This window comes from Arthrobacter sp. TJ-263, assembly GCF_058269155.1.
Map to the genome: position 1 here is coordinate 1 of NZ_JBZCNE010000002.1, position 55,829 is coordinate 55,829.

At 71.1% G+C, this 55,829-nt stretch carries 54 protein-coding genes (1 of these 54 running past the window's edge); 10 read left to right on the plus strand and 44 right to left on the minus strand.

Features of this window, described 5'->3' with window-relative positions:
- Nucleotides 1-444: 444 nt before the first annotated feature.
- The 4 genes from tyrS to AC4D2F_RS10640 are packed head-to-tail and all read right to left on the minus strand — an operon-like array spanning nucleotide 445 to nucleotide 5,303.
- Nucleotides 445-1,767 carry a tyrosine--tRNA ligase gene (gene tyrS, locus AC4D2F_RS10625; RefSeq protein ID WP_490910560.1) on the minus strand — a complete coding sequence of 441 codons (1,323 nt, stop codon included), beginning with the start codon at nucleotides 1,765-1,767 and terminating at the stop codon, nucleotides 445-447.
- A 12-nt stretch (nucleotides 1,768-1,779) separates the two neighbouring features.
- Entirely contained in the window at nucleotides 1,780-4,032 is a 2,253-nt protein-coding gene (locus AC4D2F_RS10630; RefSeq protein ID WP_490910561.1) for a HelD family protein, read from the minus strand.
- Nucleotides 4,033-4,083: 51 nt separating this feature from the next.
- Entirely contained in the window at nucleotides 4,084-4,611 is a 528-nt protein-coding gene (locus AC4D2F_RS10635; RefSeq protein ID WP_490911087.1) for an adenine phosphoribosyltransferase, read from the minus strand.
- 50 nt (nucleotides 4,612-4,661) lie between these two features.
- Nucleotides 4,662-5,303 carry a DNA-3-methyladenine glycosylase gene (locus tag AC4D2F_RS10640; RefSeq protein ID WP_490911088.1) on the minus strand — a complete coding sequence of 214 codons (642 nt, stop codon included), beginning with the start codon at nucleotides 5,301-5,303 and terminating at the stop codon, nucleotides 4,662-4,664.
- Nucleotides 5,304-5,398: 95 nt separating this feature from the next.
- On the opposite strand from AC4D2F_RS10640, the gene AC4D2F_RS10645 reads away from it, so the two are divergent.
- A complete protein-coding gene (locus tag AC4D2F_RS10645; protein ID WP_490910562.1) occupies nucleotides 5,399-6,934 on the plus strand; it encodes a DNA-3-methyladenine glycosylase 2 family protein in 1,536 nt (511 codons plus the stop codon).
- A 49-nt stretch (nucleotides 6,935-6,983) separates the two neighbouring features.
- Entirely contained in the window at nucleotides 6,984-7,529 is a 546-nt protein-coding gene (locus AC4D2F_RS10650; RefSeq protein ID WP_490910563.1) for a methylated-DNA--[protein]-cysteine S-methyltransferase, read from the plus strand.
- A gap of 13 nt (nucleotides 7,530-7,542) precedes the next feature.
- Here AC4D2F_RS10650 and AC4D2F_RS10655 read toward each other — a convergent pair whose 3' ends face one another.
- Both AC4D2F_RS10655 and AC4D2F_RS10660 read right to left on the minus strand, forming a co-directional pair.
- On the minus strand, nucleotides 7,543-9,441 hold the full coding sequence (locus tag AC4D2F_RS10655; RefSeq protein ID WP_490910564.1) for an ABC transporter ATP-binding protein: 1,899 nt from the start codon (nucleotides 9,439-9,441) through the stop codon (nucleotides 7,543-7,545).
- A gap of 89 nt (nucleotides 9,442-9,530) precedes the next feature.
- Nucleotides 9,531-10,577, minus strand: coding sequence for an FAD-dependent monooxygenase (locus AC4D2F_RS10660; RefSeq protein WP_490910565.1), 1,047 nt, complete (start codon nucleotides 10,575-10,577; stop codon nucleotides 9,531-9,533).
- Between the two features lie 53 nt (nucleotides 10,578-10,630).
- Between AC4D2F_RS10660 and AC4D2F_RS10665 the strand changes: the two genes are divergently transcribed.
- Nucleotides 10,631-11,179, plus strand: coding sequence for a TetR/AcrR family transcriptional regulator (locus tag AC4D2F_RS10665; protein ID WP_490910566.1), 549 nt, complete (start codon nucleotides 10,631-10,633; stop codon nucleotides 11,177-11,179).
- A gap of 81 nt (nucleotides 11,180-11,260) precedes the next feature.
- Here the strand turns inward: AC4D2F_RS10665 and AC4D2F_RS10670 are convergent, their stop codons facing one another.
- The 12 genes from AC4D2F_RS10670 to AC4D2F_RS10725 form a co-directional block, all read right to left on the minus strand.
- A complete protein-coding gene (locus AC4D2F_RS10670; RefSeq protein ID WP_490910567.1) occupies nucleotides 11,261-11,743 on the minus strand; it encodes a nuclear transport factor 2 family protein in 483 nt (160 codons plus the stop codon).
- 204 nt (nucleotides 11,744-11,947) lie between these two features.
- A complete protein-coding gene (locus AC4D2F_RS10675; protein WP_490910568.1) occupies nucleotides 11,948-12,625 on the minus strand; it encodes an NADPH-dependent F420 reductase in 678 nt (225 codons plus the stop codon).
- A 237-nt stretch (nucleotides 12,626-12,862) separates the two neighbouring features.
- Nucleotides 12,863-14,329 carry an argininosuccinate lyase gene (gene argH / locus AC4D2F_RS10680; RefSeq protein ID WP_490910569.1) on the minus strand — a complete coding sequence of 489 codons (1,467 nt, stop codon included), beginning with the start codon at nucleotides 14,327-14,329 and terminating at the stop codon, nucleotides 12,863-12,865.
- A 74-nt stretch (nucleotides 14,330-14,403) separates the two neighbouring features.
- Nucleotides 14,404-15,606, minus strand: a complete 1,203-nt coding sequence (locus AC4D2F_RS10685) for an argininosuccinate synthase (protein WP_490910570.1) — start codon at nucleotides 15,604-15,606, stop codon at nucleotides 14,404-14,406.
- Between the two features lie 99 nt (nucleotides 15,607-15,705).
- A complete protein-coding gene (locus tag AC4D2F_RS10690) occupies nucleotides 15,706-16,245 on the minus strand; it encodes an arginine repressor (RefSeq protein WP_104168946.1) in 540 nt (179 codons plus the stop codon).
- The gene (argF, locus tag AC4D2F_RS10695; RefSeq protein ID WP_490910571.1) at nucleotides 16,242-17,210 is read right to left on the minus strand and encodes an ornithine carbamoyltransferase; all 969 of its coding nucleotides are present in this window, start codon (nucleotides 17,208-17,210) and stop codon (nucleotides 16,242-16,244) included. Before argF ends, AC4D2F_RS10690 begins: the two co-directional genes overlap by 4 nt.
- Nucleotides 17,207-18,490, minus strand: a complete 1,284-nt coding sequence (locus AC4D2F_RS10700; protein WP_490910572.1) for an acetylornithine transaminase — start codon at nucleotides 18,488-18,490, stop codon at nucleotides 17,207-17,209. Before AC4D2F_RS10700 ends, argF begins: the two co-directional genes overlap by 4 nt.
- Nucleotides 18,487-19,476, minus strand: coding sequence for an acetylglutamate kinase (argB, locus tag AC4D2F_RS10705; protein ID WP_490910573.1), 990 nt, complete (start codon nucleotides 19,474-19,476; stop codon nucleotides 18,487-18,489). The genes AC4D2F_RS10700 and argB overlap by 4 nt, the downstream gene beginning before the upstream one ends.
- Before the next feature lie 11 nt (nucleotides 19,477-19,487).
- The gene (gene argJ, locus AC4D2F_RS10710) at nucleotides 19,488-20,657 is read right to left on the minus strand and encodes a bifunctional glutamate N-acetyltransferase/amino-acid acetyltransferase ArgJ (protein ID WP_490910574.1); all 1,170 of its coding nucleotides are present in this window, start codon (nucleotides 20,655-20,657) and stop codon (nucleotides 19,488-19,490) included.
- Nucleotides 20,654-21,685 carry an N-acetyl-gamma-glutamyl-phosphate reductase gene (argC, locus tag AC4D2F_RS10715; protein ID WP_490910575.1) on the minus strand — a complete coding sequence of 344 codons (1,032 nt, stop codon included), beginning with the start codon at nucleotides 21,683-21,685 and terminating at the stop codon, nucleotides 20,654-20,656. Before argC ends, argJ begins: the two co-directional genes overlap by 4 nt.
- Nucleotides 21,686-21,705: 20 nt before the next feature.
- Nucleotides 21,706-21,963 carry a hypothetical protein gene (locus tag AC4D2F_RS10720; RefSeq protein ID WP_490910576.1) on the minus strand — a complete coding sequence of 86 codons (258 nt, stop codon included), beginning with the start codon at nucleotides 21,961-21,963 and terminating at the stop codon, nucleotides 21,706-21,708.
- A gap of 27 nt (nucleotides 21,964-21,990) precedes the next feature.
- Nucleotides 21,991-22,401 (minus strand): VOC family protein, encoded by a 411-nt coding sequence (locus AC4D2F_RS10725; RefSeq protein ID WP_490910577.1) that lies wholly within the window; start codon nucleotides 22,399-22,401, stop codon nucleotides 21,991-21,993.
- Nucleotides 22,402-22,485: 84 nt separating this feature from the next.
- Here AC4D2F_RS10725 and AC4D2F_RS10730 point away from each other — a divergent pair, with 84 nt between their 5' ends.
- A complete protein-coding gene (locus AC4D2F_RS10730; protein ID WP_490910578.1) occupies nucleotides 22,486-23,451 on the plus strand; it encodes a quinone oxidoreductase family protein in 966 nt (321 codons plus the stop codon).
- Between the two features lie 113 nt (nucleotides 23,452-23,564).
- On the opposite strand, the gene AC4D2F_RS10735 is transcribed toward AC4D2F_RS10730, so the two are convergent.
- The 3 genes from AC4D2F_RS10735 to pheS all read right to left on the minus strand — a co-directional run bounded on the left by AC4D2F_RS10735 (nucleotide 23,565) and on the right by pheS (nucleotide 29,118).
- On the minus strand, nucleotides 23,565-25,181 hold the full coding sequence (locus AC4D2F_RS10735; protein WP_490910579.1) for an HNH endonuclease: 1,617 nt from the start codon (nucleotides 25,179-25,181) through the stop codon (nucleotides 23,565-23,567).
- A 310-nt stretch (nucleotides 25,182-25,491) separates the two neighbouring features.
- Nucleotides 25,492-28,035: a phenylalanine--tRNA ligase subunit beta gene (gene pheT / locus AC4D2F_RS10740; protein WP_490910580.1), complete on the minus strand. Its 2,544-nt coding sequence runs from the start codon at nucleotides 28,033-28,035 to the stop codon at nucleotides 25,492-25,494.
- Nucleotides 28,036-29,118 (minus strand): phenylalanine--tRNA ligase subunit alpha, encoded by a 1,083-nt coding sequence (pheS, locus tag AC4D2F_RS10745; RefSeq protein WP_104168957.1) that lies wholly within the window; start codon nucleotides 29,116-29,118, stop codon nucleotides 28,036-28,038.
- Between the two features lie 186 nt (nucleotides 29,119-29,304).
- Between pheS and AC4D2F_RS10750 the strand changes: the two genes are divergently transcribed.
- A complete protein-coding gene (locus AC4D2F_RS10750) occupies nucleotides 29,305-29,775 on the plus strand; it encodes a hypothetical protein (protein WP_490910581.1) in 471 nt (156 codons plus the stop codon).
- 6 nt (nucleotides 29,776-29,781) lie between these two features.
- Here the strand turns inward: AC4D2F_RS10750 and pcp are convergent, their stop codons facing one another.
- The gene (gene pcp, locus AC4D2F_RS10755; RefSeq protein ID WP_490910582.1) at nucleotides 29,782-30,420 is read right to left on the minus strand and encodes a pyroglutamyl-peptidase I; all 639 of its coding nucleotides are present in this window, start codon (nucleotides 30,418-30,420) and stop codon (nucleotides 29,782-29,784) included.
- Nucleotides 30,421-30,487: 67 nt separating this feature from the next.
- On the opposite strand from pcp, the gene AC4D2F_RS10760 reads away from it, so the two are divergent.
- On the plus strand, nucleotides 30,488-31,546 hold the full coding sequence (locus tag AC4D2F_RS10760; RefSeq protein ID WP_490910583.1) for an Rv2578c family radical SAM protein: 1,059 nt from the start codon (nucleotides 30,488-30,490) through the stop codon (nucleotides 31,544-31,546).
- 52 nt (nucleotides 31,547-31,598) lie between these two features.
- On the opposite strand, the gene AC4D2F_RS10765 is transcribed toward AC4D2F_RS10760, so the two are convergent.
- The gene (locus tag AC4D2F_RS10765; RefSeq protein WP_490910584.1) at nucleotides 31,599-32,054 is read right to left on the minus strand and encodes an NUDIX domain-containing protein; all 456 of its coding nucleotides are present in this window, start codon (nucleotides 32,052-32,054) and stop codon (nucleotides 31,599-31,601) included.
- A gap of 276 nt (nucleotides 32,055-32,330) precedes the next feature.
- Here AC4D2F_RS10765 and AC4D2F_RS10770 point away from each other — a divergent pair, with 276 nt between their 5' ends.
- Nucleotides 32,331-33,605: an MFS transporter gene (locus tag AC4D2F_RS10770; protein ID WP_490910585.1), complete on the plus strand. Its 1,275-nt coding sequence runs from the start codon at nucleotides 32,331-32,333 to the stop codon at nucleotides 33,603-33,605.
- Here AC4D2F_RS10770 and AC4D2F_RS10775 read toward each other — a convergent pair.
- The 4 genes from AC4D2F_RS10775 to infC form a co-directional block, all read right to left on the minus strand.
- Nucleotides 33,579-34,538: a TrmH family RNA methyltransferase gene (locus AC4D2F_RS10775; protein ID WP_490910586.1), complete on the minus strand. Its 960-nt coding sequence runs from the start codon at nucleotides 34,536-34,538 to the stop codon at nucleotides 33,579-33,581. The genes AC4D2F_RS10770 and AC4D2F_RS10775 overlap by 27 nt on opposite strands.
- Before the next feature lie 45 nt (nucleotides 34,539-34,583).
- Nucleotides 34,584-34,973 (minus strand): 50S ribosomal protein L20, encoded by a 390-nt coding sequence (rplT, locus tag AC4D2F_RS10780; protein ID WP_104168963.1) that lies wholly within the window; start codon nucleotides 34,971-34,973, stop codon nucleotides 34,584-34,586.
- 96 nt (nucleotides 34,974-35,069) lie between these two features.
- A complete protein-coding gene (gene rpmI / locus AC4D2F_RS10785) occupies nucleotides 35,070-35,264 on the minus strand; it encodes a 50S ribosomal protein L35 (protein ID WP_104168964.1) in 195 nt (64 codons plus the stop codon).
- A gap of 106 nt (nucleotides 35,265-35,370) precedes the next feature.
- Nucleotides 35,371-36,459 carry a translation initiation factor IF-3 gene (infC, locus tag AC4D2F_RS10790; protein WP_490910587.1) on the minus strand — a complete coding sequence of 363 codons (1,089 nt, stop codon included), beginning with the start codon at nucleotides 36,457-36,459 and terminating at the stop codon, nucleotides 35,371-35,373.
- A 334-nt stretch (nucleotides 36,460-36,793) separates the two neighbouring features.
- Here infC and AC4D2F_RS10795 point away from each other — a divergent pair, with 334 nt between their 5' ends.
- On the plus strand, nucleotides 36,794-37,246 hold the full coding sequence (locus tag AC4D2F_RS10795; protein ID WP_219815771.1) for a DUF1844 domain-containing protein: 453 nt from the start codon (nucleotides 36,794-36,796) through the stop codon (nucleotides 37,244-37,246).
- Nucleotides 37,247-37,346: 100 nt separating this feature from the next.
- Here AC4D2F_RS10795 and AC4D2F_RS10800 read toward each other — a convergent pair whose 3' ends face one another.
- From AC4D2F_RS10800 to AC4D2F_RS10840, 9 genes are all read right to left on the minus strand, one after another.
- Nucleotides 37,347-38,648 (minus strand): MFS transporter, encoded by a 1,302-nt coding sequence (locus AC4D2F_RS10800; RefSeq protein WP_490910588.1) that lies wholly within the window; start codon nucleotides 38,646-38,648, stop codon nucleotides 37,347-37,349.
- A 26-nt stretch (nucleotides 38,649-38,674) separates the two neighbouring features.
- A complete protein-coding gene (locus AC4D2F_RS10805; protein ID WP_490910589.1) occupies nucleotides 38,675-39,529 on the minus strand; it encodes an SseB family protein in 855 nt (284 codons plus the stop codon).
- Nucleotides 39,526-40,284, minus strand: a complete 759-nt coding sequence (gene priA / locus AC4D2F_RS10810; RefSeq protein WP_104168968.1) for a bifunctional 1-(5-phosphoribosyl)-5-((5-phosphoribosylamino)methylideneamino)imidazole-4-carboxamide isomerase/phosphoribosylanthranilate isomerase PriA — start codon at nucleotides 40,282-40,284, stop codon at nucleotides 39,526-39,528. Before priA ends, AC4D2F_RS10805 begins: the two co-directional genes overlap by 4 nt.
- Before the next feature lie 105 nt (nucleotides 40,285-40,389).
- Nucleotides 40,390-40,548 (minus strand): hypothetical protein, encoded by a 159-nt coding sequence (locus tag AC4D2F_RS10815; protein WP_167398985.1) that lies wholly within the window; start codon nucleotides 40,546-40,548, stop codon nucleotides 40,390-40,392.
- 15 nt (nucleotides 40,549-40,563) lie between these two features.
- Entirely contained in the window at nucleotides 40,564-41,202 is a 639-nt protein-coding gene (gene hisH / locus AC4D2F_RS10820) for an imidazole glycerol phosphate synthase subunit HisH (protein WP_104168969.1), read from the minus strand.
- A complete protein-coding gene (hisB, locus tag AC4D2F_RS10825) occupies nucleotides 41,199-41,816 on the minus strand; it encodes an imidazoleglycerol-phosphate dehydratase HisB (RefSeq protein WP_490910590.1) in 618 nt (205 codons plus the stop codon). The genes hisH and hisB overlap by 4 nt, the downstream gene beginning before the upstream one ends.
- Nucleotides 41,817-41,934: 118 nt before the next feature.
- Nucleotides 41,935-42,624 (minus strand): DUF2461 family protein, encoded by a 690-nt coding sequence (locus AC4D2F_RS10830; RefSeq protein WP_490910591.1) that lies wholly within the window; start codon nucleotides 42,622-42,624, stop codon nucleotides 41,935-41,937.
- 86 nt (nucleotides 42,625-42,710) lie between these two features.
- Nucleotides 42,711-43,805 (minus strand): histidinol-phosphate transaminase, encoded by a 1,095-nt coding sequence (locus tag AC4D2F_RS10835; RefSeq protein WP_104168972.1) that lies wholly within the window; start codon nucleotides 43,803-43,805, stop codon nucleotides 42,711-42,713.
- An 84-nt stretch (nucleotides 43,806-43,889) separates the two neighbouring features.
- The gene (locus AC4D2F_RS10840; protein WP_490910592.1) at nucleotides 43,890-44,360 is read right to left on the minus strand and encodes a LysM peptidoglycan-binding domain-containing protein; all 471 of its coding nucleotides are present in this window, start codon (nucleotides 44,358-44,360) and stop codon (nucleotides 43,890-43,892) included.
- A gap of 380 nt (nucleotides 44,361-44,740) precedes the next feature.
- Between AC4D2F_RS10840 and lexA the strand changes: the two genes are divergently transcribed.
- Complete coding sequence (gene lexA, locus AC4D2F_RS10845; RefSeq protein WP_490911089.1) at nucleotides 44,741-45,457, plus strand: transcriptional repressor LexA; 717 nt, start codon at nucleotides 44,741-44,743, stop codon at nucleotides 45,455-45,457.
- A 67-nt stretch (nucleotides 45,458-45,524) separates the two neighbouring features.
- Here the strand turns inward: lexA and AC4D2F_RS10850 are convergent, their stop codons facing one another.
- Both AC4D2F_RS10850 and hflX read right to left on the minus strand, forming a co-directional pair.
- Nucleotides 45,525-47,594 carry an ATP-dependent DNA helicase gene (locus AC4D2F_RS10850; protein WP_490910593.1) on the minus strand — a complete coding sequence of 690 codons (2,070 nt, stop codon included), beginning with the start codon at nucleotides 47,592-47,594 and terminating at the stop codon, nucleotides 45,525-45,527.
- Nucleotides 47,587-49,167, minus strand: a complete 1,581-nt coding sequence (hflX, locus tag AC4D2F_RS10855) for a GTPase HflX (RefSeq protein ID WP_104168974.1) — start codon at nucleotides 49,165-49,167, stop codon at nucleotides 47,587-47,589. The genes AC4D2F_RS10850 and hflX overlap by 8 nt, the downstream gene beginning before the upstream one ends.
- Before the next feature lie 121 nt (nucleotides 49,168-49,288).
- Here hflX and AC4D2F_RS10860 point away from each other — a divergent pair, with 121 nt between their 5' ends.
- Entirely contained in the window at nucleotides 49,289-49,897 is a 609-nt protein-coding gene (locus AC4D2F_RS10860; RefSeq protein WP_490910594.1) for a class I SAM-dependent methyltransferase, read from the plus strand.
- 32 nt (nucleotides 49,898-49,929) lie between these two features.
- On the opposite strand, the gene dapF is transcribed toward AC4D2F_RS10860, so the two are convergent.
- From dapF to AC4D2F_RS10890, 6 genes are all read right to left on the minus strand, one after another.
- Nucleotides 49,930-50,880, minus strand: coding sequence for a diaminopimelate epimerase (dapF, locus tag AC4D2F_RS10865; RefSeq protein ID WP_490910595.1), 951 nt, complete (start codon nucleotides 50,878-50,880; stop codon nucleotides 49,930-49,932).
- A gap of 4 nt (nucleotides 50,881-50,884) precedes the next feature.
- Nucleotides 50,885-51,796: a tRNA (adenosine(37)-N6)-dimethylallyltransferase MiaA gene (miaA, locus tag AC4D2F_RS10870; RefSeq protein ID WP_490910596.1), complete on the minus strand. Its 912-nt coding sequence runs from the start codon at nucleotides 51,794-51,796 to the stop codon at nucleotides 50,885-50,887.
- Complete coding sequence (gene miaB, locus AC4D2F_RS10875) at nucleotides 51,793-53,349, minus strand: tRNA (N6-isopentenyl adenosine(37)-C2)-methylthiotransferase MiaB (protein ID WP_490910597.1); 1,557 nt, start codon at nucleotides 53,347-53,349, stop codon at nucleotides 51,793-51,795. The genes miaA and miaB overlap by 4 nt, the downstream gene beginning before the upstream one ends.
- Before the next feature lie 65 nt (nucleotides 53,350-53,414).
- Nucleotides 53,415-54,350 carry a regulatory protein RecX gene (locus AC4D2F_RS10880; RefSeq protein ID WP_490910598.1) on the minus strand — a complete coding sequence of 312 codons (936 nt, stop codon included), beginning with the start codon at nucleotides 54,348-54,350 and terminating at the stop codon, nucleotides 53,415-53,417.
- Nucleotides 54,351-54,355: 5 nt separating this feature from the next.
- A complete protein-coding gene (gene recA, locus AC4D2F_RS10885; RefSeq protein ID WP_104168979.1) occupies nucleotides 54,356-55,399 on the minus strand; it encodes a recombinase RecA in 1,044 nt (347 codons plus the stop codon).
- A 216-nt stretch (nucleotides 55,400-55,615) separates the two neighbouring features.
- A protein-coding gene (locus AC4D2F_RS10890) for a DUF3046 domain-containing protein (protein WP_104168980.1) crosses the window boundary here: on the minus strand, nucleotides 55,616-55,829 show its 3' portion. Its footprint extends 5 nt past the window's final position; the window shows 214 of its 219 coding nt (coding positions 6-219); the start codon falls outside the window, past its right edge — the gene reads right to left on this strand; its stop codon occupies nucleotides 55,616-55,618.

Sequence of the window (55,829 nt, forward strand, 5' to 3'; positions counted from 1 at the left end):
CCAATCAAAAAACAATCGGTATCAACAAACTTGGCACACTATTGAGTTCTCAAACAACAGGAACAACCGATTACTCACGGAACCCGACGCTCACACGCCCACTCAGCTCCGCTTTCCCTCGCCGTTATGTTCACAGCTTATTTCACTTTCTTTTCCCCTGTCAAATCCCCCGCCGTGACCTAAACCACCAGCAAAAAGAAATACGACAAAAGAACAAACCCACCACAAAAAGAAGCCGAATTCGACCACGCCTCACAGCGCACGAACCGACTACAGAATTTGAAGGGGATGGCCACCCACACCGGGGCAACTCCATAACTATACGGCTGCTCGGCCCCCGCACCAAATCCACCTGGCGTCCACCTGCACGAGGTGCGCCCGGTCATGGAAGGAGCCGGCACACCCCGCGGGGTGTGCCGGCTCTCCGGGTCGTCGCGGGGCCGGTCAGGCCACGTCGATCATGGCCAGGTTGCGCTTGCCGCGGCGCACGAGGAGGTAGCGGCCGTGCAGCAGGTCGTCCTCGCCGATAACGTGGTCGGCGTCGGTGATCTTCGCGTTGTTCACGTAGGCGCCCCCCTCCCCGATGGTGCGACGGGCCGCGGAATTGCTCGCGGACAGGCCGGAGGCGACCAGCAGGTCGACGATGCCCAGTCCGTCCCGGGAGACCGCGACGGAGTCGAGTTCGGCCGTCGCCGCCTCGAGGGTCGCGAGGTCGAGGGACCCGAGGTCGCCCTGCCCGAAGAGGGCCGCCGATGCGGCGATGACCTTCTCGGTCGCGTCGACGCCGTGCACCAGGGCGGTGACGTCATAGGCGAGGGCTCGCTGCGCCGCCCGCTCGTGCGGCCTCTCCGCCATCGCCTGCTCGAGCGCTTCGATCTCCTCACGGCTGCGGAAGGTGAAGATCCGCAGGCGCTCGGCGACGTCGGCGTCGGAGGTGTTCAGCCAGAACTGGAACATCGCGTAGGGGCTGGTCATGGCGGCGTCGAGCCAGATGGCGTTGCCCTCGCTCTTGCCGAACTTGGTGCCGTCCGAGTTGGTGATCAGGGGCGTGCCGATGGCGTGCACGCTCCTGCCCTCGACCTTGCGGACGAGGTCGGTGCCGCTGGTGAGGTTGCCCCACTGGTCGGACCCGCCGGTCTGCAGCACGCAGTCGTAGTCGCGAAACAGCTGCAGGAAATCCATGCCCTGCAGGATCTGGTAGCTGAACTCGGTGTAGCTGATGCCCTCGTCGGAATTGAGCCGCTTGGCGACCGTCTCCTTCCTGATCATGGTGCCGACACGGAAGTACTTGCCCACATCGCGCAGGAAATCGATGACGCTCATCGGGCCGGTCCAGTCGAGGTTGTTCACGATCCGCGCCTTGTTGCCCCCCTCGAAGTCGAGGAAGCGGCGCACCTGGGCCTCGAGGGAACCGACCCACTCGGCGACAGTCTCCTTCGTGTTCATGGTGCGCTCCGCCGTCGGCCGCGGGTCGCCGACGAGGCCGGTGGAGCCGCCGACCAGGCCGAGGGGACGGTGGCCGGCGAGCTGGAGGCGGCGCATCGTCAGCAGCTGCACCAGGTTGCCGAGGTGGAGGCTCGGGGCCGTGGGGTCGAACCCGCAGTAGAAGGTGATGGACGGACCCGCCAGCAGTTCCTTCAGCTCGCCCTCATCGGTGGAGACATGGATCAGACCGCGCCACACGAGCTCGTCGTGGATGCCGTCGAAGGAGGGATCGTTGCGCTGGCCTGCGAGGCCACTGACCGGGATATCTGTTTGCTGGGACACGAGTCCAAATTATCAGTCGGCAATACCAGCAGGAATCCGGCCGCTCGAGATGACGCGGAGGCGCTGCGTGGGGCGGGTCATCGCCACGTAGAGGTCGCCGACCCTGGCCGTCGCGGAATCGAACATCTCCTGCGGTTCGAGGATCACGACGCCGTCGAATTCCAGCCCCTTCGACCCGCGCGGACTGATCACCACGATGTCCTGGCCCGGCCCGCCCGCACCGGAACCGACGCGCTCCCCGTACGCGGGCGCCAGGGCGTCGCGGACGGCAGGCAGCAGGTGGTCCGGCGCGATGACGGCGAGCAGGCCGCCATCGATGGCCGCCAGTTCCTCGGGCATGGCCTGTGCCAGGGCCGCCACGGCGTCGTCCACCGTGTCCAGGAGCGGCGGGAAGCGTCCCTCGCGCACCGCCTTCGGCGCGGACACGACGAGCCCCGCCGCGTTCGCCATGCGCACCGCCGCCTCGGCGATCTGCGCGGGCGTGCGGTAGTTGACGGTGAGCTCCTCGAGCTGCCAGCGGTCACGCACGAAGGGTTCGAGGGCCTGCTGCCAGGACCGCGATCCCGCGGCCGAGCTGGTCTGCGCGATGTCCCCCACGATGGTGAAGGACTTCAGCGGGCAGCGCCGCATCAGCAGGCGCCACTGCATCGGGGAGAGTTCCTGGGCCTCGTCGACCACGATGTGCCCGTAGGCCCAGGTGCGGTCCCCTGAGGCACGCTCGGCGGCCGAGAGCCGGGTGGCGGTCACGGCGTTGTGCTGCGCGAGATCCTCGGCGGTCAGCACCCCGTCCACCCCGGCGTCCTCGAGGGAGGCGTTGACGTTCTCGAGGGCCCGCTCGGCGTTGGCGAGATCGCGTTTCTGCTCCTGCTCGCGGGCGGCGGTGTCGCGTCCGGCCGACGGGTCGAGGTCCCCGAGCAGCTCCGCCGCCTCGTCGAGCAGGGGCACATCCGCTTCGGTCCAGGGGGCGTCCGCGGGCCGGGCGAGGACCGCCAGTTCGTCCTCGTCCAGGTGGGGGGCCGCCGCACGCAGCAGCTCCGGGCGTGCGAACAGTTCGGACACCAGCTTCTGCGGGGTCAGGGGCATCCAGGCGAGATTGAGGGCGATGCGCACGTCGCGGGAGCTGCGGACGTCCTCGGCGAGATAGGAGCGGTCGGCGTTGTTGCCGCCGCCGGAGGATTCCTCGAGTTTGTCCAGCAGCTGCTCGGTGAGCTCGCGGAGGAGGATCTTGACGAAGGTGACGCGCGCTTCGTTGTGGGGTTTCCCGGTCGCCCGGGCACGCTCACGGGCGCGGGCCACCTGCCGCGGGGTGAGGGTGAGCAGGGTGCCTTCGACGTTGAGACGCTTGTTCTCGGACGGGACACGCTCGCGGTTCGCGACGGCGTTGCGGATGACCTCGGCCATCTCCAGCCGGCCCTTGAGGGCTGCCGCGGTCTCGTCCGCTTCCTGGACGGTCCTGACGCCGGGCATCAGGGTGCCGATACCCGCCATGACGACCCCGGTCTCGCCCAGGGACGGCAGGACGCGCTCGATGTACTTCATGAAGGCGTCGGTGGGTCCGACCAGCAGCACGCCGGCGGACTTCAGCCGGTCACGGTGCGTGTACAGGAGGTACGCGGCGCGGTGGAGAGCGACGGCCGTCTTGCCCGTGCCCGGACCGCCCTGGACCACGGTCACCCCCGGCAGCGGCGCCCGGATGATGCGGTCCTGCTCCGCCTGGATGGTGCCCACGATGTCGGACATCTGGCCGGTGCGCCGCGTGTTCAGCGCGGCGAGCAGGGCACCCTCGCCCTGCAGCGAGTCGTCGTCGCCGAGGAGGTCCGCGTCGAGGACGTCGTCCTCGATCGCGACGACGTCGCGCCGCGAGAGGATCAGGTGGCGGCGGCGGCGTACGCCCATGCGCTCGAAGGCCGTCGCCTGGTAGAACGTGCCGGCCTCGGGGGCCCGCCAGTCGACCATGAGCTGCCGGAGGTCCTCGTCGGAGAGGCCGATGCGGCCGATGTAGCGCTTGTCGCCGTCGTCGAGGTCGAGGCGGCCGAAGACGAGGCGGTCGTCGACGGCGTTGAGCTGCGCGAGGCGGTCCTCGTACATCGTCGCGAAGGCGTCCCGCTCCGACCTGTTCTGGTGGGATCCGGCCGCCTGCGTGCGCCGGACCTCGGCGAGCTGGAGGGCCTTTTCCGCACGGAGTTCATCGAGACGCTGGTACAGGCCGTCGACGTAGCCGCGCTCGTGCTCCAGCTCGGCCTTGGCCTGGGACGTCTCGTGCATCGGACATTTCCTTCCATCAAAGGCAGACCGTCAATTCTAGCGTGGTGGACGCTACACGGTTTCGAGCGCGTGCACCCGCCGGCCCGCCAGGGCGTCGCGTCCGGGGAGGTCCGCGAGCTCCAGGACCACACCGCACCCGACGACGATGGCGCCGGCCTGTTCGAGCAACGCTCCCGCGGCGACGAGTGTTCCCCCCGTGGCGAGGACGTCGTCGAGCAGGAGCACGCGCGTCCCGGCGGGCAGGTCCGACTGGTGGATCTCGAGGGACGCCTGACCGTATTCGAGGTCGTAGGACTCCCGGTACACGGCGCGGGGCAGCTTGCCCGCCTTACGGATGGTGACGACGCCGGTGCCGGTCGCGTAGCCGACGGCGGCGGCGAGGAGGAAACCGCGGGCCTCCACCCCGGCGACGGCGTCGAACTGGCCCGCGAAGGCCTCGACGAGCGCGTCGACGACCGCGCGGAAGCCCTGCGCGTCGGAGAAGACCGGCGTCAGGTCCCTGAACATGATGCCGGGCGACGGGAAGTCGGGGACCACCGCGCAGAGGCGGTCCACGGCCTCCCGCGCCTGCGCTGCCAGTCGGGACGCGCCTGCGGCCTGCACCGGGGGGAGGTCCGTATCGCTGATATTCACGGATCAACCTTACGGGCTGCGCGGGGCTTTCCCGGACGGTACCGGGAGACCGTGGGCTCCTCCGGCAGCCAGAAGCGCCACGGATACTCCTCCGTCCCGGCAACGCCGCTGACCCCCACGCGCGGGCCGCTGAGGACCGCCGTCGCGGGCACCTCCGGCAGGACCAGCAGGAAGGGGTGCGCGAGCACGTCCGCGCCGTCGTTCCGGCGGTCGAGGCCGAGCGCCTGTGCAAGGCGTGCGGGTCCCCGGGCGAGGTCGAGGTCCGTCGGCGGATGAGAGCGCCGATCGCGGGCGAGGCCCGTGCCGTCGACGATCTCCCCCGCCCGGAGGAGCAGTCCCGTGGCCCACCCCTCGTTCCCGCACACGATGTTGGCGCAGTAGTGCATGCCGTAGGTGAAGTAGACGTAGAGGTGCCCGGCGGGTCCGAACATCGTCGCGTTCCGCGCGGTCCTGCCCCGGAACGCATGGGAGCCCGGATCGTCCGGGCCGAGGTAGGCCTCGACCTCCGTGATGCGGACGGTGACCTCGCCGTCGTCGGTGCTGTGTGTCAGGTGCGCGCCGAGGAGCGACGGCGCGACCTCGAGGGCACTGCCCCCCAGTCGTGCGCGGGTGTCCGGGTGCGTCCTGCTCTCATCGATCACGCTTCGACCGTAGCAAAGGCGTCACCCGCCCCGCCGTCCGCCGTGTCCGAATCCCGCTAGTACGGAGCCCGGCCGGGTGGCAGGATGACGGCATGGACTTCTGGCAGCAGTACAGGGCGATCGACGCCCGGGACGCCCGCTTCGACGGGCAGTTCGTCACCGCTGTCTCGAGCACGGGCATCTACTGCCGGCCCTCCTGCCCCGCCCGGACGCCGAAACCCGCCAACGTCACCTTCTTCCGCACCTCCGCGGCCGCTCACGAAGCCGGGTATCGCGCCTGCAAGCGGTGCCTGCCCGAGGCCGTTCCGGGGGATCCCGAGTGGAATCTCCGCAGCGACGCGGCGGCCCGCGCCATGCGGCTCATCGCCGACGGCGAGGTGGACCGCGCGGGCGTGCCCGGCCTGGCGGCGCGGCTCGGCTACTCCCCCCGGCAACTCAACCGCATCCTCACGGACGAGCTCGGCGCCGGAGCGCTCGCGCTGGCCCGCGCACACCGCGCCCAGACGGCCCGCACCCTCCTCACCGCCACGACGCTCCGCTTCGCGGACGTGGCGTTCGCCGCGGGCTTCGGGAGCATCCGGCAGTTCAACGACACCGTCCAGCAGGTTTTCGACCTCACCCCGGGCCGGCTGCGCGAGGCCTCACCCCACCGGCCCGGGACGAGCCGCACGCCGGCGCCGGAACCCGGTGGGCCGCTCCGCCTCTCCCTGAACCTGCCCGTGCGGCTGCCGTACGACAACGGCATCTTCCGCTTCCTCGCCGCCCGCGCGGTCGCCGGTCCGGAGATCGGTACTGCGACGAGCTACGAACGCCTGCTCCGCCTGCCGGCCGGGCCCGCGTGGTTCAGGGCCGACCCCGTCGAACCGCGCGGGAACGGGCGGGCAGCGCTGCCCGTCACGGTCTCGGTGGCGGGGCTGGCGGACCTCCCGCCCCTGCTCGGCCGTATCCGGCGGCTGTTCGACCTCGACGCCGACCCCGTGGCGGTCGATGTCGCGCTGTCCCGCGACGCCCGGTTCGCGGCGCTGGTCGCGGACCGGCCGGGCCTGCGCCTGCCCGGGTCGCTGGATCCCCACGAGATGCTGATCCGCGCGATCGCAGGCCAGCAGGTCACGGTGGCTGCGGCGACGACGGCCCTCGCCCGGCTCACTGCGGCGGGGCCGGCGGTCAGTGTGCCGGGCACCGGCCTGGACCGCTTCTTCCCCTCCGCCGAGGACCTCGCCGCCTTGCCCGGGCCCCTCCTGCGGGGGCCGCGTCGGCGTGACGCTGCGCTGCGCGCCGCGGCCGAGAAGCTCGCCTCCGGGACCCTCGCGCTCGGGATCGGCTCCGATGCCGCCCCGCTGCGCGCGGATCTGCTGCGGCTGGACGGCGTGGGACCCTGGACGGCCGACTACGTCCTGATGCGCGTGCTCGGCCACCCGGACATCCACCTCCCGGGCGACGCCGCCGTCCGCGCAGGCTGGGCCCGGGTCACGGAGGGCTCGACCCCAGGAGGTTCTGCTGTCGCCCTCGAGGCCGCGATGGCCGACGTCCGGCCCTGGCGCTCCTACGCGACCCTGCACCTGTGGCGGACCGCCCCGGCACCGACCGCCCTCCCGTCCGCCGGGAGAACCGTCGATGACGCCGCCTGACCACCTCGCCACGTACCCTGGACCGACCCACCGAACGGATGCCCCCGCCATGAGCGCAACCCTCGCCCCACCCGCCGTCCTCCGCGGCGCCACCACCGAGACCGTCGACACGCCCGACGGCCCCTTCACCGTGATCGAGGCGGAGGGCGCGGTCCTCTCGTCCGGCTGGACCTCCCTCCGGGAAGACCTGGTCGGGCAGATCCACCCGAGCCTCCTGGCCGCCCGCTTCGACCCTGCCGCGTCGGCCCTGCGACCCATCCTCGACACCGTGGCCCGCTACTACGACGGGGACGTCGACGCCATCACGGCGGTGCGGGTGCGACAGGCATCCGGTCCGTTCCGTACCCACGCCTGGGACGTCCTGCGCACGATCCCCCCCGGCGCACCGGTCACCTACCTCGAGTACGCCACCCGGGCGGGCAACCCGACCGCGGTCCGCGCCGCTGCGGGAGCGTGTGCGAAGAACGCCGCCGCGCTCTTCGTCCCCTGCCACAGAGTCATCAGGACGGACGGCTCGCTTGGCGGCTTCCGCTGGGGGCTGCCGGTCAAGCAGCGGCTCCTCGACCGGGAGGCCCGTTCAGCGCCGGCCACCTGACCCGCCGGGCGCTTCAGGCGTGGGCCACCAGGCGCTGCCGGGCCGCCATGTCACGGTAGAGGTCGCTGCTCTCGAGGAGTTCATCGTGCGTGCCGACCGCGGCGACCCGCCCCTGGTCCAGCACCACGATCTGGTCGAAGTCCGCCACCGTGGACAGGCGGTGGGCGACGACGACCACGGTGCGATCCCGTGCGGCCTCCCCCAGCGTCTGCTGGAGCAGCTGCTCGGTCCGCGAATCGACGGCCGACGTCGGCTCGTCCATCAGCAGGACGGGACGGTCGGCGAGGATCACGCGGGCCCACGCGAGGCGTTGCCGCTGGCCGCCCGAGAGCCGGATCCCGTCCTCGCCCAGATTCAGGTCCAGGCCGTCGTCCGACCGATCCCCCAGCGCGTCGAGCCCGACCGCCGCGAGGACGCGGCGGAGCTGGTCGTCCGTGGCGTGCGGGGCTGCCAGCCGGAGGTTGTCCGCCAGGGTGCCGCTGAGGACGGGGGCCTCCTGCTCCACGAGGCCGATGCGCGCGCGCAGCTCCGAGCGCGGGATCGCCGGCAGCGCGACGCCGTCCACCACGATGCTGCCTGCTGTCGGTTCGTAGAACCGCTCCAGCAGGGCCAGCACCGTGGACTTGCCGGCACCCGAGGGCCCCACGAGGGCCGTCCTGCTGCCCGCGGGGACGGTGAAGCTGACGCCGTCGAGGACCGGCCGGCCGGCATCGCCGTCCCGTCCGCGCCCCTCCGGGGCGCCGGGCACCACCGGGGAGACGGGTGACACCGGCGAGGCCGGCCCGCTCGCTGCCACCTGTCGCTCGTTCGCGGCACCCACGGCGGGGTCGAGGTCATCCGCGTCGTCGTCGCCGTAGCGGAAGCTGACCTCGCGCAGTTCGATGGTGCTGCCGTGGACAGGGGGCGACGGTTCCGGTGCGCGTGCGACGAGGCGCTCCTCGTCCGCCCGTTCCGGCTCCAGCCGGGCGATCTCCTGGATGCGGTCCAGCGCCGCGAGGCCGGACTGGATCTGTACGAACGCGCTCATGGCGGACCCGATGGGCATCACGAGCAGGAACAGGTACAGGATGAAGGCGATCAGGTCGCCGAGCAGCAGTTCACCGGCGGCCACCCGGATCCCGCCGACGGCCAGGACCACGATGAATGCGCCCTGGACGCAGATGGACATGATGGGCTGGACGGCGGCCTGGAGGCGGGCCATGGCGATGCCGGCGTTGTAGGCCGTGGTCGCCTCGACGTCGATCACCGCGGCCTCGCGGTCCTCGGCGACCGACGCCTTGATGGTGCGGATGCCGGAGAGCCCCCGCTCGACGGCGGCGGTCATCGAGCCGACGGCGTCCTGGACGTCGCGGCTGCGCTTGCGGATGAGGCGCCCGAGGAACACGACGCCTCCCGCTCCCAGCAGGACGGCCGACAGCGTGATGCCGAACAGCAGGGGGTCGATGAGGACCATGAGGACGACGGCCGCGCAGAACATCAGGATGGAGGAGACGATCTCGAACAGGCCGGAGGTGATGACGCTGCGCATGAGGGTGGTGTCCGAACCGACCCTCGACATGAGGTCGCCGACGCGGCGGCGGTCGAACTCGCGGATGGGCAGCGCGAGCAGTTGTCCCACCAGGGACCGGCGCACCCCGAGGACCACGGACTCCGCGGTGCGCTGCAGGAGGTAGGACTGGGCCGCCCCGAAGACGGCTCCACCCAGGGTGATGGCGACGAGGAACCACACGAAGACGGTGGCGGGGCGGTTCGCTGACACCGCGTTGACGAGCTGCTGAACCATGAGGGGTTGGGCGATCGAGAGGCCCGTCGAGACGAGGGAGACGACGGCGACCAGCACGAGGACGCGCACGTGCCCCCGCAGGTAGGGGAAGAATTCCCGGAGCGTGGCGCGCGGGGCGGTGGGCTGCATGCTCACACGATGCGCCGGGCGGTGCGCGGTGTCAAAGCACTTCGCGGCGGGCGTAGCGGAGCCGGCGGGTCCGCCCGGGAAGGATCCCACTACACATCGGATCGTGGCCGGGCGTGATCGCCGGGTGTCGTCGGGATCGTCTGCCCCGGCGCGCAATGGATGAGGGTGTGGACGGCGAGGGATGCGGCCGCGGTCAGTTGGGTGACCCGGCGCCGGGACCTGTCGTAGGCGGCCAGTGCGCGGTCCACGCGGTCGTGCGCCTCGAGGTTGCCGACCAGGGACAGGGCGTCGAGGATCGCCTCGTTCGCGCCGCGCCCGAGGTCCGGCGTCATGGCATGGGCAGCGTCACCGATCAGGGCCACATTCCCCAGCTGGTACCGCGGCAACCGGCGTGCCAGGTGATGGATGTCGTGTCGCAGGACACTCCCCTCACCGATGCTCGCGACGGTCGCGGCCACCGCCCCGTCCCAATGCCCGAACAGCCTCCGAAGCTCCTCGGACTCCTCTTGCCCTGACACGCGCCGGGCCGGTGGCACCGTCGCCGTCGCATACCAGTTCGTTCCCCCGCTCGGCCTGCCACTGATCCCGAAGCGACGGCGCTCGCCCCAGTACTCGGTCAGGCCAACGGTCGTCACCTCGGCTGTCCCCCGCCACACCGTGGTGCCGGTCGCGGTCGCGCGGTACGCACGGCCGAAGAGTGCGCCGCGCAGGGTGCTGTGGACGCCATCTGCTCCGACGACCAGCGCGGCGTCCGCGCACGCACTGGCAAGATCGCCTGCCGCCAGAGGGTGACCGAGGACGAGCGCCGGCTCCGGCAGGGAGTCCCGGAGAAGGCCGGCGAGGTCCGCCCGCTCGATCAGGACGGCCCCGGACAGGGGCCGGGACGGTGAGATCGGCAGACCTCCGCGCGTGCGGAGCTGCAGGCCGGTGAGGGGGATCACCCGAGCCTCGATCCCGGGGCCGAGCCCGAGGGATTCGAGTCCGTTCACTGCAGTCCGCTGCAGCAGGACCGCCGTGCCGGAGGCGCGCACCGTCGGTTCCTGCTCCAGCACCTGAACCGACCACCCCGCACGGTGCAGCCCGACAGCGACCGTGAGTCCAGCAATGCCCGCGCCCACAACTGTCGCTGTCGTCATACCGCGAACGTACTACGTTTGTAGTTCCTGCACAACAGGTGTAGTTTCATCGGGTGGAACGTCGAGAAGTGCTGTGCACCGCTGCCGTGTCCCTGCTCGCCGCAGGGGGGCCGCGCGCGCTCACACACCGCGCCGTGGACCGCACAGCGGGCGTGCCGCTCGGCTCGACGTCGAACCTGTTCAGGACACAGGAGGCTCTCGTGAGCGCCGTCGTCGACTTCCTGGTGCTGGCGGATCACCGGGAGCTGGGGCGGCTCCGGAGTGGGAGTCCCGGGACAGCGGACGACGTGGCGGCACCTTTGGCCCGCTTCGCGTCGGCAGCCGGGACCACCGGCCGTGACCATGCACGGGCCAGGCAGGCACTCCTGGTCCACGCCTCTGACACGCCGTCGTCCGCAGCAGCCCTCGCGGAGGGCCGCCAGCGACTCATCGTCTGGGGTACGGACGCTCTGCGATCCATCGGCGTCACCCGACCGGAGGAGAAGTCCGCCCTGATCGTCGGGATGGTGGACGGGATGATCAGCGCCACGGTATTCATGGGTCTTCCGGTCGAGGAATCGGCGTTGGCCTCCGCGATCCGTGCCATCATCACCGATCCGTGAGGCTGGACGCCCGGTCTGCAGGCGGGGGCTGCGGAGGGTTTCCGGAGTCCCGCGACCGCCTGCGCGGTGAACCGCCACTCGTCAGCGATCCTCGTGCGCGCGATCATTGGGGACTGCTCGATCGGGTTCGTCCACAGGGCGACCGGCATACCACTCATGGAACTCGGTACACCGCCCCGAGCCGTCGAACCGGAGGAACCAGATGTTGTCGTATGCCGTGACCACCCGGTCACTCTCCGGCTGGTAGAAGACGGTCCTGCCATGGGCGACGACCCGGTCGCCCTCAATGGCGACCGGATGGTACTTGGCGTCGAAGGACTCGCCTACGAAGTCGTCACGCTCGCTCATCCACTCAGCGACGATCCGGTCGCGTCCTGATGCTCGCGTCTGGAAGGGGTAATGCCAGACAGCACCCTCCGACCATAGATCTGAAATGGCTCCTTCGTCGTAGCTCTTCCACGCCGCCACATACGCATCGAGCCACTTCTGCGCGGCGGGCCTGGTGATCAGCACCGGTTGCATTGGAGCGTTGTGCCACTCCGGTTGCTCCAAGAAGTCCGTCATCCTCGCATCGTAGCCAGGGAACCGCCCGTGGGGTTCGCCCATAGCCCGATCGTCGAACGTTCGGGGCGGGCGTTGTCGTGCAACAGGTCGGCGGTGGGTGAGGTTGTCCCGCTCAGAACCGTGTGCACGATGTGGATGGTGATGGGAGGGAGCATGATCTCGCCACGGAGGTTTCCCGGTTCGGGCACGGAGGAACCGTCGGGTTCAGCGGACGATCTTGAAGTTGAAGGCAGGTGTGCCGAGAGCACTGTAGAGGCGGAGCCAGACGGGCAGGAGCATCTCGGTGCCTCGGGCGGTGGTGATATCGCCGAGATCGATGATGTCCTGGTGGCCGAACTCTTCCAGCAGGGCCGTCACGGTGTGCTTGGCGTCGGCGTCGTTCCCGGAGACGAAGACGGTGCCGGCCTCGGGCAGGTTCCCCGGATGGGCCATGAGGTCTGCCGTGACGGCGTTGAGCGACTTGACGACGCGGGCGGTGGGGAAGGCGCGCTGAATCTGCTCGCCGAGAGAGTCTGTGTCCTTGACGAGCAGGGTCGGCGGCATGCCGCGGCTGAAGTCGAGGGGGTTGGCGAGGTCGAGGACGACCTTGCCGTCGAGGCCCTCCATCCCGACCCGAGCCAGCGCGTCCATGGACGCACTGCCGTTCGTCGCGTTGATGACGATCTCCGCCCCCGAGGCAGCATCAGCGAAGCCGCGCACAGTGACGTCGGGGTTCGCGGCCGCCCAGTCGGCGAAGGGTGCGTTGCCCAGGGCGTCGGCCTCCTTGCGGGCAAGCGTGGCCTGGGCATCGCGGGTGCCGAGAGTGACATCGTGCCCCAATTCGATGAGCCGCGCGGCAAGCGTGCGCCCGACGGAGCCGGTTCCGAGGATAGCGATTCTCATGGCGTGATCTCTCCTCCGGGGGTTCTCCGAGTCGTGCACCGACCCCGATGTGACGGATCGTCCTCGAAATTCTGTGACGGATCGATCGGTCTGTCCAGTTGGAGGCAGCAGGTTCGGTGAGGGAATTGGGAGGATCGGGGTTGCTGGTGGCGCGTAGGACGGGCCGTCACCGGCATGAGCGACGGCGGCGCGACCCCAGGAGGAGCCGCGCCGCCATCGGTGGCCAGGAGTGGACCGTCAGCCGGCGGCGTACGCCTCGACGCCGTCGAGCTCGGCGCGCAGCGCGGTGAGCTGGCGTCGGACGGCGGCCGGAGCCGTACCGCCCTGCGCGTCGCGGCTGGCCAGCGATCCTTCGACCGTGAGCACCTCGCGCACCGCGGGCGTCAGGTGCGCGGAGATCCCGGCGAACTCCTCATCGGTCAGGTCCCACAGCTCCACACCGCGCTGCTCGGCGATCCTGACGGCGGCGCCCGAGAGCTCGTGCGCCTCACGGAACGGCACGCCCTGACGGACGAGCCACTCGGCGATGTCCGTCGCGAGGGCGAAGCCCTGAGGGGCGAGGGAGGTCAGGCGCTCCGTGTCGAACACGAGGGTCGCGATCATGCCCGAGACCGCGGGCAGCAGGACCTCGAGGGTGTCGACGGCGTCGAACACCGGCTCCTTGTCCTCCTGCAGGTCCCGGTTGTAGGCGAGGGGCAGTCCCTTCAGTGTGGCGAGCAGTCCCGTCAGGTCGCCGATCAGCCGCCCCGCCTTGCCGCGCGCGAGCTCGGCGACGTCGGGGTTCTTCTTCTGCGGCATGATCGACGAGCCGGTCGAGAAGGCGTCGTCGAGCGTGACGAAGGAGAACTCCTTCGTGGCCCAGATGATGATTTCCTCGCTCACGCGGGAGAGATCCACCCCGATCATCGCGGCGATCCAGGCGAACTCCGCGTAGACGTCCCGCGACGCCGTCCCGTCGATCGAGTTGTGCGTCGCGGAGAAGAATCCGAGGTCAGCGGCGACGGATTCGGGGTCCAGGCCCAGCGAGGACCCGGCGAGGGCGCCCGAACCGTAGGGTGAGACCCCGGCACGCCGATCCCAGTCCTGCAGCCGCTGCACGTCCCGCAGCAGGGCCCAGGCATGGGCCAGCAGGTGGTGGCTCAGCAGCACCGGTTGGGCGTGCTGCAGGTGCGTGCGTCCCGGCATCGGCACCTCGAGGTGGGCCTCGGCCTGGTCGACCAGGGCACCGATCGTCGCGAGGACGCCGCGGGCGATGATCCGCGCGTGGTCCCGGAGGTACATGCGTCCGAGCGTCGCCACCTGGTCGTTGCGGGAACGGCCCGCACGCAGCTTGCCGCCGAGCGCCGGGCCGGCACGCTCGATGAGGCCGCGCTCGAGCGACCCGTGGACGTCCTCGTCGCTCGGCGCCGGTGCGTACGCGCCGGACCGCACGTCGGCGTCGAGACGGTCGAGGGCGTCGATCATCCCGGCGAGTTCGCCGTCGTCGAGCAGGCCGGCGCGGTGGAGCACGCGGGCGTGGGCGCGGGAGCCCTCGATGTCGTAGACCGCCAGCCGCCAGTCGAAGTGCGTGGACTTGCTGAGCGCGGCGAGGGCGTCGGCGGGGCCGCCGGCGAACCGGCCGCCCCACAGCGAACCCTCGTTCGTCCCCGGGCGCCCCCCGACCTCGCTTCGCTCGGCCGGGGACCCCTGCGCTCGTGGGGCCATCGGGCGCCCCCCGACCTCGCTTCGCTCGGCCGGGGACCCCTGCGCTCGTGGGCCCACCACGGGCTCTTGAGCCATCAGGCGCCCGCCCGCTGGTCCCGGCTCGAGGCCACCTTGGAGGACAGGCCGAAGATCTCGATGAAGCCGCGGGCCATCGACTGGTCGAAGGTGTCGCCGGAATCGTAGGTCGCGAGGTTGAAGTCGTAGAGCGCGACGTCGGAGCGGCGGCCGGTGACGGTCGCGCGGCCGCCGTGGAGGTCCATGCGGATGTCGCCGGTGACGTACTTCTGCGTGTCGTCGACGAAGGTGTCCAGCGAGCGCTTCAGCGGCGAGAACCACTGGCCGTCGTACACCAGTTCGGTCCAGCGCTGGTCGACGGTCTTCTTGAAGCGGGCCTGCTCGCGCTCGATGGTGACGTTCTCGAGTTCGCGGTGCGCGGCGATGAGGGCCATCGCGCCGGGGGCCTCGTAGATCTCGCGACTCTTGATGCCGACGAGGCGGTCCTCGACGATGTCGATGCGGCCGATCCCCTGGGCACCGGCCCGGCGGTTGAGCTCCTCGATGGCCTGCAGCGGCGTGACGGTGTTGCCGTCGATGGCTACGGGGATGCCCTCCTTGAAGGAGATGATCACCTCGTCGGCGGCGGGTGGGAACTCGGGCGACTCGGTGTAGTCGTAGACGTCCTTGGTGGGTCCGTTCCAGATGTCCTCGAGGAACCCGGTCTCGACGGCGCGGCCCCAGACGTTCTGGTCGATGGAGAACGGGTTCTTCTTGGTGGTCTCGATGGGCAGGCCCTTCTCCTCGGCGAAGGCGATGGCCTTGTCGCGCGTGAGGGCGAGGTCGCGGACGGGGGCGATGCACTTCAGGTCGGGGCCGAGGGTCTGGATGCCGACCTCGAAGCGCACCTGGTCGTTGCCCTTGCCGGTGCAGCCGTGGGACACGGTCGTGGCGCCGAACTGACGCGCGGCGGCGACGAGGTGCTTGACGATCACGGGCCGGGACAGCGCGGAGACGAGGGGGTAGGCGTCCATGTAGAGCGCGTTCGTCTTCAGGGCGGGCATGCAGTAGTCGGTGGCGAACTCCTCACGGGCATCGGCCACGTAGGCTTCGACGGCGCCGCAGCCGAGCGCGCGCTGGCGGATGGTCTCGAGGGATTCGCCGCCCTGTCCGACGTCGACGGCCACGGCGATCACCTCGGCCCCGGTGGCTTCGGCGATCCAGCCGATGGCTACGGAGGTGTCGAGTCCGCCGGAGTAGGCGAGGACGATGCGTTCGGTCACGGGAGGTGCTCCTTCGATTGTCCGGGCGGTGCGCCCGTGGGTGTGTTGATGTTCAGGGTGTCATGCCGCGGCCGGCGCATGGCCGGGCGTCATGACGGGTCAGGACGGGTCGGCGGGCCCTTGCGGTTCCTGCGCGAGTCCGAGGAAGCGGTCGGCGACGGCGGCGCCGCCGTCGGGGTCGCGGCTGACGAGCATCACGGTGTCGTCGCCGGCGATGGTGCCGAGGATCGTGGGCATCACCGAGTGGTCGATGGCCAGGGCGAGGAAGTTCGCGGCTCCCGGCGGCGTCCGCAGGATGACGATGTTCCCCGAGGCCTCCGCCGTCACGAGCAGTTCGTTGCACAGCTTCGCGAGCCGCGCGTCGAGGATCTCCTGGGACACGCCGCTGCGGGCGTGCCGGCCGCCGCCCTCCACGGGCACCGCGTAGATCAGCGCGCCCTCGGCTCCGCGGACGCGCACGACGCCGAGCTCCACGAGGTCCCGCGACAGCGTCCCCTGGTTGACCTGCACGCCGTCGGCGGCGAGCAGGGTGGCCAGCTCCACCTGCGAGCGCACGGACCGGGCGGTGAGGAGGTCCGTGATGAGGGCGTGCCGGGCGGTCTTCGTGGTGAGGCGGGCGGAATCGCGCTGCACGGTCATGAGCCACTCCCCTGCCCGTCGTCGGATCGGGCGGACCGCTGCACGAGCCATGTCATGAGCGCCTTCTGCGCGTGCAGCCGGTTCTCGGCCTCGTCCCAGACGAGCGACTGCGGGCCGTCGATGACGTCGCCGGCGATCTCGTAGCCGCGGTAGGCGGGGAGGCAGTGGAGCACGACGGCGTCGGGCGCGGCCAGCGCCATGGCGGCGGCGTCGACGGCGTAGGAGCGGAACAGCTCCTGCCGTGCCGCCTTCTCCTCCTCCTGGCCCATCGACACCCAGGTGTCGGTGGCGACGACGTCGGCCCCTGCGAGCGCGGCGGCGGCGTCCACGGTGACGAGGACGGACCCGCCGGTCTCGGCCGCCCTATCCTCGGCCGCGGCCACGACCGCCGGGTCGGGGAGGTAGCCCTCGGGCCCGGCGATCCGGACGTGCATCCCGGCCGTGGCCCCGGCGAGGAGGTAGGAGTTGGCCATGTTGTTGGCGCTGTCCCCCAGGTACGTCAGGGTGAGCCCGGCGAGCGTGCCCTTGTGCTCCCGGATGGTGAGCAGGTCCGCGAGCAGCTGGCACGGGTGGTAGTCGTCCGAGAGGGCGTTGATGACGGGGACGCTCGACGCCGCGGCCATCTCCTCGAGTCCGGCCTGGGCGTAGGTGCGCCACACGATCGTCGCGACCATCCGGTCGAGGACCCTGGCGGTGTCGGTGATGGATTCCTTGTGCCCGAGCTGGGAGTCCCCCGCCCCGATGATCAGCGGCACTCCGCCGAGGTCCGCGACGCCGGCGGCGAAGGACACCCGGGTCCGGGTGGAGGTCTTGTCGAAGATGACGGCGACCGTCCTGCGGCCCGCGCCCTCCCCCGCGAACGGCGCATGGGCGTAGGGCTTCGCCTTGAGTTCGACGGCGAGGTCGAGGACCTCGGTCTGCTCGGCGGGTGAGAGATCCGTGTCGACGAGGAAGTGGCGCGTCATGGGGTTGCCTCCCGGGTGTCGGAGTGTGCGGTGCGGGCGGTGGTGAGGATGGCGGGCAGGGCGTCCAGGAACGTCGCTGCCTGCTCGGCGGTGAGGATGAGCGGAGGTGCGAGTCGAAGGGTCGAGGGCCCCGTCGCGTTGATGATGAATCCTGCGGCGAGCGCCGCCTGGACCGCCTCCGGTGCATACTCGCCGTCGACGTCGAACCCGATGAGCAGGCCCTGGCCGCGCACCGCGGTGACCCCGTCGGTGGCTGCGAGCCGCGAGGCGAGGAAGGCGCCGACGTCGGACGCGTGCTGCAGGGCGCCCGTCGTCTCGAGGACGTGCAGCGTGGCGAGGCCCGCCGCGGTGGCCACGGGGTTCCCCCCGAAGGTGCTGCCGTGCTGGCCCGCGCCGATCAGCGAGGAGGCGTCCTCGCCGAACGTGACGAGCGCGCCGATCGGGAAGCCGCCGCCGAGGCCCTTGGCGAGCGTCATGGCATCGGGGACCACGCCGTCGACCCACTGGTGGGCGAACCAGCGGCCCGTCCGCGCGACGCCGGACTGGACCTCGTCGAGGATGAGCAGCGCCCCGTGTTCGCGGGTCAGCTCCCGCGCTGCACGCAGGTACTCGGGCGAGAGGGGCCGGACGCCGGCCTCGCCCTGGATGGGTTCGATGACGAGCGCTGCCACGGAGGAGTCCATGGCGGACCTGAGTGCCTCGATGTCGTCGAAGGGGATGTGCTTCACGCCGCCGGGCAGGGGCTCGAAGGGTTCGCGGTAGGCCTTCTTGGACGTGAGGGCGAGGGCCCCCATGGTGCGGCCGTGGAAGGCGCCGTCGAGGGCGAGGATGCGCTGCCGCCCCGGTGTGCTGTTGCGTCGTGCGAGCTTGACCGCGGCCTCGAGGGCCTCCGCACCGGAGTTGGTGAAGAACACGCGGGACCCGGTGGGCGCCTCGGCGAGGGCCAGGAGCTTCTCGGCGAGCGCCACCTGCGTGGGGCTCGTGAAGAAGTTGGAGATGTGGCCGAGGGTCGCGAGCTGGCTGGAGACGACGGAGGTGACGAAGGGGTGCGCGTGCCCGAGGGCGTTGACCGCGATGCCGCCGAGGAGGTCGAGGTACTGCCCGCCGTCGGCGTCCCACACGAAGCAGCCGGATCCGCGCACCAGCACGCGCTGCGGCGTCCCGAAGACGCCCATCAGCGAGGAGCCGTAGCGGGCCAGCCAGTCCGCGCCGGACGTCCCGCCGGTGAGCAGGTCCGCGGTCTCGTGGACGGCTGTGGTGTTCACGGTGGTGTTGTTCATGCTGCCCCTTCGGGAGCCGTGGGCTGCGGGGTGACGGTCGCGTCGTCGGGGACCACCTGCGTGCCGATGCCCGCCGTGGTGAAGGTCTCGAGCAGCATCGAGTGGGCCAGCCGCCCGTCGACGATGTGCGCGCGCTCCACCCCGGCCTCGACGGCCTGCAGGCATGCCGTCATCTTCGGGATCATGCCGGATTCGAGGCTGGGCAGGAGCTCGCGGAGTTCGCTCGCGGTCAGGGAGGAGATGAGGGAGCTGCGGTCCGGCCAGGCCGCGTAGAGCCCCTCCACGTCGGTGAGGATCACGAGCTTCGAGGCCCCGAGGGCGGCGGCCAGCGCCGCGGCGGCGGAGTCGGCGTTCACGTTGAGGACCTGCTGCACGGCCTCGCCGTCGGCGTCGTACTCCGGGGCGACGGTGGAGATCACGGGGATGCGCCCGGCCTGGAGGATGTCGAGGATGGCGCCGGGATGGACGGCGGTCACGTCACCGACGAGCCCGAGATCCACGGTCTCGCCGTCGACGACGGTCCCGGTGCGGACCGCGCGCAGCAGCCCGCCGTCCTCGCCGGACAGGCCGACGGCATAGGGGCCGTGGGAGTTGATGAGGCCTACGAGTTCGCGGCCCACCTGGCCGGTGAGGACCATCCGGACCACGTCCATGGCTTCGGGGGTCGTCACGCGCAGGCCGCCCTTGAACTCGGACTCGATGCCGAGTTTCTGGAGCATCGCGTTGATCTGGGGGCCGCCGCCGTGCACCACGACGGGCCGGATGCCCACATGGTGGAGGAAGACGACGTCCTCGGCGAAGGCCCGGCGCATCTCCTCGTTCACCATGGCGTTGCCGCCGTACTTGATGACCATCGTGGTGCCGGCGAACCGCTGGATCCAGGGCAGCGCCTCCACCAGTGTGGCGGCCTTGTCCTGCGCCTTCAGGGTCGAGGCCGACGGCGTCGCCGTCGGGTGCGTGTCGGTGCTCGTGTCACTGCTCGTCATGGCGTCTCCCGTCAGCTCGAGTAGGCGGAGTTCTCGTGCACGTACTCGTGCGTGAGGTCGTTGGTCCAGATCGTGGCGCTCGCCGTCCCGGCGGCGAGGTCGATCTCGACGGACACGTCCCGGCCGGTGAGGTCCACGAGGTCGCGCGGATCCCCGATCCCGCCGTTCCGGCAGATCTGCACGCCGTTCATCGAGACGTTCAGGGCGTCCGGCTCGAAGACGGCGTCGGTGGTGCCGACGGCCGCGAGGACGCGGCCCCAGTTGGGATCGTTGCCGAAGATGGCGGTCTTGAACAGGTTGGAGCGGGCGACGGCGCGGCTGACCACCTCGGCGTCGCGCTCGGACGCGGCGTTCATGGTGGTGACGGCGATGGTGTGGCTCGCGCCCTCGGCGTCGTGGATGAGCTGCGCCGCGAGGTCGAGGCAGACCTGCGTGAGGGCCCTCGTGAACTGCGCCGGGTCCGGTGTGACACCCGCGGCGCCGGAGGCGAGCAGCACCACGGTGTCGTTGGTGGACATGCAACCGTCCGCGTCGGTGCGGTCGAAGCTCACGCGGGTCGCCTCCCGCAGGGCGGCGTCGAGGGTCGCGGCATCGAGGGCGGCGTCCGTGGTGAGGACCACGAGCATGGTGGCCAGGCCCGGCGCCAGCATGCCGGCTCCCTTGGCCATCCCGCCGATCGCGTAGCCCTCGCTCGCGGCGTCGGCCGTCGCCGGGTACCGGGCCTCCTTGGCCACCGTGTCCGTGGTCATGATCGCCTCGGCGGCGGTGGGTCCACCGCCCCTGCCCAGGGATCCGGCCGCGTGGGTGACGCCGACGAGCAGCCGGTCCATCGGGAGCTGTTCACCGATCAGGCCGGTGGAGCACACGAAGACGTCGGTCGCGGAGATCCCGAGGAGCTCGGCGGTGACCTCCGCGGTCCGGTGGGTGTTCTGGAAGCCCTCGGGTCCGGTGCAGGCGTTGGCGCCGCCGGAGTTGAGGACGACGGCGTCGACGCGTCCGTCCGAGACGACCTGCCGGGACCACAGCACGGGTGCCGCCGCCACGCGGTTGGAGGTGAACACGGCGGCCGCGTTGTGCAGCGGTCCGTCGTTGGCGACGAGGGCGACGTCGGGCTTGCCGGTGCTCTTCAGGCCGGCGGCGACGCCCGCAGCGCGGAACCCGCCCGGATAGGTGATGCTCACGGTGCGATCCCCTGGATGGTCAGGCCCGCGGTCTCGTCGAGTCCGAGGGCGATGTTCATGGACTGCACCGCGCCACCGGCGGTCCCCTTGGTGAGATTGTCGATGACGCAGCTCACGATCACGCGACCCGCGTGGTCGTCGAAGGCCAGCTGGAGGTTCGCGTAGTTGGAGCCGAGGACCGCCTTGGTGGTGGGCCACTGGCCCTCGGGCAGCACCCGCACGAAGGACTCGGCCGCGTAGGCGTCCTCCCACGCCTGCCGCAGCTGCGTGTACCCGACGCCGGGCTTCACGCGGGCGGTCGCGGTGGTCAGGATGCCGCGGGCCATGGGCGCCAGTGTGGGCGTGAAGGAGAGGGACACGCGCTCGCCGGCGGCGCGGCTCAGGCCCTGCTCCATCTCGGGGGTGTGGCGGTGCCCGCCGCCGACGCCGTAGGGGCTCATACCGCCCATCACCTCGGACCCGAGAAGGTGGGGCTTGACGGCCTTGCCCGCCCCGGAGGTGCCGGACGCGGAGACGACGACGACGTCGTCGGGCTCGAGGAGGCCCGCGGCGAAGCCCGGGGTGAGGGCGAGGAGGACGCTCGTGGGGTAGCAGCCCGGGACGGCGATCCGGCGGGCTCCGGCGAGACCGGCCCGGTGACCCGGCAGTTCGGGCAGTCCGTAGGGCCAGGTGCCCGCGTGGGCCGAGCCGTAGAACTTCGTCCACGCGGCGGGGTCCTGCAGGCGGTGGTCGGCGCCGGCGTCGATCACGAGCGTGTCCGCCGGAAGCCGGGCGGCGACCTCGGCGCTGGCACCGTGGGGCAGGGCGAGGAAGACGACGTCGTGTCCGGTGAGGACCTCGGGGGTCGTCTCCTGCAGCACCCGGTCGGCGAGGGAGTGCAGGTGGGGCTGGACGTCGCCGAGGCGCGCACCGGCGTTGCTGTGGGCCGTGATCGCCCCGACCTCGATGTCCGGGTGGTTGGCGAGGAGCCGCAGGATCTCTCCTCCGGCATACCCACTGGCGCCTGACACGGCTGCGGTGAACGTCATGGCTTCAGCCTACAACAACATCATGCATAGCCATACATAGTTATGCACTCAGGCTTCGTCCGGCGGTCGTGACGCCCGCACGGAGGCTCAGGTTGTGACCCCTGCTGTCGTGACGCCCCGCTACGGACGGGGCAGACCTCGACACGGCCCGTGCTGGTGCGGGCCGCCGGGTTCCGGCTGTCCCGGGCATGCCGGTCGTTCTCCTCGAGGTCGACCGCTGCCGCGTGCACGGCGTGAAGGGACTCGTCCGCGTCGATGAGGATGGCGAACTGCGCCATGGGTCGTCCTTCCGCAGTCGTGCGCGGTCACGCGTGGGGCTCGTACCCGATCAGCCAGCGAAGGCCGTGGCGATCGGTGACCTGGCCGTCCGAGGCACCCCACGGCTTCGGAGTCAGCGGGGCGATGCTCGACCCGCCGACCGACAGCTTGTCGAACCATGCGTGGAGGACCGTCGGCTCGGCGGTCCCCAGCAGCGACAGCATGAGGCCCTCGCACCGCACGGTCTGCTCTCCTGCTGCCGCATCCGATCCTGCGAGGGCGACGACGCCGTCGAGCACACCATGGGCCACGGCATCGGGCGGGCCGTCCGTCCTGCCGAACTCTGCATAGGAGTGCAGGGTCAGCTCACCGCCGAACACGTCGGCGTAGAAACCCAGCGCCTCCCGTGCGGTTCCGGGAAAGCTGAGGTAGACGAGGGGTGCGGGTGTGGTGGGCATCACGTCAGCCTGCCACACCCCGGCCCGGGCACACAGGAACCACCGCAGGAATAGCATGAGGGAACGCCACCGAAAGGAAGCACCATGCCCTCAGCCATCGTCGTCACCGCACCGGGCGGTCCGGACGTCCTCAGCCTCGCGACCGTCGACCGCCCCGCCCCGGGCCCGGGCCAACTGCTGGTGAGGGTCGCCGCCGCAGGGGTGAACTTCATCGAGACGTATCAGCGCAGCGGCGCCTACGCCGTCGACCACCCCTTCACCCCGGGGGCCGAGGCGGCCGGGACGGTGGAGTCATCCGGCGAGGACGTCTCGGGCTTCTCCGCCGGCGACCGCGTCGCGTTCGCCGAGGGGACGGGCACCTATGCGGAGTACGCCCTCGTGGACGCGGACCGGGCGCTTCCGGTGCCGGAGGGCGTGGATCTGGAGACCGCGGCCGCCCTCCCCCTGCAGGGCATGACCGCCCACTACCTCATCAACTCCACCTTCCCCGTCCAGCCCGACCACACGGTGCTCGTCCATGCGGGCGCGGGCGGCGTGGGCCTGCTGCTGATCCAGCTCCTCAAGGCGAAGAGTGCCCGCGTGATCACCACGGTCTCGACGCCGGAGAAGGAGGACCTCGCGCGCACCGCCGGCGCCGATGAGGTGCTGCGCTACGAGGGGTTCGCCGACGCCGTGAAGACCCTGACGGACGGCGTCGGGGTGGACGTCGTGTACGACGGCGTGGGCCGGGCGACGTTCGACGACTCGCTGCGCTCACTGCGGATCCGCGGCACCCTCGTGCTCTTCGGGGCGGCCTCCGGCGCGGTGCCCCCGTTGGAGCTGCAACGCCTCAACAGCGGCGGCTCACTCTTCGTCACCCGGCCCACCCTCGCGCACCACCTGCTCTCCCCCGAGGAGCGCCGCTGGCGTTCGGAGGAACTCTTCGGCGCCGTCGCAGCAGGCCAGCTCGATGTGCGCATCGGTGCCCGGTACCCGCTCGCCGATGCGGCCCGCGCGCACGAGGACCTCCAGGCCCGACGTACCACGGGCAAGGTGCTGCTCATCCCCTGAGCCTGGGCTGCGCGTCAGCAGGCTGACGGCAACTGAAGAGATCATCGCGGACGCGCACCTCGCGGACCCTGCGCCTTCGTGGGCAGGTTGGTGACGACGACCTCCACGACAGGTCAGGCGAAGAGCAGCTGGGCCCGCCTGGATTGTCGCGTGTAGGGGTATGCCGGAGTGCTGTGATCGTCTTGCGCGTTCTCCCACTCCTGCTCGCGTTCATGCTCTGGACGGTGCGCGTATTCTCGCTCGTGCCCGCGTTCGCGTTCGTCCGGGCTGCTGCCGGGCAGGGGTGGTGCGGTGGAGTGGTAGGTGTGGCCGGTGGGCGTGCTGATCTCGATGACGTGCCGGCTCCCTGGGCTAGAGCGTGGCCTTGTGTGCCAGCCGGTGAGTTCCTTGGTGTGGTTGCACGCTTCACAGAGTCCGGCCCCGTTGGACAGGCTCGTGGACCCGTCCTTGTGCCAGGGGATGATGTGGTCGTAGTGGCGGATCGGCGCATCGCAGTACGGGGCCCGGCACAGATGGTCGCGGGCCTCGATGAAGCGGCGCTGCCCGGCCGTGAAGAGCCGGGCCCTCGACTCGACGGCCACCAGCTCCCCGCTACCCGGGGCGGTATAGAGGCGCCGCAGCCAGACCTGGAACCCCTGCCGGGCCTCAATTCCGTCCTCGGAAGAGCGCTCGGCAGCGTTCCCGCCTCCGCCGCTCCCACCGCAGTGCGTCCCTGGCCGCTGGGAGGGCTGGCCGGAGGCCTGCTCGGAGGCCGGCCCGGTGGTGAGGAGGTCCCGCGCCCAGCCGGCGGGGACGATCCCGTAGCCCGGCAGGCGGGCCGGCTCAGCATCGCCCTGGAACAGGGTCCGGTCCGTCATGACCAGCTGCACCCCGACCCGGGAGAACCCACCCGGGGTGCCCGTGGTCCGCTCCACCAGCGCATCGGCCATCAGCTGACCCCGACTCCGGGGATCCCCCGCCGCCCGGCGGGTGTCGGCGTGCCGGGTCAGTTCCGCGTGCACCGCCACCCCCTGCGCGACCGGCAGCAGGGCGGTCAGATACGTCATGGTGTCCGGGGCCGGCCGCAGACTCACCCGCCGGTCCGCCGCCGCGTGACTCGCCCGCTGGGTCACCGAGCGCGGGTCCCGCCGGTACGCCGCCGCCCGCGCCGCGGCCACGATCTGCCGGTCCCCGGCCCCGTCGAAGGCACCCGTGTCCGCGGCCAGGTCCTCATCGACCGCGCACCGGTCCGCAGCGGAGAGGCAGACCGTCTCCCGCACCAGCAGCGTCGCCCGCCACTCGTTCAACAACCCGGCCTCCACAGCGGCCATGGTGTGCGGCATCTCCGTCACCAGAGCCCGCGCGAACCCGAGCAGCCGTCCGCCCCGGGCGGGCGACTCACGCCGGGCCAGGGCGATCTGCGCGGCCACCCCCTTGCCCTGCTCCACCGGCACACCAGCCGCCGCCTGGGACCGGCGCTGGTCCAGGTCGAACGCGACCGCGATCCGGGCCTGCCGGGCGGCGATCAGACACTTCAACTCCTCCGAATCGCCCACCTCATCGATCAACTCCGGACCATCCGTCGGCACGGGAAGGGACGCGAGGACGTCGATCAGATCCCGCACAGAGCCGATCCGCACAAACTCGGACGGGATGACGACCGGCTGAATCGGATCCGACGGGTTACCGTGCCGCCGCGAACCACCACCGATATCCGTGGTGTTGAGCGAAGCAATCCGGCTGCTGTCCATACTGAATTCTCCCCGCTGGCACCGACATTATGCGGTCGCTACGAACGCCGCCGGAGGGGAGGAATCGGCAATGACCAGGGGTGTTTCCGGTTGGGATTGCCGATGCCAGAGAGGCAGACCACGCATCAGGGATGGAGCTATTCCAAAGGGCGCAGCACGCCGCGATCCCTGGACGGGCAACACGAAGATCTCCTCGCGCTCTTCGCTGCGGCCGGTCCGGAGCCTCGCATCCTTCGGCTGCGATGGACCCCTCATCCACACGGAAGGCCCGCCCCCACACCGGGAACGGGCCTTCATGGTGCTGGAGGACTCAGCGCTGCACGGCGCCATGCCGCTCGGCCGCGAGGGCCACGGCGGCGTCACGCGCCGCGCTGGCCTCGTCCGCCGTCAGGGTACGATCCGACGCGCGGAACCGCAGGGCGAAAGCCAGGGACTTCTGCCCCTCGGGGATGCCCTGTCCCGTGTAGACGTCGAACAGGCTGACGTCCTCGAGGAGCACCCCCGCACCCTCCCGCAGGGTCTCGAGCACATCTCCCGCGACCACCGAGGCTTCGACGACGAGCGCGACGTCCTGCGTGGCCGGCGGATAGGTGGACAGCGACCGCGCGACGATCACGTCGGCAGCGGCCTCGAAGAGGAGGTCCGCGGTGATCTCCAGGGCGACCGTGCGCGCGGGAAGGTCCTGCGCGGCGATCAGCTTCGGATGCAGCTCGCCCGCGTAGCCCAGCACTTCGCCGCTGCGCAGCGAGAATTCCGCCGTGCGGCCGGGGTGGAACGCCTGGTGGCTGCCCTGCCGGACCACGACGTCGACGCCGGTGACCTGCGCCATGAGCTGCACGGCGTCGACGGCGTCCGCCCAGTCCCAGGCGCGCGGGGCGACGCCGGCCGACGGCGCCGTCTCATGACCCGTGAACAGCGCGGCCACCACCAGCGGCTGGTTCGGGATCCCCGCGTGCAATCCGTCGAGGACGTCGTCGTCGGGCCTGATGCCCAGCGGCGGGATGGACTCGGAGCCCAGGACGCCGTCGGGCAGGAAGACCGACCCCGCCTCGAACAGGGCCAGGTCGCGGAAGCCGCGCGAGTGGTTCCGCTTCGCCAGCTCCACGAGGCCGGGCAGGATCGAGCGGCGGAGGAAGCCGAGTTCGGCACTGAGCGGGTTCGCGAGCTTCACCGAGGCAGGCGCCGCGCCCTCGTCCGGGGTGCCGAACACGGCGTTCGACGCCTCGCTGACGAACGGGTAGGAGAGCACCTCCGTGAGCCCTGCTGCCGCGAGGGCGTTCAGGAGCCGGCGGCGCTGCTGCTGCACGCGCGTCAGGCCGCGCCCGGGCGGGGCGACGGGCAGCGAGGAGGGGATCGTGTCGTAGCCGACGAGCCGGATGATCTCCTCGGTCAGGTCCTCGCGGGTCTCGAGGTCGCTGCGCCAGCTCGGGGCGGTGACGCGGTAGCCGCCCTCGGTCTCCTGGACCGTCGCCCCGAGGTCCGTGAGCGTGCCCCGGATCTGCTCGTCGCTGAACTCGCGTCCGATCAGGCGGGCCGGGAAGTCGGCGGGCAGATCGATGACCCGCGGTTCCGGTGCCTCGCCGACGTCGGTGGCGGCGTCGTCGACGGTCCCGCCGGCGAGCTCGAGGATGAGTTCGACGGCGCGCTGCGCGGCGATGTCGGCCACGTCCCAGTCCACGCCGCGCTCGAAGCGCTTGGACGCCTCCGACGGCAACCGGTGGCGACGACGGGACCGGCCGATGCTGACGGCGTCGAAGTGGGCGGACTCGATGAGCACGTTGTCGGTGCTCGCCGAGACCTCGGTGGAGGCGCCACCCATGACGCCGGCGATACCGATGGGACCGGACGCGTCGGTGATGAGGAGGTCCTCGGCATCGAGCGTGCGGTCCTTGTCGTCGAGGGTCCGCAGCGTCTCGCCCGCAGCGGCGCGTCGGACCACGATGTCGCCGGAGAGCTTGTCGAGGTCGTAGAAGTGCAGGGGCTGGCCGAGCTCGAGCATCACGTAGTTGGAGATGTCGACGACGAGCGAGATGGAGCGGATGCCGGCGAGGCGCAGTCGCGCGGACATCCACGGCGGCGTGGGGCGTGTGGGGTCGACGCCGCGGACCGTCCGCGCCACGAACCGGTCGCAGCCGGGCGTGCCGTAGACGGGAGCGGCGTCCTCGAGCCGCACCGGGTATCCCCCGGGCGCGGCCGCCGGGACGACGACGGCGGCAGCCGGGTCGGTGAAGGCCGTCCCGGTGGCGTGCGCGTACTCCCGGGCGGCGCCGCGGATGGAGAAGCAGTACCCGCGGTCGGGCGTCACGTTGATCTCCGCGGCCTGGTCGTACAGGCCGAGCAGTTCCATGGCGTCGGCGCCCACCTCGGGGTCGAGCCCGAGGGTGGAGAGCACGAGGATGCCGTCGTGGTCGTCGCCGATGCCGAGTTCACGCACGGACGCGATCATGCCGGCGGACACGTGCCCGTAGGTCTTGCGGGGGCTGATGCGGAAGTCACCCGGCAGCACCGAGCCGGGCAGGGTGACGACCACCTTGTCGCCCTCGACGAAGTTGTGGGCGCCGCACACGATGCCCTGCACGCCGGACGGGTCGATGCCGTCCCCTGTGAGGCTCTGCTGGGCACCCTCGGGCACCACGCGGACCTCGCACCAGTTGATGGTCTTGCCGTTGGACTGCGGTTCCTTGACGATGCTCAGCACCTGGCCCACCACGATCGGGCCGGTCAGCTCGTCGGTGGGACGGTGGACGTCCTCTTCTTCGAGGCCTACCTTGACCAGCTCGGCCATCACGTCTTCCGCGGTCGCATCCGCAGGCACGGCTGCGTATTCGCGCAGCCAGGACAGTGGGATTCTCACCTAGATCTCCATCCCGAAGTGTTCGCTGAAACGTACGTCGCCCTCGATCATGTCCCGCATGTCGATGACCTCGTTGCGGAACATGAGTGCCCGCTCGATCCCCATGCCGAAGGCGAACCCGGAGTAGACCTCCGGGTCGATGCCGGTGGCGCGCAGCACGTTGGGGTTGACCATGCCGCAGCCGCCCCACTCGATCCAGCGGGGGCCGCCCTTGGCGCCCGGGTGCCAGATGTCGAGCTCGGCGCTCGGCTCCGTGAAGGGGAAGAAGTTGGGGCGCAGGCGCACCTTGGCGTCGTCGCCGAAGAGCTGCTGCGTGAAGTGCTCGAGCGTGCCCACGAGATCCGCCATGGTGAGTCCCTTGTCGATGGCGAGGCCCTCGAACTGGTGGAAGACCGGCGTGTGGGTGGCGTCGAGCTCGTCCGTGCGGAACACCTTGCCCGGGCACAGGACGTAGATCGGCAGGTCGCGCTCGAGCATGGAGCGGGCCTGGACCGGCGAGGTATGGGTGCGCAGCACGAGGTGGGCCTCGGGCGGCTCGACGAAGAACGTGTCCTGCATCTCGCGCGCCGGGTGGTCGGGCTTGAAGTTCAGGGCGTCGAAGTTGAACCACTCGGACTCGAGCTCGGGTCCTTCCGCGATTTCCCAGCCCATGCCCACGAAGACGTCGCTGACCCGCTCCTGCAGCGTGGATAGCGGGTGCCGGGCGCCGGTCCGACGACGGCGCGGGGCTGCGGTGACGTCCACGGCCTCCTCGACGAGGATCCGTGCGTCACGCTCGGCCTCGAGCTCGACCGTGCGGGCGGCGAGCGCCTGGTTGATCTGCCCGCGGGCGGGCCCGATGTTCTTGCCCGCCGCCGACTTCTGCTCCTTCGGCAGGGCGCCGATGCCCCGGTTGGCGAGGCTCAGCGCGGACTTCTCACCGGTGTGTGCGATCCGGACCGCTTTCAGCCCGTCGAGGTCGGCAGCAGCAGCGATGTCGGCGAGCGCGGCGTCGACGGCGGAGGCGACCGACGCGGCGTCCAGCGGATCGGGGACCTGGGCATCGCGGCCGGCAGGCCCGGCGTGCTCTGGGGTTTCGGCCATGGGGTTGCGTACCTTGCACTCTCGGAACGTGCGGCGGGCCATTCGCCGGAGCGGGCCACGCCGTGGACAGGAAAACGCCGGGACGCAGCGGGGCGTACCGGCGTCCCAAGTCTAGGCGACGGGTTCGGCCGTGGGACAACCGCCCGCTACTGACTGGGTGGTGCGTCGCCGCCGTACGATGGCGGCATGAACCGGAGGCTCGTGCCATTCCTCAACTGGATCAACCTGTCGACGCCGTGCGGCCTCGCCGTCGCCGCCCTGTCCGGCTGCCGCGTCTCACCCGGACCGTACGGCATCCTGCTCGCGGAGGGCTACCGCCGTCGGCTGCCCAAGGCCCGTGCCTTCACGGTGGGCAGCGTGGTCCTGCTGCGGGGCAGCGCTCCCCGCAGCGCCCCGCCCGCGTTCCTCCGGCTCCTCGAGCACGAGGCGCACCATGCCCGCCAGTACGCAGCGTGCCTCGGCCTGCCCTTCCTCCCGGCGTACCTGGTGGCGGCGGGCTACTCGCTCCTGCGCACCGGGGACCCGGCGTCGCGCAACCTCTTCGAGCGCGGAGCAGGGCTCGCCACCGGCGGCTACCGTGAGCGGCCGGTGCGTCCGCTCACGACGGCGATCGGGGCTGCGGTCACGTCGATCGGTTCCCGCTCCCGCCGAGGGTGACGCCCGTCAGTGCTCCGCCCCTGCGGTGATGCGCAGGTCGAGGGCGGTCTCCGCCGTCGTCGTCGCGATCGCGGCCAGGGCCGTGGCCATCGCCTCGACGGCGATGCCTGGCTGCCCGTGGGCGGCACCCTGCTCCGAGGAGAAGGGCACGTGGACGAACCCGCCCCGGGTCCCCTGCCGACCCTTCAGCAGGTCCATGAGCCCGTAGAAGAGGTGGTTGCAGACATAGGTGCCGGCGGTCTGCGACACCTCGACCGGGATTCCCAGCCCGGCTACGGTCTCCCGGCACGCCTTGATGGGCAGGGTAGTGAAGTACGCTGCGGGGCCGGCGGCCACCACGGGTTCGTCGATGGGCCGGCGGCCGGCGTTGTCGGGGATGCGGGCGTCGTCGACGTTGATGGCCACGCGTTCCAGCGAGATCCGCTCGCGCCCGCCGGCCTGCCCGACGCACAGGACGATCTCCGGTTCGAACTGACCGAGGGCGGCCTCCAGCACCTCGATGCTCCGGCCGAAGGCGCACGGCACCTCCACGGCGACCGCCTCCCGTCCCTGTGCGCGCAGCAGTTCCGCCGCACGCTGTGCGGCCTGCCAGGACGGATTGGTCGATTCTCCCCCGAAGGGTTCGAAGCCGGTCAGCAGGATCATGCCCCCAGCCTAGTGGCCCGGCCGGGCGACGGTGACGAGATATTAGTACGCGTGTTCTAATAGGTTCATGCGATGGGAAGGGCAGAGGATCACGGGCGACGACGACGCGCCGGCTGCTCCGTCCCTGTTGCCGCTTGCCGGGCTCGTCAGGACGGTGCGGACGCCGGACTTCGCCGGCATCACCTTCCACGAGGTCGCGGCGAAGTCGGTCCTCAACAGGGTCCCGCCCACGTCGTCGATGCCCTTCTCCTGGACCATCAACCCGTTCCGCGGCTGCTCCCATGCCTGCGTGTACTGCTTCGCCCGGAAGACCCACAGCTATCTGAACCTCGACACGGGACTCGACTTCGACGCGCAGCTCGTCGTCAAGATCAATGCCGCCGAGGTGCTGGCCCGTGAACTGGGCCGCCCCTCCTGGACCCGCGAGCACGTGGCGCTGGGAACCAACACGGATCCGTACCAGCGGGCCGAGGGGCGCTACCGGCTCATGCCGGGCATCATCTCCGCCCTCGCGGACTCGGGGACCCCCTTCTCCATCCTGACCAAGGGCACCCTCCTCGCCCGCGACATCCCGCTCCTGAGGGCGGCCTCGCGATCGGTCGGCGTGGGCATGGGGATCTCCCTCGCGCTGGTGGATCCGGTCCTCGCCGAGGCGATCGAACCCGGCACCCCCGCCCCGAAGGCACGGCTCGCACTCATCTCCCGGCTCCGCGAGGCCGGGCTGCCGTGCGGGGTCATGGCCATGCCGATCCTGCCCTGGCTCACCGACGGCGACGCATCGCTCGACCAGCTGTTCGGCGCCCTGGCCGACGCCGGGGCCACGGGCGTGACAGCCGGCCCCCTGCACCTGCGACCCGGTTCCCGCGAGTGGTTCATGCAGTGGCTCGCCGCGCACCACCCGCAACTCGTCCTGCGGTACGAGGAGCTCTACCGGGGCGGGAGCTACGCGTCGAAGGAATACCGGGACTGGCTCTCCGGGAGGATCCGCATCTTCCGTCGCAAACACGGCCTCGTGGCGGGCGCCGGCTTCTTCCGCAACCTGTCGGCCGACCGGCAGCCCGGGGCCACCGCGACCGTGCCACCCCCCGCCCCGACCCCGGATCCCGTCCAGGCCTCTCTGTTCTGAAGGCCTGCCCCCAGGGCACCCTCGTGGGCGGAATCGTCTGAGGACCCACCCGTCAGCGGGCGGTGCGGGGCGCCGTCGCTGAGCGCAGCGCGGCGAGGATGGGCCGGTCGGCGGGGATCCACGGCAGCGCGTCGAGCTCCTCGTCCGGATGGAGCGGCAGCCAGCGCAGCTCGTCGTGGTCCTGCAGCGGCATCGCCTCCCCCGCCGTGACCTCTGCCAGCCATACGCGCATGGCGGCCCGGTCGTTGAGCGGCCACCCCTGCGGCCCGGGCCCGGTGATCTCCCTGCCGAGCTCTGCGGTGACGCCGAGCTCCTCCTCGAGCTCGCGCAGCAGGGCGGCCTCGCAGCGCTCTCCCGCCTCCACCTTCCCTCCGGGGAACTCCCACATGCCGGCGAACTGCGGCGGCGCCGACCGCCGGGCGACGAGCAGGCGGGTGGGCCGCGCGAGGGAGTCGACGACGGCCGCCCCCACGATCTGGAGGAGCTGGTCCGAGGGTGGTTGCGTCACCTGCCGAGTCTATCGACGACTCCCTGCATCCCCGATCGTGGTGATCGTCCGGCCTCGGCCCGGCCCGACGATCACCGCATCACCATGAACCCCGAACCCCGAGGCTTGCAGCACGAATTCCGTCTGCCGGGTGCCGCGGTCGTATTTCGGGGCGGCACGGCGTTGTCGCCTAGGCTTGAAGGGACGACGGTGTCCGTGTCGCCGTCCGCCCCCGGTTCCCCGGAGGAGTCCGGCGGCCGATCCTCCCGCCCCCGAGATTCAGCCGCAAGGACATCCATGACTGCCTCCGCTCCCCCGTCGACGTCGAACCGGCTGACCGGCCGTCCACTCCTGTTCGCCATCGGCGCCCTCGCGGTGGGTGGTTTCGCGATCGGCACCACGGAGTTCACCATCATGGGCCTGCTCGAGGAGATGCGGGCGGATCTCGGCGTGGACTACGCGCAGGGCGGGCATGTCATCTCCGCCTACGCCCTCGGTGTCGTGGTGGGCGCGCCCGTCCTCGCCACCCTCGGCGCGAAGAAACCGCAGCGCGCCGTCGCCCTGGCGCTCATGGTCCTGATCACGGTGGCCAACCTGTCGTCCTACTTCGCGTCGGATTTCGGCTGGATGCTGGCGTCGCGGTTCCTGTCGGGCCTTCCCCACGGAGCCTACTTCGGTGTCGCCGCCGTCATCGCGGCATCGCTCGCCGATCCCGCGCGGCGGGGGCGCGCCATCGCCATGGTGATGCTGGGACTGAGCATCGCCAACGTGGTGGGCGTCCCGTTCGCCACGTGGCTCGGCCAGGAGTTCGGCTGGCGCTCCATGTTCCTGCTCGTGGGAGTGATCGGGGCGACGACGCTGGTACTGATCCGCGCCTTCGTCCCGGACGTCCCCGTGCGGCCGGGCGCGAGCATCCGCAAGGAGCTGGGAGCCCTGCGCCGTCCGCAGCTGTGGATGACCCTGCTCATCGGCATCGTCGGTTTCGGCGGGTTCTTCGCCGTCTATTCGTACATCGCGCCGACCATGACGGAGGTGGCCGGCCTCAGCGCGTCGCTGCTGCCCCTCGTCGTCGCGCTGTACGGCGTGGGCATGGTGGTCGGCAACATCCTGGGCGGGCGCCTCGCGGACAGATCCATCATGGGGAGCATCTACGGGGTCATGGTGGCCATCGCGGCGGTCCTGCTGCTGTTCCCCCTCGCGGCGACGATCCCGTGGACGGCCTGCCTCTTCGTCTTCCTAGTCGGCACGAGCGGATCGGCGCTCATCCCGCCGCTGCAGGCGCGCCTGCTGGACGTCTCGCCGGGAGCGCCGTCGCTCGCGTCCTCGATGAACCACTCGTCGCTGAACACGGCCAACGCGCTCGGCGCAGCGCTGGGCGGCGCCGTCATCACGGCCGGATGGGGGTTCACCGCACCCGCCATGGTCGGCGCGGTGCTCGCGGTCCTGGGGCTCGGCGTCGCCCTGCTCAGCGGCAGGATGGACAGGCGTGGCCACGCCGACCGCCGACCGGCGCACGGCGACGCCGGAACGGCAGGGCCGACGGACTCAGCGGATGCGCTGCGCGCGGGCTGAGGCGTACAGGCAGACGGTGGCGGCGGTCCCGACGTTGAGGGACTCCGCGCTGCCGTAGATGGGCACTGCGACGCGCGCGTCCGCGGCGGCGGTGACGTCGGCCGGCAGGCCCTGCGCCTCGTTGCCGAACAGCCAGGCGCCGGCGTCCTCGAGGCGCACCGTGCCGGCGCCGCCGCTGCTGCCGATGTCGCCGCCCGGCTCGCCGTCCGGCCGGTCCTGCGGGGGGTGCACCGTGGCGAACCTGCGCTGCGCGCTGGCGTCCTGGAGGTCGTCGAGGCTGGTGCTGCCATAGCCGTCGGCCGCGAGGACGGTCATGCCCGCGTCCCGCAGGCGGTCCAGCAACCCCTCGGGTTCGACGCCGAGGACCAGCGGGAGGTGGAAGAGCGACCCGACGGTGGACCGTACGGTCTTCGGGTTGTAGGGATCCACGCTCGCGCCGGTCAGGATGACGGCGTCGGCCCCCGCCGAATCCGCCGCCCGGATGATGGTGCCCGCGTTACCCGGGTCCCGCACCTCGACGAGCACGGCCATAAGGCGCGGCGCGGCGGAGAGCACGTCGTCGAGCGGGACGTCGACGAACCGGCACACCGCGACGAAGCCCTGGGGCGTGACGGTGGACGACATGGCGGCGAGGACGTCGGCGGTGACGAGACGCACGGTGGGGGCGCCGTCCTGCCCGGAGAGGTCCGCGATGTCGGTGTGGCGCTCGAGCGCGTCTGCCGTGGCGTACACGTCGACGACGACGCCGCCCTCCCCCGCCGCATGGCGGATGAGGTGCAGGCGGAGGGCCTCCCGGACCGCCTGGGGACCTTCGGCCAGGAACTCCCGCCGCCTTAAACGCGACGGACGCCCGGCCAGGCGTGCCACCTCCTTCACCCGGTCAGCGTGGGTGTTGGTCATCAGTGGCGCCTGGGGGCGTCCGTTCACAGTCATCGTGTTCCGGTGTGCGGGCCGCGTGGCCCGCAGCAGCCGATGCGCCTAGGCCGAGGCCTTGAGCGGTGCCGAGGTGTCCGCCGGCAGGGCGTTCTTGGCGATCTGCACGAGGGCCGCGAAGGCTGCGCCGTCGGTGACGGCGAGATCGGCGAGCATACGGCGGTCGACCTGGATGTCGGCGGCCTTGAGGCCCTGGATCAGGCGGTTGTAGGTCAGGCCGTTGGCGCGGGACGCAGCGTTGATGCGCTGGATCCACAGGCGACGGAAGTCGCCCTTGCGCTTGCGGCGGTCACCGTAGCTGTAGACGAACGAGTGGAGCAGCTGCTCCTTCGCCTTGCGGTACAGGCGCGAACGCTGGCCGCGGTAACCCTTGGCGCGCTCGAGGATGACCCGACGCTTCTTGTGGGCATTGACTGCCCGCTTCACACGTGCCACGTGCGTACTCCTTCAGTTCTTCTCCGGTCACGGCTTCGGCCGTGAGCGCCGCACCGTGGGTGCGTGCGCTTTCCCGGGAGGGGGGTGGATTGGTGGTTAGACGCCGAGCATCTTCTTGATGACCTTGCTGTCGGCCTTCGAGACGATCTTGTCGCCGGCGAGACGGCGCGTCACGGTCGAGGACTTGTGCTCGAGGTAGTGGCGGCGGTTGGCCTGCTGGCGCTTGAGCTTGCCGCTACCGGTGAGCTTGAAGCGCTTCTTGGCGCCACTGTGGGTCTTCATCTTCGGCATGGGAACCGATCTCCTTTGGATAGCCGGGGCGGGTGCACCCGGAGTTCGGCACCCGAGGGTGCCTGCTGGTTTCGATCGTGCCCGGTGGTAGGACGGGGCCGGGGCCCTAGTCCGTGCTTCCGGGCTTGGGGCGGCTGGTCGGGCTCTTGGTCGGAGCCGTTCGTCCCGCGGGCTTGGGGGGTGCCGGCGGCCTGGGCGCTCCGGGCTTCGGCATGGCCATGGGCTTGGCTGCCACGGCCGGCTTCGGCGCCGGCGCAGCATCCGGTGTCGATGCCGGGGCTGCGGCCTCCGTCTTCGCCGCCGGGGCGGAGGAACGGGAGGGTGCGGGCCGCTCGGCCGCAGACCTCGACGACGTCGACCGCGGGGCCGACGACGTCCGGGCCGGAGCCTGACGAGCCGGTGCGGCCTGTCGGGCAGGAGCGGCCTGGGCAGGTGCCGCCGCGGCCGGAGCCTCGGTGGCCGCCGGAGCGGCCTCGGGTGCCTGCTGCACGGTCGCCTCCGGAGTCTCCTGTACAGGAGCTTCCTCGACGGGAGCCTTCGGAGCCTCGGGCTCGCTCCTGATCTCGTAGCCCTCGGGCAGCAGGTCCGCGAGGGACTGCGTCAGCGGTGCACCGCTGGACCCGGAGGTATCGACCCGCTTGGGCTCACCCCCCGACTTCGCGACCTCGTTGGCAGCCTTCGCCTCGGCACGCTGGGTCTCCCGGCGGGCCTCCGCCTTGGCCTCGGCCTTGTTCTTCGTGGGACCGATCACCATGACCATGTTGCGTCCGTCGATGCGCGGCGTCGACTCGACGACACCGACCTCGGCGACGTCGTCCGCGAACTTCTGCAGCAGGCGGATACCCATCTCGGGTCGCTGCTGCTCACGTCCGCGGAACTGGATCATGGCCTTGACCTTGTCGCCGGCGCCGAGGAAGCGCATGGCGTGCCCACGCTTGGTTTCGTAGTCGTGCGTATCGATCTTGAGGCGGAAGCGGATCTCCTTCAGGACCGTGTTGGTCTGGTTCTTCCGCGCCTCGCGCGCCTTGACGGCCGCTTCGTACTTGTACTTACCAAAATCCATGAGCTTGGCCACCGGAGGCTTCGCCTGCGGTGCTACCTCGACAAGATCCAGGTCGGACTCGGCGGCAAGTCGGAGTGCGTCCTCGATACGGACGATTCCTACCTGTTCGCCGGCAGGTCCGACCAACCGCACCTCGGGAACGCGGATACGATCATTGATTCTTGGCTCGCTAATGTGTGACTCCTGTGGATTCTCGAGCTGAAAACCGCCTGCAGACGAAAGAAGGCCTCCCATTGCATGCGCAATCGGAGGCCTCGTCGACCGGTCGTCCGCCGTCGGGGAAGCCTGGGCTTCCTGCGCGATCAGCGGCAGCACCGACCAGGAACCCGGCTACCTGCAATACGACCTGAGGTCGCACCAGGCAAACGCGGGTGGGAGAGGACTCCGCTTGCAGACCGGCGCGTGAGCCTGCTCGAAGAACACAGCGGCTAACAGCGACCGGTTGGTCTATGCCAAGCTTACCAGTATGAACACGCCACACGACAACCCGCAGCACGCCCCCTCCGAGGAGCCGGCCGGCGCCTCCCGCCGCAGCTTCGCCGAGGAGCAGGACCACGGCCACGCTGCCTCGGACGAGGCCGAGCAGGGCGTCCGGCAGCAGATGCGGGACATCTCCGAGGTGGCCGCCGTGGAGGTCATCGTGACGTCGGCGGTGCACCTCATGAGCGCAGCGGCCGTGAAGTGCGGCCTCGGCCACGAGGAGAACGCCGAGCAGCTCAAGGACCTCGACGAGGCCAGGAAGCTGATCACCGCGCTGGCCGGATTCGTGACGGCGGCCGCCCCCGAGATCGGGTCCCAGCACGCAGGGCCGTTGCGCGACGGGCTCCGCTCGCTGCAGCTCGCGTTCCGTGAGGCCTCGATCATCCCGGATGCGCCCGGCCAGGGCCCCGGAGAGAAGTACACGGGTCCCGTCAACTGATCCCGTCGTCCCGCGGCCGCCAGGCTTCGAACGGCCCGTGCCCCACCGGGCACGGGCCGTTCGCGTTCGAGGGAGGCGGTGTGCGGGTGGGCGCGCCCGCCTAGCGGGAGGCGCCGGCGGTATCCACCGCGGGCGTCCGGCTGCCGAGGTCCCGCGCCAGGAACCCGGCGACGCCGATGAGCGCGGCGACGACGCCCACCGCGGTGAAACCGCCCCACGGACCGACGGCATCGATGAGGAGCCCGGCCACCGGCGCTCCGAGCGCGACGCCGGAGGTCAGCGCGGAGCCGTACCAGCCCATCGCCTCGCCCCGCCGGTCCTCGGCCACGAGGTCCGCGACCTTCTCGGAGGCGGCGGAGAGGACGGGCGCGCAGAGCAGGCCCGCCGGGATCGACAGCAGGGCCAGGGACAGCGTGGTCTCGGCGAACCCCATGGGGAGTGTCAGCAGGGCCATGCCGAGCAGGAGGAGCGATGGCGGGATCGGCCGGTGCAGGGCGCCGTAGACGAGTCCGCCGACCACCGACGCGGCACACCACGCCACGAAGACGAGGCCGAGCTGGCTCTCGTTCCCCGTCTGCTCGAGCGCGGCGACGATGCCCACCTCGGTACCCGAGAGGAGCAGCCCGGCACCGGCGGCCGTGATCATGACCATGACCAGCGGCACGGTGATCCAGGGCAGCACCCTCCGCACTCCGCGGCGCAGCACCGACGCAGCGCGCCGCTCCTGCGTGCCGGAGTTCCGGGCGCCGATGAGGTCCGCCGCGGCCTCGTTCATCCCGGCGGGCGCGGAGGCCGCGACCGTGACGGCGTCGGGCAGCTGGTCCGACCGCGTGGGCGGGTTGAACCACATGAGGAACAGGCCCGCCGAGGCGGTGGCGATCCCGACCAGCGTCAGGCCGAGCACCGTGGACACCTGGGTGGCCAGGACGACGCCCACCGCAGGGCCGGCCATGAAGATGACCTCGGTGGAGATGGCGTCGAGCGTGAAGGCCGTGCGCCGCCGGTCGCCGTCCACGAGGACCCCGAGCGCCTGGCGGATCACGGAGAAGGCGGGCAGGGTGAAGAGTCCGCCGACGAGCGCCGCCACGAGCAGCCACTGGTAGGACAGGTGCGGTGCCACGGACCAGATGACGGCTTCCGCGACGACGGACGGGATGAGCGCGCGCCGCAGTCCCGCGCTGTCGATTTGCCGGCCGCGCCACGGCGCGCCGACCGCGATGCCGATCGTGACGACGGCGGCGACGGCGCCCGCTTCCGCGTAGCCGCGGTCGAGGGTCTGGACGACGTGGAGCGTGAGCAGCACCCCGGCGGCGGAGTGCGGGAAGCGGGCGATCATCCCGACGAGGAGCAGCCTCCGGACGGAGCGGATGCGCAGCAGGTCCCGGTATACGGCGAAGTTCACTGTTCGTCTTTCTGGCCGACGACCCGTCAGCGGGTGAGTTTGATGTCGAGCGAGTCGACGCGTTCCACGAAGCCGGTGAGGCCGAGGAGCTTCCCGCGGAAGGAGGCGACGGCGTCGCGCACCCCGTCGGGAGACAGGCCCGGGCGGAGCCGGAGATCCATGCGCAGTTCGGGGCCCGGTCCCCCACCGGAGGCAATGCTACCGCCGGCCGTGCGTGTCAGCACTCCGCCCGCCGGCCGCAGGCCCACCCCGAGGACGTCCTCCTCCAGGCCGGCCGCTTCCTCGACGAGCGACGCCAGTGCCGGGTCCTCGTACGACGGCGTCCACGGGACCTGCTGGGCCAGGGCCCAGACGGCAGGGCGCCGCAGCACGAACGTGAGATCGGCCCCCGGGTCGAGCACCATCAGCTGCGCATCCTCGGCAGCGGCCGCGAGGGCTGCCCGTGACGCGTAGGCCGCGACGGGTCGCGCGTCACGGTGCCAGCGGCCCAGCGCCTCGGTCGAGGAGAAGACCGGGAGGGCCTTGCGGCCGTCGGGCGCCGTCAGCGTGACGAGCGCCATCTCGGCCTCCTTGTCGGAGTGCAGCCCGGTGGCGGCCTCCGCCTGGTCGCTGAGCCGTGCGACGATCGGGATGAACACCCGGGCCGTGGTGAGGGCCCCGAACACGGCCCGCTCGGCATCGCCGGGCCGGCCCGCGGGTCCCACGAGCCCGGCAAGTGCTGCGAGGAGTCCCGGGTCCGCCGCACCGTCGTCGTCGTCGAAGGCGTGCAGCGGGTTCTCCGGACCGGACAGGTCGCGGCCCGCCCACGGCTGCCCGGCGGAATCCGCCGTGTTACCGGCGAGAGCGGCGGCGATGTGCGCGGGGAGCTGCCGGCCGCTCACGTGTCCGAGGCGGGCAGCCCTGCCACGTCCAGGGCCTGCGGCAGGGTGAAGGCCCCGGCGTAGAGTGCCTTGCCGACGATCGCGCCTTCGAGCCCGAGGGGCACGAGTTCGCGGAGGGCCGCGATGTCGTCGAGGCTGGAGATACCGCCCGAGGCGACGACGGGGCGCGTGGTCTTCGCCAGGACGTCCTTCAGGAGGGCGAGGTTCGGGCCCTTGAGGGTGCCGTCCTTCGTCACGTCGGTCACGACGTAGCGGGCGCAGCCGGCGTCCTCCAGGCGCTGGAGGACCTCCCACAGGTCCCCGCCCTCCTCGGTCCAGCCGCGCGCCGCGAGCGTGGTCCCGCGGACATCGAGCCCGACGGCGACGGCATCCCCGTACCGGGCGATCGCCCGCTCGGTCCACTCGGGGTCCTCGAGCGCCGCGGTGCCGAGGTTGACGCGTGTCGCTCCCAGCTCCAGCGCCGCCTCGAGCGACGCGTCGTCGCGGATGCCCCCGGAGAGTTCCACCTTGATGTCGAGGTTCCTGACGACGCGCTCGAGGAGGTCCTTGTTGGACCCCCGACCGAAGGCGGCGTCGAGGTCCACGAGGTGCACCCACTCGGCGCCGGCGTCCTGCCAGGCGCGGGCCGCGTCCACCGGATCCCCGTAGCTGGTCTCGCTGCCCGCCTCGCCCTGCACCAGGCGCACGGCCTGGCCGTCGGCGACGTCGACGGCGGGGAGGAGCTCGAGGGTGGGCGATTCGGTGAAGGGGCTCATGGTCTGCTTTCGTACGGGCGGCGGCGCCGCGGTGGAGGGGCGGGATGTGGCGGTGCGGGGCGGGGTGTGGCGGTGCGGGGCGGGGTGTGGCGGTGCGGGGCGGGGTCAGTCGCCGGGCAGCGTGAACAGGTAGGCGGCCAGGAGCGCCAGGCCGGCGAGGGCGAGGAAGGCGATCCACACCCAGCGCGGGAACTCCTGGCCGCGCAGGGAGAAGGCGCCGCCGATGAGGAGACCGGCGACCCCCATGAGCACGAGGCTCAGCATCGGTTCACCACCGGATCAGCGCAGCCCGTCGATCCAGTTGCGCAGGAGCCGGGCCCCCGCGTCACCGGACTTCTCGGGGTGGAACTGGGTGGCGCTGAGCGGACCGTTCTCGACGGCGGCGATGAACCGGCCACCGTGGTCGGACCAGGTGACCTGCGGCGGTTTCATGGCGGGCTGGGTGACGTCGAAGGACCAGTCCTGCACGCCGTAGGAGTGCACGAAGTAGAACCGTTCGTCGCGGAGTCCGTCGAACAGGACGGTGTCCTCCGGCGGTTCCACGGTGTTCCAGCCCATGTGGGGCACGACGTCGGCCTTGAGGCGTTCGACGGTGCCGGGCCACTCGCCCATGCCGGGCGTGCGCACGCCGTGCTCCACGCCCTCGTCGAACAGGACCTGCAGGCCCACGCAGATCCCCAGCACGGGCCGACCGCCCGCGACCCGGCGCCCGATCATGCGCAGGGCGTCGACGTCCTTGAGGCCCTTCATGACGGCGGCGAACGCGCCGACCCCGGGGACGAGCAGACCGTCGGCGTTCAGGACGTCGTCGGGCTTGGCACTGAGGACGACGTCGGCGCCCACGTGTTCGAGGGCGCGCACCACGGACCGGACGTTGCCCGACCCGTAGTCGAGGACGGTGACGGTGCGCGCGCTCATAGCGCTCCCTTCGTGGAGGGGATTCCCTCGACCCGCGGGTCCGGTTCGACCGCCGCACGGAGCGCCCGGGCGAGGGCCTTGAACTGGGCCTCGACGATGTGGTGCGGGTCGCGGCCGCCGAGGACGGTGACGTGCAGGCAGATCTGGGCGTGCAGGGCGAGCGCCTCGAACACGTGGCGCGTCAGCGACCCCGTGAAGTGCCCGCCGATGAGGTGGTACTCCTGGCCGGCCGGCTCCCCGCCGTGCACGAGGAACGGACGCCCGGAGATGTCGACGACGGCGTTGGCGAGTGCCTCGTCGAGGGGGACGGTGGCCTCGCCGAAGCGTCGGATTCCGGCCTTCGTGCCGAGGGCGATCCGCAGGGCCTCGCCGATCGCGATGGCCGTGTCCTCCACCGTGTGGTGGACGTCGATGTGGGTGTCCCCGGAGGACCTGATGGTCATGTCGATGAGCGAGTGCTTCGACAGCGCGGTGAGCATGTGGTCGTAGAACGGCACCGTGGTGTCGATCGACGACGCCCCGGTGCCGTCGAGGTCGATCTCGACGAGGACATTGGACTCGCTCGTGACGCGCTCGATACGGGCCGTACGGCCGCGGGCGGCATCAACTGTCATGGCATCTTCCTTCTGTGCGCGTCGTTCAGGCGCGGATCGACGTGGGAACAGGACGGGCGGCGCGAGCCGCCGGGCGGTCCTGCCCTTCAATTCTAGGTGTACCCGCCCTGCACGCCGATCACGGGGCCGCGGTCCGGCGGCGCGGGCCGAACCGCTGCTCCGCGGTGAGTGCCGATGCTCCCACGTAGCGGGCGAGCCACTCGTGCAGCGCGGCGGGTTCGCGCAGCAGCTCGTCGATGCCCGACGACGCGGAGGCGACGTCCGTCCACGCGGGCCGGCGCACGCGGTGGTCGACCTCGATGCCCTTCCACCGCAGCAGATCCGCCCGGGGATGGTCCGCCGGGTAGCCGCGGGGCACACGCTTCAGCGGTTGCGCCCGTCCGGGACGGACCATCATCCCCCGCGCGGTGATCGTCCCGATCGCGGCCACCAGGGCCGGGCCCGCGACGTCGTCCGCCACCGCGGCACGGAAAGCGGCGAGCTGGTCCGGTGCGGGAAGCGGCAGGCCGGTTGCCACGAGGAGGCCGATGCTGCTCACGCGGAGGAAAGCGCCCACACCGTCGGGCCGCTCGGCGACCGCTCCGATGAAGGTCTTGTACGGCGGACTGTCCGGCCGGAACCTGACGTCGTTGTGCGGGCGGTAGATCCGCCAGTCCGAGAAGACCGTCAGGGCCGCGCACACCGCGGCGAAGACCGGCCGGATGCCGACGTCGTACAGCCTGCGCTGGCGGGCCCAGAACTCGCGGGTGTTGTCCGCCTCCAGCCGCGCGAAGAACGATTGAGCCTCATCGAAGATCGGCCGATCCATGCGACACATGATCGGCGATGCGCCCGGGCGGCGCAAGGCCCGCATCGAGTGGCCCCGACACCCCCGGACCGACCCGGGATCGACGGTCAGAGCAGCGTCGCCAGGGCCGTCAGGAACGCCGTCGTCTCCTCCTCCGTACCCGCGGTGACCCGCAGGGATCCCGGGATGCCGACGTCACGGATGAGGACGCCCGCGTCCAGGAGACCCTGCCAGACACGGTGCGGATCCTCGAGGCCCGAGAAGAACACGAAGTTCGCATCCGACGGCGCAGGCGAGAGTCCGAGGGCCTCGAGCTCCCGGACGATGCGGTCGCGCTGCACCTTGATCGCCTCGACGTTCGCCAGGAGCGTGTCCGCGTGGGTGAGGGCCGCGTTCGCGGTCGCCTGGGTGATGGCGGAGAGGTGGTAGGGCAGTCGGACGAGCCGCAGGGCGTCGGCGACCTCCGGCGCCGCCGCGAGGTAGCCGATGCGCGCCCCGGCGAGGGCGAAGGCCTTGCTCATGGTCCGCGACACGAGCAACCGCGGACGTCCGGGAAGCAGGGTGAGGGCGCTCGCGGTGCCCTCCTGTGCGAACTCGCCGTAGGCCTCGTCCACGATGATGATGGCACGCGCGTCCTCGCCGGCCTCGTAGGCCGCCTCCACGACGTCGAGGCCGAGCGCCGTGCCGGTCGGATTGTTCGGCGAGCACAGGAACACGATGTTCGCGCCCGATGCGCGAACGGCGTGGGCGGTGTCCTCCGGCGTCATGGAGTAGGCGGCGCCGCGGGCGGCGGTGACGTAGCGCGTACCGGTCCCGCTCGCGAGCAGGGGGTACATCGAGTAGGTGGGCGGGAAACCGATGGCGGTGCGCCCGGGTCCGCCGAAGGCCTGAAGGACCTGCTGGAGCACCTCGTTGGACCCGTTGGCAGCCCACAACTGATCGGGGGTGAGGCCGTGCCCCAGATAGTCGGCGAGGTTCTTCCGCAGGTCGGAGAATTCGCGGTCGGGGTACCGGTTGAGGCCTGTGGTGGCCTTCGCGACCGCCTCCACGATGGCCGCGTGCACATCTGCCGGCACGCCGTACGTGTTCTCGTTGACGTTGAGCAGGATCGGGACATCCAACTGCGGCGCGCCGTACGGGTGCAGCCCGACGAGGTCGTCGCGCAGGGGGAGGTTGGCTAGGGCTTCAACGGAGGAGGGCACTGCTTCAGTTTAAGGGACGCGGCAGTTCCTGCAGGAACGGCCCATGGTCCGGCGCGCTGGCGGGAAGCGGGAAGCGGGAGCCGCTCACCCCGCGGCCGGTACCGCGATGCTCTGCCCTGCCTGCACCACGGAGCTGGGCAGGTCGTTGAGTTCGACGATCTCGGCGACGACGTCCCGGGGATCACGCTCCGGCGCGTGGCGCACGGCGAGATCCCACAGCGTCTCCCCGGTGACGACACTCACCTCGACCGTGACCGTGGCCGTGGGTGCCGACTCCCCCGCCTGGGCGTGGGAGGTCAGGAACGCCGCGAGGAGGATCAGGGCCGCGACGCCCAGGGCGATGGGCAGGCCGACCAGGAGCAGGCGCCCTCGCCGCGTGAGCGTCAGGGGGCGGTCCGCACTGCGCTGCGTGGAGGGACGGGACGGCGCCATGAAGCTCGAGGTCGGGGAGGCGGTGGGGGACGCGGGCGATTCAGGCGTGGGGACGAGCCTGAGGTGGCTGTCGGGGCGAGCGGGCGTCCACAGCGAGCTGCCATGCAGTACGGGTGTAACCATTGCCGTTCCTCTTTCCTTCGAATGCCCTGACCGGGCGAAGCACCGGGTTCGAACACACGTTCTAATAAGCATCTGCCTATTTCTAGCATCTACGATCGACCCGTGTCGAGACTCGGTCGAACATATGTTTGAAAAGTGCCCTCGACTGTCCTAGCGTGAAGAGATCAGGACATCGTCGACGGATGCTGCTCTCCGAGGGCCGTTCCGTGGTCGATGCATCTCACACAACCAGCCGCCTCTGACAAAACGGTTTCCGGACCACGGAAGCCGACCGGCGGCGACGACGGGATCAGCGATCCCAGGCGAAAGGCGCAACAGTGGCGGAATCACCAGCGGCAGCCCGGCAGGAATCGAACACTGCCGACGTTCCGGCAGACGCCGTGCCCATCTCCGCGGGCCGGGGCAGGCCGCGCGGCCGCTCCGTGTCCAAGGGGCTGACCGCCCGGCAGCTGACGATCCTCGAGACGATCCAGCGGTCGATCGCCGACAAGGGGTACCCGCCGTCCATGCGGGAGATCGGCGACACCGTGGGCCTCGCGAGCCTGTCCAGCGTGACCCACCAGCTGTCGCAGCTCGAGCGGCTGGGCTACGTGCGCAGGGACCCAAAGCGCCCGCGCGCCATGGAGGTCCTGCTCCCCCTGACCCTGGCCCCGGACACGTCCGGCGCCCAGGCCGGTCCGTCCCCGGACGGGAAACCCGCCACCGAGCACCGGATCGCCGTCGACACCGCCCTCGTGCCGCTCGTGGGGCGCATCGCCGCCGGCGGACCGATCCTCGCGGACCAGGTGGTGGAGGACGTCATGCCCCTGCCCCGCCAGCTCGTCGGCCACGGTGATCTCTTCATGCTCAGGGTCTCGGGCGACTCCATGGTGGACGCCGCCATCTGCGACGGCGACTGGGTCGTGGTGCGCCGGCAGCAGAGCGCGCAGAACGGCGACATCGTCGCGGCGCTGCTCGACGAGGAGGCCACCGTGAAGACTTTCCGGCAGCGGGACGGCCATACGTGGCTCCTGCCGCAGAACACCCGCTACGAGCCCATCCTGGGTGACCATGCCAGCATCATGGGCAAGGTCGTCTCGGTGATGCGCGCGCTGTAGCGTTCGCGGCGACCGTCGTGTCGCAGCTGTCGTGTCGAAGCTGTCGTGTCGCGGCCGGAGGGACGCCTCAGCGCCCTGAGAGCCGCTCCAGGATCCCGGTGACGGTCGCGCGGTCCGTCGTAGCCCAGAAGGGCGGGAGGGCTGCCCGGAGGAAGCCGCCGTACCGGGCGTTGGCGAGTCGGCTGTCGAGGACGGCGACCACGCCCCTGTCCTCCGCCGCCCTGATCAGGCGTCCCGCGCCCTGCGCGAGCCGGACGGCCGCGTGCGTGGCGGACACGCTCATGAAGCCGTTGCCCCCGTTCCGGGCCACCGCCCGCGTGCGGGCGGTCATCAGGGGATCGTCCGGCCGCGGGAACGGAATGCGGTCGATCACGACCAGCCGGCACGAGGACCCCGGCACGTCGACGCCCTGCCAGAGGGACATGGTGCCGAACAGGCAGGTGTCCGGCTCGTCCGCGAACTGCGTGACCAGCGCGTTGAGCGAGGACTCCCCCTGGCACAGGATCTCGAAGTCGACCTTCGGACGCAGTGCCTCCGCCGCCTCCTCGGCGGCCCGCTTGGACGAGAACAGTCCCAGCGCACCCCCTCGGGACGCGGTGAGGAGTCCCAGGAGCTCTTCCAGTTGCGCACCGGAGGTTCCGCGCTCGGGCTTCGGCAGGTCCTTCGCCACGTAGAGCACGCCCTGGCGTGAATAGTCGAAGGGGCTCCCGACGTCGACGCCGGTCCAGGCGGGCGCACCGGGACCGCTGAGTCCCAGCGACCCCGCGACGGGACCGAACTCGGAACCGATCGCGAGGGTCGCGGAGGTCAGGATCACGGTGTGGTCCTCGAACAGTCCCTCCCGCAGCCGTCCGGCGACGGACAGCGGCGCGACGTTCAGCGTCGCGGGCGCGGTCTCGTCGGGTTGCGTGTAGCCGGAGCCCGGCGTGAAGCTGCTGGGACGCGACGCCCACACGACCTCGTTGAGGTCCGACGCCGCGAGGATCCGCTCGGCGAGCTCGAAGACCAGCGTGGTGCGTGAGCGGGCGACCTGCCGGCCGCCGTCGACGTCGGCTTCGGACTTGCCGTCCGTCTTCGTGTCCGACAGCGCCGCGCGGGACGCGTCCCGGACCTGGGCCAGGGCCTGCTCGAGATCCTCCGGGAGGCCTCCCGGCAGCAGGCCCGAGGGGACGAGTTCGGCGGCCGCCTCGAAGGCGTCGGCGGCCGTGTCGAGGGCGGCCGTACTGATGGAGGCGTGGCGGCGGAGCGCCGTGGCCGCCGCGCTCACCATCGGGGCGGAGAGCTGGCCGGAGACGGCTCCGGTCACCCGGTCGTGCAGTTCGTGCGCCTCGTCGATGACGACGACGTCGTACTCCGGCAGGACGGCGAGCCCCTCGAACGCGCTGATCGCGAGCATCGCGTGGTTGGTGATGACGATATCGGCGTCCGCTGCTGCGGCGCGCGCCTTCTCGCTGAAGCACTCCTGGGCCATCGGACAGCGGGCGGCACCGATGCACTCCATGCTGGAGACGGACACCTGGCGCCACGCGCGATCGCTCACGCCGGGCACGAGGTCGTCGCGGTCGCCCGTCGCGGTCTCCTCTGCCCATTCACGCAGTCGCACGACGTCCCTGCCGAGTGCCGAGGACGGACCGTCGGCCGCGGGGGACGGGTGTGGCGTGGCGTCCTCGCCGAGGCTGAAGAGGGTGCCCGGCGCGTCCTCCTCCGGGAATCCGCCCCCGGTCTTGTGGAGGCAGACGTAGTTCGACCGGCCCTTGAGCAGGGCGACGTCGACGGGGCGCGTGAGCGCGGGCCGCACGGCGTCCAGGAGGCGCGGGAGGTCCCTTCCCACGATCTGGGCCTGGAGGGCGAGCGTGGCCGTGGAGACGATCGAGGGCCGGTCGCTGTCCATGGCGTGGGCGATCAGCGGGACCAGGTACGCGAGCGACTTCCCGGTCCCGGTGCCGGCCTGGACGAGCAGGTGCTCGCCCGAGTGGATGGACTCACTGACCTGCCGGACCATCTCGTGCTGGCCGGAGCGCATCTCCCCGCCCATGGCCGCCACCGCGGTGTCGAGCAGTTCGAGGGCCTGCCGTGCTTCGTCCGAGCGGGGAGCCGGGTCCGGCGCCACGGCGCCGGACCGCGTGCTCTCACTCATGCCGGACGTACGCCTCCAGCTCGGCGGCCAGGCCCTCCCGGACCATCACTTCGAGGCGGGTCCCCTCGCCGACGTGCTCGAGGCCGAGGATCTCGACGTCCTCCTCGTGGAGGCGGCTGAGGATCTCCCCGCGCTCGTAGGGCACCATCAGGTCCAGCTTCACGCCCGGGCGGGGAATGCTCGTGCTGATCAGCTGGCGCAGCTCGGTGAGCCCTGCGCCCGTCCGTGCGGAGACGACGACGGAGCGTGGTTCGCGCTGCCGCAGCCGTTCGATGACGAACGGATCGGCGGCGTCGGCCTTGTTCAGCACGATGATCTCGGGCACCTTGCGGGCGTCGACCTCCGTCAGCACGGCACGGACCGCGGCGATCTGGCCCTCGGGGTCGGGGTGGGACGCGTCGACGACGTGCAGGATGAGATCGGAGTCGGCGACCTCCTCCAGGGTGGAGCGGAACGCCTCGATGAGCTGGGTGGGCAGCGACCGCACGAAGCCGACCGTGTCCGCGAGGGTGTAGCCGATGCCGTCGGGTGTCTCCGCCTTGCGGACCGTCGGATCCAACGTGGCGAACAGCGCGTTCTCGACGAGGACGCCGGCGTCGGTGAGCCGGTTCAGCAGGGACGACTTGCCGGCGTTCGTGTAGCCGGCGATGGCGACGGACGGTACCTGGTTCCGGCGGCGGTTGGAGCGTTTCGTCTCCCGCGCGGGTTTCATCCCCGCGATCTCGCGGCGGAGCTTCGCCATCCGTGTACGGATCTTGCGCCGATCGAGTTCGATCTTCGTCTCGCCCGGGCCACGCGAGCCCATGCCGGCGCCTGCGCTGCCGACCTGGCCACCGGCCTGGCGGGACATGGATTCGCCCCAGCCGCGGAGGCGCGGGAGCAGGTACTCGAGCTGGGCGAGTTCGACCTGCGCCTTGCCCTCGCGGCTCTTGGCGTGCTGGGCGAAGATGTCGAGGATCAGCGCGGTCCGGTCGATCACCTTGACCTTCACGATGTCCTCCAGTCCGCGGCGCTGCGACGGCGACAGCTCACTGTCGACGATCACGGTGTCCGCTCCGGTCGCCTGGACGATCCCCTTGAGCTCCTGGGCCTTGCCCGAGCCGAGGAACGTCCCGGGGTCCGGCTTGAGGCGTCGCTGCACGATGCCGTCGAGGACCTCCGAACCGGCCGTCTCCGCCAGTGCCGCGAGCTCCTGGAGCGAGTTCTCGGCGTCCTGCGCCGTTCCCTCGCTCCAGAGGCCGGCGAGGACGACGCGTTCCAGCCGGAGCTGCCGGTACTCGACCTCGGTGACGTCCTCGAGTTCGGTGGACAGTCCTGCGACACGTCGGAGCGCCCGGCGCTCGGCCAGGTCCTGCTGGTCTCCGTCGGCGTCCGACGGCTCTTCGTCCTGGGACAGGGCCTGTGCCCGTGATCGCCAGGTCTTCTCGATCGGCGCGGAAGTGTCCGGCGCTGGTGTCCCCTTCTTCGCCTTGGCCACGGCAGCTTCGTCGCTGGCGAGGATCCGGTCGATGACGGCTTGGATCTCCTCCGGGCCCATGTCGGCGCCGGTGGAATGTCCGTGGTTCTCGGTCATAGTCTCCCTAGGTGGATGTCCCTCAATCCTACGGCTGACGGCCCGGCCTGCTCCAGCGTATTCTCCCAGCGCGAAACCTGCCCGCGCCGGGTGCCTCCGGTGTGCCACTAGGCTTCTGTCCATGGAGTCTCAGCACTATTTCAGCGCCCAGCCAGCGGGACCGGACACGCGCCGACCGCTCTCCGTCGTCCTGGCCGGCGCACGCAGGGACCTCGTGACGTCGTCGGGCCTGTTCAGCCCCGACGGCGTGGACAAGGGCACAGCGATCCTGCTCGACGCCGTCCCGGACCCGCAGGGACGGCGGATGCTGGATCTCGGCTGCGGGTGGGGGCCGCTCGCCCTCACCATGGCCCTGAAGGCGCCCGACGCCGAGGTCCACGCGGTCGACGTCAACGAGCGGTGCGTCGCACTGACCGCGGAGAACGCCGCGCGCCTCGGACTGGGCAACGTGGCGGCGAGCACCCCCGACGCCGTGGACGACGCACTCGAGTTCGACACCATCTGGTCCAATCCGCCCATCCGCATCGGCAAGCAGGAACTGCATGCGCTGCTCCTGCGCTGGCTCCCGCGCCTCGCCCCGGGCGGCCGGGCCTGGCTCGTGGTGCAGAAGAACCTGGGCGCGGACTCCCTGCAGCGCTGGCTGTCCGAGGAGCTGCCCGAAGGGTTCACGGTGCGGCGCGCCGAGACGTCCAAGTCCTTCCGCATCCTCGAGGTGCACCGGGCGGACTGACCGCCCCGGCGGGCTCATCCTGTTCGACCGGCTCAGCCGGCGGGGAGGAGTACGCCCTCCGCCACCAGGGCGGCCGGGCCGCTGAGCAGCACGTGTTCACGGCCGTCGGGGCCGTCGAAGAAGGTGACCCCGACGACGCCGCCCGGGACGGTCACCTGCCACCGCGCGGGGGCTCCCGCGCCCGCCCAGAAGCGTGTGGCCGCGGCGGCGGCACAGGCGCCGGTGCCGCACGACTGCGTCTCGCCGACGCCCCGCTCATGGACGCGCATACTGAGCCGGCCGACGCCGTCGTCCCCCACGAGCGGATCGGAGGGCACCACGAGTTCCACGTTGGTCCCCTCCGGCGGCACCGGCTGGACACCCGGAGCCCGGTGCAGTTCGGTCCTCTGCAGTTCGGCGGCCTCGGCCAGCGCGACGACGGTGTGCGGATTGCCCATGCTGATCGACAGCGCCGGGCGGTCGACATCGAGTCCGCCGATCTCCACGAGCGAGTCCATGCCCCGGGCCACGGCCGCCTCGGGGTGGATGAACTCCCAGGGCCCCATGTCCACCGCGTACCCGTCGTGCGAGCGGGTCACGCGCTTGACGCCCGCACGGGTGGCGATGGCGAGCTCGCCGCCCTCGGGCAGGTCGGCCACCGAGGAGGCGAGGAGGAAGTGCGCGAAGACGCGGACGCCGTTGCCGCACATCTCGGACACCGAGCCGTCGGCGTTGCGGTAGTCCATGAACCAGTCCGCGGCGGGCTCCGTCTGCAGGAGCGCCCGCCCTTCGGGAAGGGCGGACGACCGCACGGCGCGGATGTATCCGTCGGCGCCGATCCCCCGGTGGCGGTCGCAGAGCGAGGCGACGAAGGCGGCGTCGTCCGGGGCTGCCGCGTCCGGGTCGAGCGTCAGGACGAAGTCGTTGCCGGTGCCGTGGCCCTTGGTGAAGGAGAGGCCGGCGGACGGCCGGGAATCGGTGGCATGGGCGCGGTAGTCGGTCACCGTCCTAGGATATGTCCCCACGCTGCCGCACGATCCCGACGGCCCGGTCGACGAGACCGGGTGCCTGCCAGTCCGTCCAGGCCACGCGCGGATCGCCCCGGAACCAGGTCAGCTGGCGCCGGGCGAACCGGCGGGTCGCCGCGATCGTGTCCTCGACGGCGTCCTGCTCCGTCATGGAGCCGTCAAGCACCCGGAGGAACTGCCCGTACCCGAGGGCGCGGGACGCCGTCCGCCCGTCCCGGAGCCCGCGGGCGGCGAGGCGTCCGACCTCGTCGGCCAGCCCGCCGGCCACCATCGCGTGCACCCGCTCGGCGAGCCGTGCGCGCAGGACGGCCCGGTCGACGGCGAGGCCGATCTGCACGGCGGGCTGGTGGTACTCGCGCCGCGGCATGAAGGCGCTGAAGGGCCGTCCGCTGATCTCGTACACCTCGAGGGCGCGGACGAGGCGGCGGTCGTCGTCGATCCGTTCCGCGGAGGCGGGGTCGACCTCCCGGAGCCGTCGGCGGAACGCCGCGCTCCCGGTGGTGGCGAGTTCCGCCTCGAGCCGGCTGCGGACGCCGGCGTCGGTCGGCGGGAACTCGAGCCGGTCGAGGGCCGCACGGATGTACAGGCCGGACCCGCCGACGAGGATGGGCACCCGCCCGCGGGCGCGGATGTCCTCGACGATGCGGCGGGCGTCCTCCTGGTAGGCGGCGACGCTCGCCTCCTGCGTGACGTCGAGGACATCGAGCAGATGATGCCCGATGCCCTGCCGCTCCGTCGGGGCCAGCTTGGCCGTCCCGATGTCCATGCCGCGGTAGAACTGGAGGGCGTCGGCGTTGACGATCTCGCCGTCGAGGCGCTGGGCCAGGGCGATACCGAGCTCGGACTTGCCGGACCCCGTGGGACCGACGACCGCGACCACGGGAAGGGTCAAGAACGCGCTCCGCGGACCGGCAGGGACGGCATGCCCAGCGACACGGGGCGGGGAGCACCGTCAGGACCGGCCGTGCCGTCGGACGACGCCGGGACGCCGCAGGAGTCGGCCTGGCTCCTGTCCCACGCGTCGCCGGCGCGGGAGCGGCGGACGGCGTACTGCTCGGGCGCGGGATCCGACAGCAGGTGGAAGGAGGCCGCCTCGGTGACGGGAAGGGTCACGACGTCGCCCGGTCGGGGCACGGCCGCACCCTCGGGGACGGAGAAGTGGACGAGCCGCTGGTCCCGCGCACGCCCGGTGAGCCGATGCGTCTCGCCGCCCTTGCGGCCCTGCTGGTCGGTCACGAGCACCTCGACGACCGTCCCGACCTGCTTCGCGTTCTCCTCACGGGCGATGCGGTCCTGGAGCGCCGTCAGCCGCTCGAACCGCTCCTGCACCACGGCCTTGGGCAGCTGGTCGGGCAGGTCCGCCGCCGGGGTGCCGGGGCGTTTCGAGTACTGGAAGGTGAAGGCCGTGGCGAAGCGGGACTGCTCGACGACGTCGAGGGTGGCCTGGAAGTCCTCCTCCGTCTCGCCGGGGAAGCCCACGATGATGTCGGTGGAGATGGCGGCGTGGGGCATCCGGTCGCGGACCCTCTCGAGGATGCCGAGGAAGCGGCTGGACCGGTAGGACCGCCGCATCGCCTTCAGGACACGGTCCGAGCCCGACTGCAGGGGCATGTGCAGCTGCGGCATCACGTTGGGCGTCTCGGCCATCGCGTCGATCACGTCGTCGGTGAACGCTGCGGGGTGCGGGCTCGTGAACCGGACCCGTTCGAGGCCCTCGATCGACCCGCAGGCGCGCAGCAGCTTCGCGAAGGCACCGCGGTCGCCGAACTCGACGCCGTAGGAGTTCACGTTCTGGCCGAGGAGCGTGACCTCGACGGCGCCGTCGGCGACGAGGGCTTCGATCTCGGCGAGGATCTCCCCGGGCCGGCGGTCGCGCTCCTTGCCTCGCAGGGACGGCACGATGCAGAAGGTGCAGGTGTTGTTGCAGCCGACGGAGATCGAGACCCAGCCGGCGTAGACCGACTCGCGCCGTGTCGGCAGGGTGGAGGGGAACACGTCGAGGGATTCCAGGATCTCCAGCTGCGCGTCCTGGTTGTGGCGTGCACGCTCGAGCAGGGCGGGCAGCGCGCCGATGTTGTGCGTCCCGAAGACCGCGTCCACCCAGGGTGCCTTCTTGAGGATGGTCTCCCTGTCCTTCTGGGCGAGGCACCCACCCACGGCGATCTGCAGATCCGGCCGGGCCTCCTTGACCGCCTTGAGGATCCCGAGGTTGCCGTACAGCTTGTTGTCCGCGTTCTCGCGGACGGCGCAGGTGTTGAAGACGACGACGTCCGCCTGGCCGCCCTCGACGCGCGCGAGTCCGGCACCCTCGAGCAGCCCGGAGATCCGCTCGGAATCGTGCACGTTCATCTGGCAGCCGAACGTCCGCACCTCGTAGGTGCGCTGTCCGGCTGCACCGGCCGGGGTACCGCGGGGCGTCTCGTCGAGGGATACAGGAAGTGTCATGCTCACGCCCTCAAGCGTACGACCGGCACGCTGGGCGCCCACAATCGCCGGGTCGACCGGCGCGGTCACTCCCCCTCGGCGAGAACGTCCTTCACGATCGAGAACGCGGTCCCGGGGCTGTACCCCTTGCGGGCGAGCACCCCGACGAGGCGCCGCATCTCCTTGTCCCGCACGGCACGATCGGACAGATCGGCACTGCGGCGGAGCTTCCGGCGCACCACCTCCCGAGCCTGTTCGTCCTCCTCCTCGTCGGAGAGCTGCAGCAGGGCGTCCTCCGCCAGCGACGCGTCGATGCCCTTGTCCGCGAGCTCGCGCCGCAGCGAGGACCGGGAGAGCGACCTGGCGGCGGTGCGGGTGCGCACCCACATCCGGGCGAATTCGGCGTCATCGATCAGCTGCACTTCCTCGAACCGATCGAGGAGTGCCGCGGCGATCGGCTGCGGTACCTCACGCTCGGCGAGCTTGAGATCGAGCTGGTGGCGGCTCCGGGCACCCATGGCCAGTTGGCGGAGCAGCACGGAGCGGGCCAGCGACGTCCACTCCTCGTCGCTCCGGACGGGGGTGTCCTCCCCCGCCGTCCCGTCACCCTCGGGGACGTCGTCGCTCGGACCTGCGGCGGCATCACGCCGCCCGCGCCGCGCACCTCGGGGTGAGGATCGGCCTCCTCCGTCGCGTGCCCGCCGCCGACCGGTGCCGTCCCCCGTCGTGGGAGCATCGGGTGCCTCGGCGGCGTCGGCCGAGGCACCGACGACCGGTGCGAACGGATCGTCGAAGGATGCCCGGCCCGGCGAGCCGCTTCGACGCCGGGCCTGTGGCGCTCCGCGCCCCTTCGCCGACGTCGTCCTGCCGAAGGAGGAGGACGCCGACCGCGACGACTTCTGGCGCGTGGATCGGGACCGGGCAGGCGGCTCGGATCCGTCCGGGTCGGCTGAACTGTCCGAACCGAACAGACCGTAGGAGATCCCCCATCCGGCCGCTTCCGGCCCGATCTCCGATGCCACGGCGCCTACTCGCTGCTGACGGCCTTGAGCTTCGGTACGTCCGGCTCCTCCGGCTGCACCCCGATGCCCAGCTTGACCCTGATCTTCTGCTCGAGCTCGTCGGCCAGGCCCGGATTGTCCTTCAGGAACTTCCGGGCGTTCTCCTTGCCCTGCCCCAGCTGGTCGCCGTCATAGGTGAACCAGGCTCCGGACTTCTTGACCAGTCCGTTCTCGACACCGACATCGATGAGTCCGCCCTCACGGGAGATTCCGTAGCCGTACAGGATGTCGAACTCGGCCTGCTTGAAGGGCGGGGCCATCTTGTTCTTGACGATCTTGGCGCGCGTCCTGTTGCCGACCGGGTTGACGCCTTCCTTCAGGGTCTCGATGCGTCGGACGTCGATGCGGACGGACGCATAGAACTTCAGCGCCTTGCCGCCCGTGGTGGTCTCGGGGCTGCCGAAGAACACACCGATCTTCTCGCGGAGCTGGTTGATGAAGATGGCCGTGGTCTTGGTCTGGGCGAGCCGGCCGGTGATCTTCCTGAGGGCCTGGCTCATGAGCCGGGCCTGCAGGCCGACGTGGCTGTCACCCATCTCTCCCTCGATCTCGGCGCGGGGCACGAGGGCGGCGACGGAGTCGATGACGACGATGTCGATCGATCCGGAACCGATGAGCATGTCCATGATCTCCAGCGCCTGCTCACCGGTGTCCGGCTGCGAGACGAGGAGTGCGTCGGTATCGACGCCCAGCCTCTTCGCGTACTCGGGATCCAGGGCGTGCTCGGCATCGATGAAGGCGGCGATCCCGCCGTTGCGCTGGGCACTGGCCACCGCATGGAGGGCGACGGTGGTCTTGCCCGACGACTCGGGACCGTAGATCTCCACGACCCTGCCGCGGGGCAGTCCGCCGATGCCGAGAGCCGCATCCAGCGCGATGGAGCTCGTGGAGATGGTCTCGATGGGCGCCCTCGTCTCGTCGCCGAGGCGCATGATCGAACCCTTGCCGTACTGCTTGTCGATCTGGGCGAGAGCAGCTTCTAGGGCTTTCTCGCGGTCTGGAGCGGCCATTCTTCACCTCGGTTGTTCATGGCCAACTGGCCTGTGTGTACGTGTTCGATTCGACTGTAGGGGCCCGCACCGACACTTTGGGGCGGGTCCGTCACCATGTGCGTAACAGCGCTCGGGCCGTGTCCCATTGTATCCCCGTCCGAACAGGTATTCGAATATTCGCGGTTCCTCTGTGTGTCCCGTGCAGCCCGGACGTGGGCGTGCCGACGCATCGGGTCAGCGCGGTTTGACGTCGCGGCCGAGCCAGCGGCTCGTCGGTACATCCTGCGCCCGGCACACCGCTTCCCAGACCGTCTTCGGATCGGCACCTGCGCCCAGCGCCTCGGACGCCGTCCTGTCACCCAGCTGGTCCACGACGAGGTCCCGCGCGAGGGTCCGCGAGTACCGCTCCCCGAACTCGTCGTCCATCAATCGCCAGAAGTCGCTCAAC

Coding starts and splice junctions, on each gene's coding strand:
- AC4D2F_RS10815 (WP_167398985.1), bottom strand. CDS start 40,548: ATGCTGAGCCTCGTGCTCATGGGGGTCGCCGGTCTCCTCATCGGCGGC.
- argH (WP_490910569.1), bottom strand. CDS start 14,329: ATGGCCCCACGAGCGCAGGGGTCCCCGGCCGAGCGAAGCGAGGTCGGG.
- AC4D2F_RS10630 (WP_490910561.1), bottom strand. CDS start 4,032: ATGCACGAGACGTCCCAGGCCAAGGCCGAGCTGGAGCACGAGCGCGGC.
- argB (WP_490910573.1), bottom strand. CDS start 19,476: ATGACGAGCAGTGACACGAGCACCGACACGCACCCGACGGCGACGCCG.
- AC4D2F_RS10860 (WP_490910594.1), top strand. CDS start 49,289: ATGGAGTCTCAGCACTATTTCAGCGCCCAGCCAGCGGGACCGGACACG.
- priA (WP_104168968.1), bottom strand. CDS start 40,284: ATGAGCCCCTTCACCGAATCGCCCACCCTCGAGCTCCTCCCCGCCGTC.
- AC4D2F_RS10735 (WP_490910579.1), bottom strand. CDS start 25,181: ATGGACAGCAGCCGGATTGCTTCGCTCAACACCACGGATATCGGTGGT.
- pcp (WP_490910582.1), bottom strand. CDS start 30,420: ATGATCCTGCTGACCGGCTTCGAACCCTTCGGGGGAGAATCGACCAAT.
- AC4D2F_RS10750 (WP_490910581.1), top strand. CDS start 29,305: ATGAACCGGAGGCTCGTGCCATTCCTCAACTGGATCAACCTGTCGACG.
- AC4D2F_RS10730 (WP_490910578.1), top strand. CDS start 22,486: ATGCCCTCAGCCATCGTCGTCACCGCACCGGGCGGTCCGGACGTCCTC.
- rpmI (WP_104168964.1), bottom strand. CDS start 35,264: ATGCCGAAGATGAAGACCCACAGTGGCGCCAAGAAGCGCTTCAAGCTC.
- hisH (WP_104168969.1), bottom strand. CDS start 41,202: ATGAGCGCGCGCACCGTCACCGTCCTCGACTACGGGTCGGGCAACGTC.
- AC4D2F_RS10670 (WP_490910567.1), bottom strand. CDS start 11,743: ATGACGGACTTCTTGGAGCAACCGGAGTGGCACAACGCTCCAATGCAA.
- miaB (WP_490910597.1), bottom strand. CDS start 53,349: ATGACACTTCCTGTATCCCTCGACGAGACGCCCCGCGGTACCCCGGCC.
- AC4D2F_RS10645 (WP_490910562.1), top strand. CDS start 5,399: ATGGACTTCTGGCAGCAGTACAGGGCGATCGACGCCCGGGACGCCCGC.
- AC4D2F_RS10760 (WP_490910583.1), top strand. CDS start 30,488: ATGCGATGGGAAGGGCAGAGGATCACGGGCGACGACGACGCGCCGGCT.
- AC4D2F_RS10725 (WP_490910577.1), bottom strand. CDS start 22,401: ATGCCCACCACACCCGCACCCCTCGTCTACCTCAGCTTTCCCGGAACC.
- AC4D2F_RS10650 (WP_490910563.1), top strand. CDS start 6,984: ATGAGCGCAACCCTCGCCCCACCCGCCGTCCTCCGCGGCGCCACCACC.
- AC4D2F_RS10655 (WP_490910564.1), bottom strand. CDS start 9,441: ATGCAGCCCACCGCCCCGCGCGCCACGCTCCGGGAATTCTTCCCCTAC.
- AC4D2F_RS10770 (WP_490910585.1), top strand. CDS start 32,331: ATGACTGCCTCCGCTCCCCCGTCGACGTCGAACCGGCTGACCGGCCGT.
- AC4D2F_RS10660 (WP_490910565.1), bottom strand. CDS start 10,577: ATGACGACAGCGACAGTTGTGGGCGCGGGCATTGCTGGACTCACGGTC.
- AC4D2F_RS10675 (WP_490910568.1), bottom strand. CDS start 12,625: ATGAGAATCGCTATCCTCGGAACCGGCTCCGTCGGGCGCACGCTTGCC.
- AC4D2F_RS10830 (WP_490910591.1), bottom strand. CDS start 42,624: ATGGATCGGCCGATCTTCGATGAGGCTCAATCGTTCTTCGCGCGGCTG.
- argF (WP_490910571.1), bottom strand. CDS start 17,210: ATGACGCGCCACTTCCTCGTCGACACGGATCTCTCACCCGCCGAGCAG.
- recA (WP_104168979.1), bottom strand. CDS start 55,399: ATGGCCGCTCCAGACCGCGAGAAAGCCCTAGAAGCTGCTCTCGCCCAG.
- hflX (WP_104168974.1), bottom strand. CDS start 49,167: ATGACCGAGAACCACGGACATTCCACCGGCGCCGACATGGGCCCGGAG.
- hisB (WP_490910590.1), bottom strand. CDS start 41,816: ATGACAGTTGATGCCGCCCGCGGCCGTACGGCCCGTATCGAGCGCGTC.
- AC4D2F_RS10850 (WP_490910593.1), bottom strand. CDS start 47,594: ATGAGTGAGAGCACGCGGTCCGGCGCCGTGGCGCCGGACCCGGCTCCC.
- AC4D2F_RS10840 (WP_490910592.1), bottom strand. CDS start 44,360: ATGGTTACACCCGTACTGCATGGCAGCTCGCTGTGGACGCCCGCTCGC.
- pheS (WP_104168957.1), bottom strand. CDS start 29,118: ATGGCCGAAACCCCAGAGCACGCCGGGCCTGCCGGCCGCGATGCCCAG.
- AC4D2F_RS10795 (WP_219815771.1), top strand. CDS start 36,794: ATGAACACGCCACACGACAACCCGCAGCACGCCCCCTCCGAGGAGCCG.
- AC4D2F_RS10720 (WP_490910576.1), bottom strand. CDS start 21,963: ATGGCGCAGTTCGCCATCCTCATCGACGCGGACGAGTCCCTTCACGCC.
- argC (WP_490910575.1), bottom strand. CDS start 21,685: ATGACGTTCACCGCAGCCGTGTCAGGCGCCAGTGGGTATGCCGGAGGA.
- AC4D2F_RS10775 (WP_490910586.1), bottom strand. CDS start 34,538: ATGACTGTGAACGGACGCCCCCAGGCGCCACTGATGACCAACACCCAC.
- AC4D2F_RS10700 (WP_490910572.1), bottom strand. CDS start 18,490: ATGAACAACACCACCGTGAACACCACAGCCGTCCACGAGACCGCGGAC.
- AC4D2F_RS10690 (WP_104168946.1), bottom strand. CDS start 16,245: ATGACCGTGCAGCGCGATTCCGCCCGCCTCACCACGAAGACCGCCCGG.